This window comes from Paenactinomyces guangxiensis, from assembly GCF_016055185.1.
Lineage (GTDB): Bacteria > Bacillota > Bacilli > Thermoactinomycetales > Thermoactinomycetaceae > Paenactinomyces > Paenactinomyces guangxiensis.
Map to the genome: position 1 here is coordinate 1 of NZ_JAECVR010000018.1, position 57,671 is coordinate 57,671.

General features: G+C 44.9%; 56 protein-coding genes and 3 pseudogenes (1 of these 59 running past the window's edge). 48 read left to right on the plus strand and 11 right to left on the minus strand.

Going from position 1 to position 57,671, the window contains the following annotated elements; genetic code table 11:
- Window positions 1-302 precede the first annotated feature (302 nt).
- The 3 genes from I8U27_RS15190 to pnpS all read left to right on the plus strand — a co-directional run bounded on the left by I8U27_RS15190 (window position 303) and on the right by pnpS (window position 3,408).
- Window positions 303-776: a MaoC/PaaZ C-terminal domain-containing protein gene (locus tag I8U27_RS15190; RefSeq protein ID WP_181753030.1), complete on the plus strand. Its 474-nt coding sequence runs from the start codon at window positions 303-305 to the stop codon at window positions 774-776.
- A gap of 155 nt (window positions 777-931) precedes the next feature.
- A complete protein-coding gene (locus I8U27_RS15195) occupies window positions 932-1,645 on the plus strand; it encodes a response regulator transcription factor (RefSeq protein WP_181753032.1) in 714 nt (237 codons plus the stop codon).
- Window positions 1,642-3,408 (plus strand): two-component system histidine kinase PnpS, encoded by a 1,767-nt coding sequence (gene pnpS / locus I8U27_RS15200; protein WP_181753034.1) that lies wholly within the window; start codon window positions 1,642-1,644, stop codon window positions 3,406-3,408. Before I8U27_RS15195 ends, pnpS begins: the two co-directional genes overlap by 4 nt.
- A gap of 62 nt (window positions 3,409-3,470) precedes the next feature.
- Here the strand turns inward: pnpS and I8U27_RS15205 are convergent, their stop codons facing one another.
- Window positions 3,471-3,629 (minus strand): hypothetical protein, encoded by a 159-nt coding sequence (locus I8U27_RS15205; RefSeq protein WP_181753036.1) that lies wholly within the window; start codon window positions 3,627-3,629, stop codon window positions 3,471-3,473.
- 438 nt (window positions 3,630-4,067) lie between these two features.
- On the opposite strand from I8U27_RS15205, the gene I8U27_RS15210 reads away from it, so the two are divergent.
- The 9 genes from I8U27_RS15210 (at window position 4,068) to I8U27_RS15250 (ending at window position 11,365) form a co-directional block, all read left to right on the plus strand.
- Complete coding sequence (locus I8U27_RS15210) at window positions 4,068-5,006, plus strand: PstS family phosphate ABC transporter substrate-binding protein (RefSeq protein ID WP_181753037.1); 939 nt, start codon at window positions 4,068-4,070, stop codon at window positions 5,004-5,006.
- Between the two features lie 103 nt (window positions 5,007-5,109).
- A complete protein-coding gene (gene pstC, locus I8U27_RS15215; protein ID WP_181753039.1) occupies window positions 5,110-6,054 on the plus strand; it encodes a phosphate ABC transporter permease subunit PstC in 945 nt (314 codons plus the stop codon).
- Window positions 6,054-6,974, plus strand: coding sequence for a phosphate ABC transporter permease PstA (gene pstA / locus I8U27_RS15220; protein ID WP_181753041.1), 921 nt, complete (start codon window positions 6,054-6,056; stop codon window positions 6,972-6,974). Before pstC ends, pstA begins: the two co-directional genes overlap by 1 nt.
- A gap of 39 nt (window positions 6,975-7,013) precedes the next feature.
- Window positions 7,014-7,772, plus strand: coding sequence for a phosphate ABC transporter ATP-binding protein PstB (pstB, locus tag I8U27_RS15225; protein ID WP_181753043.1), 759 nt, complete (start codon window positions 7,014-7,016; stop codon window positions 7,770-7,772).
- A 13-nt stretch (window positions 7,773-7,785) separates the two neighbouring features.
- Window positions 7,786-8,442, plus strand: a complete 657-nt coding sequence (gene phoU, locus I8U27_RS15230; protein WP_181753045.1) for a phosphate signaling complex protein PhoU — start codon at window positions 7,786-7,788, stop codon at window positions 8,440-8,442.
- 257 nt (window positions 8,443-8,699) lie between these two features.
- Window positions 8,700-9,608: a sulfite exporter TauE/SafE family protein gene (locus I8U27_RS15235; protein ID WP_181753047.1), complete on the plus strand. Its 909-nt coding sequence runs from the start codon at window positions 8,700-8,702 to the stop codon at window positions 9,606-9,608.
- The gene (locus tag I8U27_RS15240) at window positions 9,592-10,002 is read left to right on the plus strand and encodes an RrF2 family transcriptional regulator (RefSeq protein WP_181753050.1); all 411 of its coding nucleotides are present in this window, start codon (window positions 9,592-9,594) and stop codon (window positions 10,000-10,002) included. The genes I8U27_RS15235 and I8U27_RS15240 overlap by 17 nt, the downstream gene beginning before the upstream one ends.
- Window positions 10,003-10,154: 152 nt before the next feature.
- Window positions 10,155-10,502, plus strand: coding sequence for a transposase (locus I8U27_RS15245; protein WP_181753052.1), 348 nt, complete (start codon window positions 10,155-10,157; stop codon window positions 10,500-10,502).
- Between the two features lie 5 nt (window positions 10,503-10,507).
- Window positions 10,508-11,365: an IS3 family transposase gene (locus tag I8U27_RS15250; RefSeq protein WP_232345547.1), complete on the plus strand. Its 858-nt coding sequence runs from the start codon at window positions 10,508-10,510 to the stop codon at window positions 11,363-11,365.
- A 68-nt stretch (window positions 11,366-11,433) separates the two neighbouring features.
- Here the strand turns inward: I8U27_RS15250 and I8U27_RS15255 are convergent, their stop codons facing one another.
- The 5 genes from I8U27_RS15255 to I8U27_RS15275 all read right to left on the minus strand — a co-directional run bounded on the left by I8U27_RS15255 (window position 11,434) and on the right by I8U27_RS15275 (window position 15,969).
- Window positions 11,434-12,198 (minus strand): DUF2935 domain-containing protein, encoded by a 765-nt coding sequence (locus I8U27_RS15255; RefSeq protein WP_220185995.1) that lies wholly within the window; start codon window positions 12,196-12,198, stop codon window positions 11,434-11,436.
- A gap of 201 nt (window positions 12,199-12,399) precedes the next feature.
- Window positions 12,400-13,590, minus strand: a complete 1,191-nt coding sequence (locus tag I8U27_RS15260) for an aminotransferase class I/II-fold pyridoxal phosphate-dependent enzyme (RefSeq protein ID WP_181753056.1) — start codon at window positions 13,588-13,590, stop codon at window positions 12,400-12,402.
- Window positions 13,587-14,078 carry an Lrp/AsnC family transcriptional regulator gene (locus I8U27_RS15265; RefSeq protein WP_181753058.1) on the minus strand — a complete coding sequence of 164 codons (492 nt, stop codon included), beginning with the start codon at window positions 14,076-14,078 and terminating at the stop codon, window positions 13,587-13,589. Before I8U27_RS15265 ends, I8U27_RS15260 begins: the two co-directional genes overlap by 4 nt.
- 127 nt (window positions 14,079-14,205) lie before the next feature.
- Window positions 14,206-14,961 carry an SDR family NAD(P)-dependent oxidoreductase gene (locus I8U27_RS15270; RefSeq protein ID WP_181753060.1) on the minus strand — a complete coding sequence of 252 codons (756 nt, stop codon included), beginning with the start codon at window positions 14,959-14,961 and terminating at the stop codon, window positions 14,206-14,208.
- Window positions 14,962-15,048: 87 nt separating this feature from the next.
- The gene (locus tag I8U27_RS15275; protein ID WP_181753062.1) at window positions 15,049-15,969 is read right to left on the minus strand and encodes a proline dehydrogenase family protein; all 921 of its coding nucleotides are present in this window, start codon (window positions 15,967-15,969) and stop codon (window positions 15,049-15,051) included.
- Between the two features lie 179 nt (window positions 15,970-16,148).
- On the opposite strand from I8U27_RS15275, the gene pruA reads away from it, so the two are divergent.
- From pruA to I8U27_RS15290, 3 genes are all read left to right on the plus strand, one after another.
- Entirely contained in the window at window positions 16,149-17,693 is a 1,545-nt protein-coding gene (gene pruA / locus I8U27_RS15280; RefSeq protein ID WP_181753064.1) for an L-glutamate gamma-semialdehyde dehydrogenase, read from the plus strand.
- Between the two features lie 529 nt (window positions 17,694-18,222).
- Complete coding sequence (locus tag I8U27_RS15285; protein WP_181753067.1) at window positions 18,223-19,467, plus strand: dicarboxylate/amino acid:cation symporter; 1,245 nt, start codon at window positions 18,223-18,225, stop codon at window positions 19,465-19,467.
- Window positions 19,468-19,670: 203 nt separating this feature from the next.
- The gene (locus I8U27_RS15290; RefSeq protein ID WP_181753069.1) at window positions 19,671-19,922 is read left to right on the plus strand and encodes a twin-arginine translocase TatA/TatE family subunit; all 252 of its coding nucleotides are present in this window, start codon (window positions 19,671-19,673) and stop codon (window positions 19,920-19,922) included.
- A gap of 65 nt (window positions 19,923-19,987) precedes the next feature.
- Here I8U27_RS15290 and I8U27_RS15295 read toward each other — a convergent pair whose 3' ends face one another.
- The gene (locus tag I8U27_RS15295) at window positions 19,988-20,203 is read right to left on the minus strand and encodes a YbdD/YjiX family protein (protein WP_181753071.1); all 216 of its coding nucleotides are present in this window, start codon (window positions 20,201-20,203) and stop codon (window positions 19,988-19,990) included.
- 3 nt (window positions 20,204-20,206) lie between these two features.
- A complete protein-coding gene (locus tag I8U27_RS15300) occupies window positions 20,207-22,279 on the minus strand; it encodes a carbon starvation CstA family protein (protein ID WP_181753073.1) in 2,073 nt (690 codons plus the stop codon).
- 292 nt (window positions 22,280-22,571) lie between these two features.
- Between I8U27_RS15300 and gatC the strand changes: the two genes are divergently transcribed.
- The 19 genes and pseudogenes from gatC to iolG (I8U27_RS15395) all read left to right on the plus strand — a co-directional run bounded on the left by gatC (window position 22,572) and on the right by iolG (I8U27_RS15395) (window position 44,483).
- On the plus strand, window positions 22,572-22,862 hold the full coding sequence (gene gatC / locus I8U27_RS15305; protein ID WP_181753076.1) for an Asp-tRNA(Asn)/Glu-tRNA(Gln) amidotransferase subunit GatC: 291 nt from the start codon (window positions 22,572-22,574) through the stop codon (window positions 22,860-22,862).
- Window positions 22,863-22,873: 11 nt separating this feature from the next.
- Complete coding sequence (gene gatA / locus I8U27_RS15310) at window positions 22,874-24,340, plus strand: Asp-tRNA(Asn)/Glu-tRNA(Gln) amidotransferase subunit GatA (RefSeq protein WP_181753078.1); 1,467 nt, start codon at window positions 22,874-22,876, stop codon at window positions 24,338-24,340.
- Window positions 24,337-25,770, plus strand: a complete 1,434-nt coding sequence (gatB, locus tag I8U27_RS15315; RefSeq protein ID WP_181753080.1) for an Asp-tRNA(Asn)/Glu-tRNA(Gln) amidotransferase subunit GatB — start codon at window positions 24,337-24,339, stop codon at window positions 25,768-25,770. The genes gatA and gatB overlap by 4 nt, the downstream gene beginning before the upstream one ends.
- 77 nt (window positions 25,771-25,847) lie before the next feature.
- Window positions 25,848-26,153 carry a hypothetical protein gene (locus I8U27_RS15320; RefSeq protein ID WP_181753082.1) on the plus strand — a complete coding sequence of 102 codons (306 nt, stop codon included), beginning with the start codon at window positions 25,848-25,850 and terminating at the stop codon, window positions 26,151-26,153.
- 59 nt (window positions 26,154-26,212) lie between these two features.
- Complete coding sequence (locus tag I8U27_RS15325; protein WP_181753084.1) at window positions 26,213-26,974, plus strand: sirohydrochlorin chelatase; 762 nt, start codon at window positions 26,213-26,215, stop codon at window positions 26,972-26,974.
- A 137-nt stretch (window positions 26,975-27,111) separates the two neighbouring features.
- Window positions 27,112-27,360: a hypothetical protein gene (locus I8U27_RS15330; protein WP_181753086.1), complete on the plus strand. Its 249-nt coding sequence runs from the start codon at window positions 27,112-27,114 to the stop codon at window positions 27,358-27,360.
- Between the two features lie 30 nt (window positions 27,361-27,390).
- Window positions 27,391-28,068 carry a YidC/Oxa1 family membrane protein insertase gene (locus I8U27_RS15335; RefSeq protein WP_181753088.1) on the plus strand — a complete coding sequence of 226 codons (678 nt, stop codon included), beginning with the start codon at window positions 27,391-27,393 and terminating at the stop codon, window positions 28,066-28,068.
- A 284-nt stretch (window positions 28,069-28,352) separates the two neighbouring features.
- Window positions 28,353-29,654 carry an NCS2 family permease gene (locus I8U27_RS15340; RefSeq protein WP_181753090.1) on the plus strand — a complete coding sequence of 434 codons (1,302 nt, stop codon included), beginning with the start codon at window positions 28,353-28,355 and terminating at the stop codon, window positions 29,652-29,654.
- A 318-nt stretch (window positions 29,655-29,972) separates the two neighbouring features.
- Window positions 29,973-30,857: a diacylglycerol kinase gene (locus I8U27_RS15345; RefSeq protein ID WP_181753092.1), complete on the plus strand. Its 885-nt coding sequence runs from the start codon at window positions 29,973-29,975 to the stop codon at window positions 30,855-30,857.
- A 49-nt stretch (window positions 30,858-30,906) separates the two neighbouring features.
- Entirely contained in the window at window positions 30,907-32,280 is a 1,374-nt protein-coding gene (rlmD, locus tag I8U27_RS15350; RefSeq protein ID WP_181753094.1) for a 23S rRNA (uracil(1939)-C(5))-methyltransferase RlmD, read from the plus strand.
- A 578-nt stretch (window positions 32,281-32,858) separates the two neighbouring features.
- Window positions 32,859-34,322 carry a methylmalonate-semialdehyde dehydrogenase gene (gene iolA / locus I8U27_RS15355; protein WP_181753200.1) on the plus strand — a complete coding sequence of 488 codons (1,464 nt, stop codon included), beginning with the start codon at window positions 32,859-32,861 and terminating at the stop codon, window positions 34,320-34,322.
- An 85-nt stretch (window positions 34,323-34,407) separates the two neighbouring features.
- Complete coding sequence (gene iolB, locus I8U27_RS15360; protein WP_181753096.1) at window positions 34,408-35,226, plus strand: 5-deoxy-glucuronate isomerase; 819 nt, start codon at window positions 34,408-34,410, stop codon at window positions 35,224-35,226.
- Window positions 35,227-35,248: 22 nt separating this feature from the next.
- On the plus strand, window positions 35,249-36,247 hold the full coding sequence (gene iolC, locus I8U27_RS15365; RefSeq protein ID WP_181753099.1) for a 5-dehydro-2-deoxygluconokinase: 999 nt from the start codon (window positions 35,249-35,251) through the stop codon (window positions 36,245-36,247).
- A gap of 14 nt (window positions 36,248-36,261) precedes the next feature.
- Window positions 36,262-38,172, plus strand: a complete 1,911-nt coding sequence (iolD, locus tag I8U27_RS15370) for a 3D-(3,5/4)-trihydroxycyclohexane-1,2-dione acylhydrolase (decyclizing) (protein WP_181753100.1) — start codon at window positions 36,262-36,264, stop codon at window positions 38,170-38,172.
- A gap of 163 nt (window positions 38,173-38,335) precedes the next feature.
- Window positions 38,336-39,175, plus strand: a complete 840-nt coding sequence (fba, locus tag I8U27_RS15375) for a class II fructose-1,6-bisphosphate aldolase (RefSeq protein WP_181753202.1) — start codon at window positions 38,336-38,338, stop codon at window positions 39,173-39,175.
- A 365-nt stretch (window positions 39,176-39,540) separates the two neighbouring features.
- Window positions 39,541-40,563, plus strand: a complete 1,023-nt coding sequence (gene iolG / locus I8U27_RS15380; RefSeq protein WP_181753103.1) for an inositol 2-dehydrogenase — start codon at window positions 39,541-39,543, stop codon at window positions 40,561-40,563.
- Between the two features lie 156 nt (window positions 40,564-40,719).
- Complete coding sequence (iolE, locus tag I8U27_RS15385) at window positions 40,720-41,628, plus strand: myo-inosose-2 dehydratase (protein ID WP_181753105.1); 909 nt, start codon at window positions 40,720-40,722, stop codon at window positions 41,626-41,628.
- 192 nt (window positions 41,629-41,820) lie between these two features.
- Window positions 41,821-43,416 (plus strand): solute:sodium symporter family transporter, encoded by a 1,596-nt coding sequence (locus I8U27_RS15390; RefSeq protein ID WP_181753108.1) that lies wholly within the window; start codon window positions 41,821-41,823, stop codon window positions 43,414-43,416.
- A 37-nt stretch (window positions 43,417-43,453) separates the two neighbouring features.
- A pseudogene (iolG, locus tag I8U27_RS15395) lies at window positions 43,454-44,483 on the plus strand (inositol 2-dehydrogenase).
- Between the two features lie 103 nt (window positions 44,484-44,586).
- Here the strand turns inward: iolG (I8U27_RS15395) and I8U27_RS15400 are convergent.
- The gene (locus I8U27_RS15400) at window positions 44,587-45,357 is read right to left on the minus strand and encodes a DeoR/GlpR family DNA-binding transcription regulator (protein WP_181753110.1); all 771 of its coding nucleotides are present in this window, start codon (window positions 45,355-45,357) and stop codon (window positions 44,587-44,589) included.
- Between the two features lie 315 nt (window positions 45,358-45,672).
- On the opposite strand from I8U27_RS15400, the gene I8U27_RS15405 reads away from it, so the two are divergent.
- From I8U27_RS15405 to I8U27_RS15450, 10 genes are all read left to right on the plus strand, one after another.
- Window positions 45,673-46,293 (plus strand): TetR/AcrR family transcriptional regulator, encoded by a 621-nt coding sequence (locus I8U27_RS15405; protein WP_181753112.1) that lies wholly within the window; start codon window positions 45,673-45,675, stop codon window positions 46,291-46,293.
- 54 nt (window positions 46,294-46,347) lie between these two features.
- On the plus strand, window positions 46,348-47,520 hold the full coding sequence (locus I8U27_RS15410; protein WP_181753115.1) for an acyl-CoA dehydrogenase family protein: 1,173 nt from the start codon (window positions 46,348-46,350) through the stop codon (window positions 47,518-47,520).
- 33 nt (window positions 47,521-47,553) lie between these two features.
- Complete coding sequence (locus I8U27_RS15415) at window positions 47,554-47,910, plus strand: SCP2 sterol-binding domain-containing protein (RefSeq protein ID WP_181753116.1); 357 nt, start codon at window positions 47,554-47,556, stop codon at window positions 47,908-47,910.
- Between the two features lie 90 nt (window positions 47,911-48,000).
- On the plus strand, window positions 48,001-49,884 hold the full coding sequence (locus I8U27_RS15420; protein ID WP_232345549.1) for an AMP-dependent synthetase/ligase: 1,884 nt from the start codon (window positions 48,001-48,003) through the stop codon (window positions 49,882-49,884).
- On the plus strand, window positions 49,881-50,714 hold the full coding sequence (locus I8U27_RS15425) for an SDR family NAD(P)-dependent oxidoreductase (protein WP_181753118.1): 834 nt from the start codon (window positions 49,881-49,883) through the stop codon (window positions 50,712-50,714). Before I8U27_RS15420 ends, I8U27_RS15425 begins: the two co-directional genes overlap by 4 nt.
- Window positions 50,715-50,734: 20 nt before the next feature.
- Window positions 50,735-51,892: a thiolase family protein gene (locus I8U27_RS15430; RefSeq protein ID WP_181753120.1), complete on the plus strand. Its 1,158-nt coding sequence runs from the start codon at window positions 50,735-50,737 to the stop codon at window positions 51,890-51,892.
- Window positions 51,889-52,671 carry an enoyl-CoA hydratase/isomerase family protein gene (locus I8U27_RS15435; protein WP_181753122.1) on the plus strand — a complete coding sequence of 261 codons (783 nt, stop codon included), beginning with the start codon at window positions 51,889-51,891 and terminating at the stop codon, window positions 52,669-52,671. Before I8U27_RS15430 ends, I8U27_RS15435 begins: the two co-directional genes overlap by 4 nt.
- 326 nt (window positions 52,672-52,997) lie before the next feature.
- Window positions 52,998-53,468, plus strand: a complete 471-nt coding sequence (locus I8U27_RS15440) for a nucleoside deaminase (protein ID WP_181753124.1) — start codon at window positions 52,998-53,000, stop codon at window positions 53,466-53,468.
- Between the two features lie 381 nt (window positions 53,469-53,849).
- Window positions 53,850-54,437, plus strand: coding sequence for an N-acetylmuramoyl-L-alanine amidase family protein (locus tag I8U27_RS15445; RefSeq protein ID WP_181753126.1), 588 nt, complete (start codon window positions 53,850-53,852; stop codon window positions 54,435-54,437).
- Window positions 54,438-54,600: 163 nt separating this feature from the next.
- Complete coding sequence (locus I8U27_RS15450; RefSeq protein WP_181753128.1) at window positions 54,601-55,029, plus strand: peptidylprolyl isomerase; 429 nt, start codon at window positions 54,601-54,603, stop codon at window positions 55,027-55,029.
- 93 nt (window positions 55,030-55,122) lie between these two features.
- Here I8U27_RS15450 and I8U27_RS15455 read toward each other — a convergent pair whose 3' ends face one another.
- On the minus strand, window positions 55,123-56,025 hold the full coding sequence (locus tag I8U27_RS15455) for a transposase (protein ID WP_181753130.1): 903 nt from the start codon (window positions 56,023-56,025) through the stop codon (window positions 55,123-55,125).
- A 20-nt stretch (window positions 56,026-56,045) separates the two neighbouring features.
- On the opposite strand from I8U27_RS15455, the pseudogene I8U27_RS20730 reads away from it, so the two are divergent.
- From I8U27_RS20730 to I8U27_RS15470, 4 genes and pseudogenes are all read left to right on the plus strand, one after another.
- A pseudogene (locus tag I8U27_RS20730) lies at window positions 56,046-56,229 on the plus strand (winged helix-turn-helix domain-containing protein); the annotation flags it as partial.
- Between the two features lie 252 nt (window positions 56,230-56,481).
- Window positions 56,482-56,616: a TetR/AcrR family transcriptional regulator gene (locus tag I8U27_RS15460; RefSeq protein ID WP_181753133.1), complete on the plus strand. Its 135-nt coding sequence runs from the start codon at window positions 56,482-56,484 to the stop codon at window positions 56,614-56,616.
- A gap of 39 nt (window positions 56,617-56,655) precedes the next feature.
- Window positions 56,656-57,036, plus strand: coding sequence for a hypothetical protein (locus tag I8U27_RS15465; RefSeq protein WP_181753135.1), 381 nt, complete (start codon window positions 56,656-56,658; stop codon window positions 57,034-57,036).
- Window positions 57,033-57,362, plus strand: a complete 330-nt coding sequence (locus tag I8U27_RS15470) for a DMT family transporter (protein ID WP_181753137.1) — start codon at window positions 57,033-57,035, stop codon at window positions 57,360-57,362. Before I8U27_RS15465 ends, I8U27_RS15470 begins: the two co-directional genes overlap by 4 nt.
- A gap of 303 nt (window positions 57,363-57,665) precedes the next feature.
- Here the strand turns inward: I8U27_RS15470 and I8U27_RS15475 are convergent.
- A pseudogene (locus I8U27_RS15475) lies at window positions 57,666-57,671 on the minus strand (LysR family transcriptional regulator); its annotated part runs 248 nt beyond the window's last position; the annotation flags it as partial.

Sequence of the window (57,671 nt, forward strand, 5' to 3'; positions counted from 1 at the left end):
CTCAAGTTAATCCGCCTCCGTGGTTTGGTGTGGGTTGGCGCTTTCATCTAACCACATTTAGGCGGATTTTTCTATTTAATTTTTAAAAGAGTTATGCAACAACCTCTATTACGTTTAATCCAATACCTTTGAAATTAAAACTGTCCCACTTTAGTGAGCCGGACATTGTTTAGGAACTTCAGACATATTTATTCCTGGAGTATGGGGAAAGAAACATTGAATGAAAAGCAGAAGCAGTTCCTCCACTGGAAATAGTCGATAAATTAAGGTAAAATGAAAGCGCATACAAGGAGGCGGTCATCTTGGTATTTGGCAAAGTTCACGCATCGGGAAAAGATTGGGGATCACTCCGCGTTGGAGACAAAGTAGAAGAAATACGGACTATCACAGGCCGGGACATTTTTTCTTATCTCGGTTTAACAGATGATCAAAATCCGTTGTACATCGAGGATCACTATGCAGCTCAGACTGAATATAAAAAAGTGATCGTCCCTTCGGGCTTATTGATTAGCTGGCTGTCCGCGCTGGCTTCCAAGAGCCTCCCGGGGCCGGGAAGCATTGTGACAGGGACCCGCTTGTCCTTTCCCAATGTTTTACACCACGGAGACACGGTCAGGCTCTCATTAGAGTTGATTCATAAGACAAAAGAGCCGCAGATGATCACATGTAAAGCAACTGTCATCCATCAGGACCGGCCGGCCGCCGAAGGAGAGCTGGATTTGCTTCCCCCTCAGCCGCTTTATTCATTATTTAAGGACGCCTATGATAACTTCTGATAGAATGTGGTAAAAAGTACCTTCCCGGAAGGTGCTTTTTTTACTTTAACTTAACTTTGTTATGCTATCATTTTTTTTGTAAAGAGTATATGAATGAAAAGGCGTTCCGTGCATATTGCATCCATATTTAATATCATGAGGGCGGAGGCTGAAGCATGGCGAAAAAAATCTTAGTTGTTGACGATGAGACGTCAATTGTGAAGCTGGTTCAATTCAATCTGGAAAAAGAAGGATTTGCTGTAGACGTCGCCTTTGACGGTCAGGCAGCTTTGGAAAAGTTAAAAGAGGAACAGCCGGATTTACTCGTACTTGATCTGATGTTGCCGAAAGTGGATGGTTTGGAAGTATGCCGGCGCATCAGACAGGAAAAAAGGCATATTCCGATTCTGATGCTGACTGCGAAAACGGATGAGTTTGACAAAGTTCTCGGCCTGGAACTGGGAGCTGATGATTACATGACCAAACCATTTAGCCCGCGCGAACTGACAGCCAGAGTCAAAGCGATCCTGCGCAGAGTTGAGGCGCTTCAGGGAGAAGACGAGCAAACGAATCCTGAAAACCTGATCCATATCGGTGAACTTACGATTGATCCAGAAGGATATGTTGTGACACGGCAAAATATCGAGATTGACTTAACCCCCAAAGAATTTGAGTTACTGGTCTACATGGCCAACCATCGGGGGAAAGTGTTGTCCCGCGACCAACTGCTCAATGCGGTCTGGAACTATGATTATGTGGGGGATTCCCGGATTGTTGATGTCCATGTGAGCCATCTCCGGGATAAAATTGAGGCAGATTCCCGTAATCCGATCTATATCAAGACTGTGCGCGGAATCGGTTATAAATTTGAGGGTCCGAAGAAAAAATGAGATCTTTACGCGCCAGAATCACCGGTTCTTTTCTGCTCTTAATCGGCTGTTCGGTATTGGGAACGGGTATTTTTGTCGCTCTTTTACTAAAATCCTCCTACCTGGATTCCTTAACCAGCCGGCTGGTTAAGGAAAGCAAAATGCTGGCGGAAACGATCGAATGGGAAAGAAGTCTGAAAGACCCCGCTTCCTTCCAGCATCAGGCAGATGTTTACGGAAAAACACTCGGGGCACGTGTTACTTTTTTTGATGCAAAAGGGTCGGTGTTAGGGGATTCAGCAGAGGGAACAGAAAAGCGGGTTAACGGAAAAATGTTTCCCGAAGTAGGGCAGGCACTGAGAAATCAGGGAACCGACCCTACGGAAATAAGAAATGATTTTCTGCATGCAGCCCAGCCCGTTGTTCGTGATGGAAAGGTAATCGGAGCGATCCGCATCTCGTTGGATATTGAAGAGGTAAATCAGTCATTGCGGCGGGTCTGGTTTTCGCTAGCAGGCGGACTGATTATTGCATATTCACTGGCCGCTTTCTTCAGTTCCCGTATCGCCGGCGGAGTGACACGCCCCCTCGAAGAAATTACCCAGGTGGCCGTCGATATTGCCCAGAAAAGAATTCACCGGCGGGTACAGCAAACCGGGAATGATGAAGTGGCCCGGCTCGGACAGGCGATCAACCGCATGGCTCACAGTTTGCAAAATCAAATGGAAACAATCCGAAAAAGTGAGCGCAGATTGGGCAGTGTCATTGAGACGATGGAGAGCGGATTGGTCATGGTGGACTCAACAGGCCGGATCAGCCTTGCCAATCGTGCTTTTGAGCGAATGTTTGGTATCCCTGCGTCCGATCTGATCGGCGGTTCGTATAAACGTCTCACTTATCCTTACGATTTAAGTGCCTTGATTACAGAATGTGCAGAAACGGGTGTTCGCTTTCGTCAGGAGATTCATCTTTATTATCCCGAAGAGAGAATGTTGGAAGCCAGCCTGGTTCCGATGTGGGTGGAGAAAAACGGCATGGGTGTAGTGATCGTTGTTCACGATCTGACCGCCATTCGCCGCCTGGAACAGCTCAGAAGAGATTTTGTGGCCAATGTTTCACACGAACTTAAAACACCGATTACTTCCATTCGCGGTTTTGCTGAAACATTACTGGATGGCGCAATGTACGATCCCGATGCCTGCCGGGAATTTTTGCAGATTATTAACGATGAAAGCCTGCGCTTGCAAAGGCTGATCGGGGATCTTCTGGACCTGTCCCGCATCGAATCCAAAGAACTGCCTATACGGATGGAAACCATCCCCGTACAAACGCTTGTCCAATCGGCAGTCAAAACAATTGAAGATCAAATCCGCTTAAATGAACAGACCCTTCACGTACAGATCGCAGAACCGTTTGAGATTCAAGTTGATCCCGACCGTTTCCGGCAGATTATTCTCAACCTCCTGTCCAATGCGATGACTTACACGCCTAAAGGCGGGTCCATTACCCTTGCTGTGAACAGGCAGAAACACCATTGGACTCTCCGGGTTTCCGATACCGGAGTAGGCATCCCGGAAGCAGATCTGCCGCGAATTTTTGAACGCTTTTACCGGGTGGATAAAGCACGTGCCCGCGATTCAGGCGGAACGGGTCTGGGACTAGCCATTGTCAAGCATCTGGTTGAAGTGCATCACGGGGAAATTAAAGTGGAAAGTACGGTGGGAAAAGGAACCACGTTTACGCTTACATTTCCGCTGGATCAAAAAGGTGAAAAGGGTCTGTAATTTTGAGGATCACAGACCCTTTTCACACTATAAGGGCTTTAGGTTTTGCGGACTTCCGCAGTTTACCTGCCTGTTTCCTCTGGTTCCCGGATCTGAACAGCCTTCTTATCGGCGGGACTTTCTTCAGTAGTTGCCTGAGCCGTCAGGGGCTTTTCATTGATGCTGAAACTCCCTTGATGCTTTTTGGACTTGGAGGGAGATTCTACCCCGTGGTGATCCATAATACACTCAACTCCTTTAAATAGTTTGCCTTTAGGTTGTCTTCAGGGAAAAGAGTTATTCCTACAGTTTTTGATTTACCGCATCACAGCAGGTAAACTTCTCAAGAACGGGACTTTTTTACAAGATCACACTATTTCTAAAGGATGGATCAGCAATATAGAGAAGGTCAGGGGCAAGATCGGTTTAAAAACACTTGAAATTCATTTGGACCAGCTTGGTTTTACCGAGGATGAAGTCATCGAAATGAAGTCATCGAAATGGCTGAAAAAACGGAAGAAGAGTTGCTCGGTGGCTTTTTTTGTTTTTCCTCCTTAACACAACCTTTACATTTGATTAAAGAACCTTAACACTCCATTGATTTGACGATAATAGTAAGCCTCTATAGTTAGAAGTGATGAAAGGAATTTATTTTAAATTCGTAGGGGGAAACGTTGCTTATGTGGAAAAAAGGCCTGATTTTAGGTACCGTTTTGACACTCGCAATTGGAGCAGTTGTGGGTTGCTCCGGCGGTAAGACGGGTGCCTCGGCAAGTGGCGAAAAAGGGCTTTCCGGTACGGTTAAAATTGATGGTTCCAGCACTGTCTTTCCAATCTCTCAGGCGGTTGCTGAAGAATTTATGAAAGAAAACCCGGGGGTTAAAGTGACGGTTGCTGAGTCTGGCACCGGCGGCGGCTTTAAAAAATGGGCCAACGGTGAAACGGATATCAGCGATGCGTCCCGTCCGATCAAAGATGAAGAAAAAGCAGCAGCGGCAGAGAAAGGCATTCAACCTGTTGAGATTCCAGTTGCTTATGACGGAATTGCCGTTGTGGTTAACAAAGAAAATAAATTTGTCGACAGCCTTACTGTGGACGAGCTGAAAAAAATCTGGGAACCAAACAGCAAAGTGAAAACCTGGAAAGATGTCCGCCCGGAGTGGCCGGCTGAGCCGATCAAATTGTACGGGCCGGGAACAGCTTCCGGAACCTTTGATTATTTCACCGATGAAGTGGTGGGTGAAGAAGGCAAAAGCCGGACAGATTACACCGCTTCCGAAGATGACAACGTACTGGTCAAAGGGGTTCAGGGCGATAAAAACAGTCTGGGATATTTCGGATTTGCTTATTATGTGGAGAACAAAGATAAGCTGAAAATCGTAAAAATTGATGGCGGCAAAGGACCAGTTGAACCAACGGAGCAAACGATTAATGATGGAACTTATGCACCTCTGTCCCGTTCCATCTACATCTATCCGAGCAATAAGTCATTGGAAAAACCGGAAGTAAAGCAATTTGTAAAATTCTATCTTGAAACAGCCAAAGATCTTGTGAGCGAAGTAGGATATGTTCCTCTTCCTGATGCTGAATACCAAAAAGGACTTGAACTGGTGAAATAATGTCCGAAAATGTTTTGACAGGGAAAAAAGGTGCGGCCCTTTTCCTGGGGGAAGAGTGTGCCGCTTTTTTCCCTTGTTTATGGAAAGGAGGAGCTGAGACTTTATGTCACGGCCCGCGAATGTTGTTCAATCCGGCGTTCAAAACAGGTTCCGCAAAAAAAGAACCTGGCGAAATAGCGGAGAATCACTGATTCCTAAATTTCTCTTATTGTGTGCACTCATTTCGGTACTAACGACCGTCGGTATTATCTTCACTCTGATCTTTGAAACGGTTTCCTTTTTTCAAAGCGTGTCCTTTGTTGAGTTTATCACCGGAACAAAGTGGACGGCTCTTTTTAGAGAGGAACAACAAAAATTCGGGGTTCTGCCGCTGGTTACCGGTACTCTGCTTGTCACTGCGGGTGCGGCAGTCGTCGCGATTCCCATCGGCCTTGCCAGTGCGATTTATCTCAGTGAATACGCACCGGACCGGGTTCGCAGAGTAGTCAAGCCGGTACTGGAGATCCTTGCCGGTATTCCTACCATCGTTTACGGAACTTTTGCGATTACCTTTGTTACCCCGTTATTGCGCAACCTGATCCCCGACCTTAACTTTTTAAATGCCTTAAGTGCCAGTATCGTGGTTGGGATTATGATTATTCCCATGATTGCCTCTCTCAGTGAAGACGCAATGAGAGCGGTGCCGCAAAGTGTCCGTGAAGCGGCATACGGCCTGGGATCTACCCGGTTGGAAGTGGCAATGAGAATCGTTGTGCCCGCCGCGTTGTCGGGAATTATGGCCTCTTTTGTGCTGGCATTGTCCCGCGCGATTGGTGAAACGATGATCGTCACCATTGCCGCCGGAGCCACTCCCAATCTGACTTTTATTCCGACTGAATCCATTCAAACGATGACAGCATATATGGTTCAGGCAGCAATGGGAGATATCAGTTATGAGAGCATTGCTTATAAATCGATTTATGCAGTGGGAATGATGCTCTTTTTGTTCACCCTGGTGATGAACTTGTTGGCACAGTTTATCTCACGCCGTTTTAAGGAGGGATATTAATGCCGGCTGAAGAGACTTTAGTTAGTGAAAAAACGGTTCCCCGTTCATCGGTGGCCGTAAAGCGGGACCCGGGCTCGTCACGAGTAGGATTCAGGCGGATCAAAAACAAAACGGCCCATGTTTTGTTTTTGTTGGCCACTTTGATCGGAGTACTGGTTTTAGCTGTTTTGCTATTTGATATTGTACAAAGAGGCTGGCCTTATTTAACCTCTGATTTTTTCAATAACTTTGCTTCCCGCATCCCTTCCCGGGCCGGGATTCATGCCGCTTTCTGGGGTTCCGTCTGGATGATTGCAGTAACGGCTCCACTCACCTTTCTGATTGGCGTCGCCGCAGCAGTCTACCTTGAGGAGTACAGCAAAAAAGGCTGGCTGAGCCGTCTGATTCAGCTGAACATTGCTAACCTGGCAGGGGTTCCCTCCATCGTTTTCGGGATTTTGGGGCTCACTTTGTTTGTACGGGGGCTGGAATTAGGCAAAAGCGTTTTAGCCGGCTCTCTGACGATGACTCTTTTGGTTTTGCCGGTCGTGATCGTAGCGGCCAGAGAAGCAATTGCCAGTGTACCTGACTCTCTGAGGCAGGCTTCATACGCGATGGGCGCAACCCGCTGGCAGACGATTCGCAATGTGGTACTGCCTTATGCTTTTCCGGGGATTTTAACCGGCACCATTCTCGCATTATCCCGTGCGATTGGTGAGACGGCGCCTTTGATCATGGTGGGAGCTGTGACGTTCCTGGCCTTTACACCTGCCTCGGTGTTTGATGAATTTACCGTGATGCCGATTCAAATCTATCGCTGGATTGCGGAACCGAAAGAGGAGTTCCAGTACCTTGCATCTGCCGGAATTATTGTTTTGCTCGCGATTCTGCTTTCCATGAACGCATTGGCTATTTATCTCCGCAATAAATTTCAGCGGTAACCGTTTAGGAGACTTCATAATAAAGAAGGGGAGATTCCTTTGCTTCAACTGGCCATTTCTGTTCATGATTTAAACCTTTTTTACGGAGATACACAGGCATTGAAAAATATTTCCATGGATATAGAGGAAAAATCGGTGACAGCGTTAATCGGTCCCTCCGGTTGCGGCAAGTCTACTTTTTTACGGACATTAAACCGTATGAATGACCTGATCCCCAGTGTGAAAATCGAAGGGGAGATCTGCATTCATAACCAGAACATTTATGCGGATGAAGTAGATGTAGAAATGCTTCGGAAACAGGTCGGCATGGTATTCCAGGCTCCCAACCCGTTTCCAAAAAGCATCTACGACAATGTGGCTTATGGACCGCGCATTCACGGGATCCGCAAAAAGAGCCACTTGGACGAAATTGTGGAGAAAAGCCTGCGCGGAGCCGCCCTTTGGGATGAAGTTAAGGATCGCCTGAAAGATAAGGCAACCGGTTTATCGGGCGGACAACAGCAGCGTTTATGCATCGCCCGTGCCCTGGCAGTTGAACCGGAGATTTTGTTGATGGATGAACCGACTTCTGCTCTGGACCCCATTTCCACTCTGAAAATTGAAGAGCTGGTTCAAGAGTTGAAACAGAACTACACCATTGTGATTGTTACGCACAACATGCAGCAAGCAGCGCGTATTTCTGACCGGACTGCCTTTTTCCTCAATGGGGATATGATTGAGTACGATCAAACAGATAAACTTTTCTCAAATCCGGAAAATAAACAAACTGAAGACTATATCACCGGCCGTTTCGGTTAGGGAGGGAAACACAATGGCGCGCCATTTTGACCAATCCTTGTTTGAAGTAAAAAAACTGCTTTTAGAGATGGGGGGTCGTTTGGAGGTTGCGATTGATAAGGCGGTTAAATCATTAACCACCCTCCATGTCCCAATGGCGCAATTGGTGATTGCCGATGATCAAAAAATGGATGACTTGGAATCGCAAATCGACGACGCGGTCGCCAAGTTAATTGCCACACAACAGCCGGTTGCCAAAGACCTGCGCAAATTGATTGCAGCGATGAAAATTGCCTCCGATATGGAACGCATGGCTGATTTAGCAGTCAATATTGCGCAGGTAACCATCGAACTAAAAGCCAGCAATCAACAGTTGTATGAGGATATGGAACAAATTCACCGAATGGCTGAAGTGACACAGAAAATGGTCCATGACGGAATCAACAGCTATATTGATGGAAATCTGGAACTGGCGAAGTCACTGGCTAAAATGGATGATCAAGTCGACCAATCCTATGATTTGATCGTAAAAGAGTTAACCGGCTACCCGCCGCAGGGCAATCAACATACAGAAGCCGCTCTCAAATTGTGTTTTGTAGCCCGCTATCTGGAACGGATTGCCGACCATGCCACCAATATTGCCGAAAATATCGTCTATATTGAAACCGGACAACAAGCTGACCTGAATTAATCTTTTCACAGAAAACTTTATGACTTGTTCGACACAATCTTGGGATGAAAGTGATCTGATTGGACCGCTCTATTGTGCAAAAATAAATAAACAACAACGGTTCCTGTGGAAAAATGATTTCCATTTTGAAACAGGAACCGTTTTTTTATCGTTATCATAATATATGGAAAATTGGGAAATATAATTTTCGCTTTAATCTTGACTATATGACTCAACTTTATCAAGATTTATAGATTGATAGAGAGAGGAGTGTCTCGATGCGTAAATTGCTGATTTTGACGCTGATCGGTTTTGCGGCCCAACTGATTGACGGGTCGTTGGGAATGGCTTATGGTGTAACGTCAGCCTCTCTGCTCTTGATGTTTGGAATTGCACCTGCCATTGCGTCTGCATCGGTTCACTTTGCAGAAGTAGTCACAACAGCTGCATCAGGAATCTCTCACTTTCGATTTGGTAATGTAGATAAAGAGATCGTTTGGAAACTTACGGTTCCCGGTTCAGTCGGAGCTTTTGCAGGTGCTTGTTTTCTGAGCCGGTTACCGGGAGAACTGGTGAAACCTTATGTGTCTGCGTTTCTGTTTCTTCTGGGAGTTTATGTTTTTGTTCGTTTTTTATTTCATGTCAAACCCAAGCAGACAACTGATGGGGGAAAAAAGGGATTTCTAACTCCTCTGGGCCTGATTGCCGGCTTTTTGGATGCGACGGGCGGGGGAGGATGGGGACCATTGGCTACGCCCATGCTGCTGGCGAGAGACGGCCTGAAAGTGAGAAAAGTGATAGGCTCCGTAGATACCAGCGAATTTGCCATTGCTGTATCTGCTACAGCCGGGTTTCTCATATCGCTCGGGTGGTCTCAGGTAAACTGGTTGTGGGTGGGAGCCTTGATGATTGGAGGGGTTTTTGCTGCCCCGCTGGCGGCGTGGATTGTAAGGGTGATCCCGCAAAATCTGCTTGGAATATTAGTAGGCGGCTTAATCCTGGTCACAAATGCGAAGGTAATCATGAGCGTATTGGGATGGAGTGATTTTTGGCAAATGGCGATTTATATTGTTTTATTTAGCATTTGGGTGACCAGCTTTCTTTATGCCGTTTGGAGAAATCGGAAACCCTCATCAATCATGGCTGATCATCAGGAGCAGGTGGAACATGATGAAAGTTTCCAGTAAAGGGGAATATGCGTTACGCGCACTGATCGTATTAGGGAAACATATGAACGAGGTGGTGCCGATTGCGGAGATTGCCAAACAGACTCATGTTCCAAACCATTACCTGGAACAAATTTTACTGCAATTGAAGTTGCTCGGCTGGTTAAAGAGTAAGCGAGGGGTAAATGGCGGATATTCTTTGCGGGTTCCGCCCGATGAAATCATGATCGGTGAAGTGATCCGGCAGTTGGAAGGGCCGCTTGCCCCGATGCCTTGTGTCAGTGTGAGCCAGTATGAGCCGTGCGAGCTGGAGCCCGGCTGTCTTCTGCAACCCTTATGGGCAAAAGTTCGTGATACGATAGCAGAGGTACTGGATCAAACATCACTGAAGGATTTGTTGGAGAGAAGAGTTTAGAGTCAGACATAACTTTCATCTCTGGGTTGCCGGATTATGAGGGTTTTCTGTGAAAGAGGAACAGTGATAGCCGGGGAATTTGAACTGATACCCTCTATGTAGACAGGTAAATTAAAGCCTTTAAAGAACTTGTCTTCATAGGGGGGATTTTTATGTCCAAAAAAGGGTCACGTCACAGGAAACATTCCCAGGAATTTAAGGTACAGATAGTTGAAGAACATTTAATCGAAGGTATATCAGTCAATGTTCTAGCAGTTGAGCATCAGCTTGAACCCAGGCTAATTAGAAATTGGCGTACTATCTATCTTGAGCAAGGAGCCGAAGGGCTAAAACCAAAGGCCAAAGGAAGACCAAAGGGGACGTTGGGGATGGGTAGACCCAAGACCAACTTCTCTTCGGAACTTGAGCGACTCAAGTACGAAAACGCTAAGCTGAGGTTGGAGAATCTGCGTCTAAAAAAGCTCCAAGAGTTTCTAAGGGGGGATGCAAAGTTCAAGTAAAGGTGATGAAGGGGATTTTGTACGAATGTATCCATGAGCTAAGAAAAGAGTTTTGCATTGAGGATCTCTGCAAGATGGCAGGGGTATCCCGCTCAGGCTATTACAAATGGTTATGCAGAAAGGGAAGATTGAATCGTTGGCAGCTTGAGGAAAAGGATCTTATGAACAGGGTCAAGGCCGTGCATTCCGTAAGACCCAGCTTTGGGTACCGTCGTGTTGCTGATCGGATTCGCAAGGATACTGGTTGGAACATGAGTGACAAACGCGTGTTACGTTGTATGCAAAAACTCGACATTCAGTCCAGGGTTCGGAGAAAGCGCAACTATGAGGTTGGAGGTGTGCATCAAATATTCCCCAATCTTCTCAACCGAGATTTCCAGGCAACTCGTCCTTTAGAGAAAATCACTACGGATGTAACTTACCTATACAGCCGTGGAAAGGTTCAATATATGAGTGTTTTCCTGGACTTGTATAACAATGAAATTCTCGAATATGAGGTTAGCGATCGCAATGACTTGCAGCTTGTGATCCGACCACTGAAAAGATTGCTTACAAAAAGAAAAAAAGATGTGACGGGTACCACCACGATCCACTCAGATCAAGGCAGCCAGTACACATCAAAAGCATATACACTACTGCTTAAACAGTATGGCATTAAGCAGAGTATGTCAAGAAAAGGAACTCCCCTTGACAATGCACCTGTCGAGAGCTTTTTCGGATGGTTTAAGAATGAATTGTATACAGACTATCGTCCTAAAAGCCCGGAAGAACTGCTACATGCAATTAAAGCTCATACATGCTTTCATAACCATCAACGTCCACAAATGAAGCTGAAAAACCAAGCACCTATCCTTATCGAATGAGTGCTTAACGAGGCTTTAATTTTTTGTCTACATACTCTTGACCAGTTCAAGTGAGACCGGCCTTTTGCTTATGGGTGCGGACTGCATTTGGGTTGTTTAACCTCTGAAACCTGAGCGAGCTTAATGAGATAGTAACATTCTTCCCGGTACATATGATCAGCCATCAGGGGGGCGATGGTGCCCAGTACTTCTTTGCTGAGCCTTAACTCTTCCAATTCCTTCAAAAACTTCTGGAATAAAATAATTTCCAACTCCACTTCCCGATTAAATCGTGAGAGCGCCGGGAAACGGTTCATCTTTGTCCTGAGGTAACCTGCCAGTTCAACCGATTTTAAATAGAACACATCAAAATGGCGGGAAAACTGCCTGCTTTTTTCTTTCCATTTTTTTTCGACTCCGTCTAACTCTGCATCAATGGCTGTTGCGTGGCCCGAGGCATCCGGCAGCCAGAGAAGATGGTGATGAAGCGGATGGAGGAGCGGAGGAACTTTTCCTTCCATAAGGCAGGATAAGATCCGCAAATATTCATCAATTTCATTCAGCATGTGATTGATAAAAGTAGGGGTTAAGTTAAAAGCGATGTCCTCCTTCAGCAAACGGCGCAGCAGATGAAGCTTAAACTTCCTCAGGCCGGTGGCAGCCCGGCAGGATGCGTCTAAGTCGGTACTGCGGGTCTGGATCAGGTTTTCAAACAGATTTACATATGACTCTGCTTGTTCTGCTTCATTTTCTTCTTTGGCGGACAAGGCGGTAAGAATAAATTCGGAATGGTCTCTCAGCACAGGAAGCCAGAAGTTTTGTTCAAATACCAAAGCTTGCTCATAACTGTTCAAGCTGATGTACCTCCTTCATCACGGGCATTTGTAAAGAATTGGTGCAACATATACATATGAAGGAGGGGGGGTGATTATTAGAAGTTGGTTTCTGTCTTTTCTGACCTCGTTTGTTGTTCATGCGCGGCTGCCAGAGATGATGCATCCTTTAGAATGGAAAAAGTGGGAACCCCGTCACAATTTGCCGGGATTCCCGTTTTTTTAAGCATGGGAGTGTTTGGGCAGCTGTTCTCTCTTTTTTCTCACAAACCGCTCAATCCGTGTCAACGCTTCACCCAGACGTTCGATGGAAGTGGCATAGGAACAACGGATATGGCCTCTGCCGCTTGGACCGAATACATTTCCGGGAACGACTGCAACCGACTCTTCATAGAGAAGCTCTTCGGCAAACATTTGAGCATCCAGCCCTGTCGCTTCAATCGATGGAAATACATAAAAAGCACCCTGAGGATCCGGGCATGTTAAGCCCATATCTTGAAACGCTTTTACCACCAGGCGTCTGCGGCGGTCATACTGGGAAGCCATTGCCAGGCATTCTTCCATCCCGTTAGTCAGAGCTTCCAGCGCTGCAACCTGGCTGGTAATGGGAGCACAGAGTGCGGTATACTGATGGATTTTCAGCATTCCCGACAGCAGTGTGTCCGGGGCCGCCACATAGCCGATCCGCCATCCGGTCATGGCAAAAGCTTTGGAAAAGCCGCTTATCAGAATAACGTGTTCTTTCATACCCGGAAATGAAGCGATGGATGTATGTTCTCCGTGATAAGTTAATTCAGCATAGATTTCATCAGATATGACAATAAGTTCATGCTTTTTGGCTAATTCCACAATCGGGGCAAGGTCCTCTTTACTCATAATCGCACCGGTCGGATTGTTTGGATAACAGAGAATAAGCACTTTGCTCCGAGGGGTAATCGCTTTCGCCAGGCTCTCCGCACGCAGCTTAAATCCGTGTTGGGCAGAGGTGGACACGGGAACCGGCTTCCCTCCGGCCAGTTGCACACAGGGGGTATAGGAAACATAACAGGGCTCCGGAATCAACACTTCATCTCCGGCAGAGATTACTGTGCGCAAAGCGAGGTCAATCGCTTCACTAGCGCCAAATGTAACCAGAACTTCCCGGTCGTGATAGGAAAGAGAAAAGCGTTGGTGTAAGTATTTGCAAATGGCCCGGACAAGTTCGGGCATCCCCTGATTGGAGGTATAAGTAGTCATCCCTTTTTCCAATGAGGCAACACAGGCTTCACGCACATGCCAGGGGGTGACAAAGTCCGGTTCACCGACACCGAGGGAGATGGCATCCGGTTTTTGATTGACCAGGTCAAAGAAGCGGCGAATCCCCGATGGGGCCAGATTGCGAACGACCGGTGACAGCTTTTCTTCCAGGTTCATGGGCTGATCACCAACCGCTGGTCTGTTTCCGGATCGTCTAAAATAACCCCGTCTTCTTTATACTTTTTCAGCACAAAGTGGGTCGTGGTTGCAACAACTGAATCAAGTGTTGCCAGCTTCTCGACGAAGCGTCCCACTGCCTCCATCGAATCAACTTCCAGCGCGACCGATAAATCATAAGCCCCGGACATCAGATAAACACTACGAACTTCGGGAAAAAGATAGATCCGCTTTGCCAGCGCATCAAAGCCGTATCCGCGTTGCGGGGTCACTTTTACGTCAATCAAAGCCGACACTCTTTGCTTTCCGGACTTTTGCCAGTTGATCACTGCTCCATATTTGACAATTACGCCTTTTTCCTGCAATTCTTGGATCGTTTGTGCTACGTTTTCTTTGCTTTCACCCAGCATATGAGCGATTTGCTCTTGATCCAGCCGCGAATCTTCCTCCAGCAAAGAGAGGATTTCGTGCTGAAGCTGTTCAGACATGAGTGAAGACTCCCCTCATCAAATAAATTTCTTAGTATTATACAACAGATGGAAAAAGATTACGATAGACCTGTGCCACAGGAGATAATGGAGAGCGGGATTCAGGCGGAGGAGGAAGGAGGAAAGCTTAATTCCGGTTGTGAAATAATCTTGCCATGATTCGGGTCAGGAGACGGCGGGGAAGAAATCTGGGAAGCTGAGACATCAGCCGGTTGAAAAAGCCGGGAGTGATAACCGTGATTCCTTTTTCATAGCCTTTAATGGCAATGCGGGCAACTTGTTCGGCGGAGCTTGTGCGGGACTGTTTAAAACCGGCACGGGCGGCAAATTCACTCTCCGTACTGCCGGGGCACAGGACGGACACTTTTACCCCCGTTTGCCGCAATTCCGCAGCCAGTGCTTCACTGTAGGAGAGGACAAACGATTTGGTGGCGGCATAGGCAGACATATACGGAGAAGGGTAAAAAGAAAGAATCGACCCTGCCTGAATAATGCCGCCCTCATTCCGCTCAAGCATCTGCGGCAAAACTGCCCGGGTAAGGCGGACGAGTGCGTTCACGTTTAATTGGATCATTTGCTGTTCCTCTTCCGGATCAGTGCGGCTAACCTGACCGTAAAGCCCCGTCCCGGCGCAGTTCACCAACAGGTCAATGCGGTTTTCCTCAATATAGTTGACCACTTGTTGCAAACCGGCCCTGTCGGTCAAATCGGCAGCGAGAATCCTGGCACGCCCACCCGTTGCAGTGATCCGTTCAGCCATTTTCTTCAGGCGGTCTTCCCTCCGGGCCACCAGTATCACGATGTCCATTTTTTTGGCCAGTTGCCAGGCGAAAGCTTCACCAATCCCGGATGAAGCGCCTGTGATCAGTGCGGTTTTCTGCATGGTCTTTTTCCCCTTAAATATTTCTTAATATACCGTCAATAGGACTGGCAGAAGGGGAGCAGTGCTCTCCTTCAAAAAAGCAGATTTCTATTTTTGGAAGAAGCTTTTTAACACAAAGAGTGCGTTTGCCGGACGTTCTGCGATCCGGCGGGTAAAGTAGGGATACCAGTCTTTTCCGTATGGCGTATATACACGCACCTTATACCCTTCCCTGACCAGTTGCCGTTGCAGTTCATTGCGAACTCCGTATAACATTTGAAATTCGTAGAGATTGTCGGGGATCTGCTTCTCTTTCAGCCAGTCTTTCAGCAGATTGATGATCGTTTCGTCGTGTGTGGCAATGGCGGTGTAACAACCGTTTTGCAGATGGAGTTTCACCAGTTTGACATAGTTGTCATCAACATCTTTTTTGTTTGGAAATGCCACTTCGGCAGGTTCTTTGTATGCCCCTTTGACAATGCGTAAATTTACATTTTTCTTGCCGAGGGCCAGAACATCGTTTTCGGAACGGTACAGATAGGATTGGATAACCAGGCCGATATGTTCTTTCCCGTATTTATCCACCAGTGTGTTGAAGATATCAATCGTTACCTGGAGCCGTGGGGAATCTTCCATATCGATGCGGACAAAATTGTTCTTTTCTTTCGCTTTGGCGGTGATCCGGTCCATATTTTCCAGACAGAAATCCTTGTCAATATCGAGGCCGAGCTGGGTTAATTTTACTGATACATTGGAAATAACCCCCGATTCCTCAATCGCATCAAAGATATCCAGTGCTGCCTGTGTCGCTTCAAGTGCCTCTTCCCGGTTGGAAACGCTTTCGCCGAGATGGTCTAAAGTCACCAAAAGGCCGTCTGCATTAATTTTTTTCACCGTCTCAATGGTCTGGTCTAATGTTTCACCGGCTACAAAACGTGCCGCTCCCCATTTCATTCCATATTTGGATACGAGAGAAGTAACGGCCCGATTTCCGGCCAGAGTTAAAACAGCTTTGCGAGATAAGGACATTCCCCATCCCTCACTTTCTTTAGAATATATAGATGACAGATTAAAAAACCGTTTTCATTATACGTATCTTAGGAAAAATAAACAATAGGAGCAGACTCCAATTGAAGTTCTCCTGTCCGGTAAGTTACAATGGCTGGGGGACAACCATGCCTCAAAAAGCCAACAAGGGGGATTTTTTTATGATCGAATTTAGAAATGAACCTTTTACAGATTTTTCAAAGGAAGAAAACCGGCTGGCCTTTGAAGCGGCTTTAAATAAGGTGAAATCTGAGCTGGGCAAAGAATATGACCTGATCATCGGTGGTGAGCGGATCAAAACGGGGAACAAGGTGAAATCTATCAACCCGTCCAATGTTGATGAAGTGATTGGAATCATCTCTGAAGCAGATGAAAAACTGGCAGAAAAAGCGATGCAAACCGCTGTTGAAACGTTTGCCACCTGGAAAAAAACAGATCCGGCTGCACGTGCGCGCGTTCTCTTCAAAGCGGCAGCCATCCTGCGCCGCAGAAAGCATGAATTCTCTGCCTGGATGGTGCATGAGGCCGGTAAGAGCTGGCCGGAAGCAGATGCTGATACCGCTGAAGCGATCGACTTTATGGAATTCTATGGCCGTGAGATGATCCGCTTAAGCGAACGCCAGCCACTGACCCGCATTCCCGGTGAGGATAACAACCTGACCTATATACCGCTCGGTGTAGGCGTTGTGATTCCGCCGTGGAACTTCCCACTGGCTATTATGGTCGGTATGACGACAGCAGCACTTGTTTCAGGAAATACAGTTGTTTTAAAACCGGCAACCCCGACCAATGTCATTGCCGCGAAGTTTATGGAGATTTTACAGGATGCCGGACTGCCGGACGGTGTCGTTAACTATGTTCCCGGACCCGGTTCTGTTGTGGGAGAATACCTGGTGAAACATCCAATGACACGTTTTATTGCCTTTACCGGCTCCCGTGAGGTAGGCTTGCGCATCAATGAACAGGCAGCGAAAACGGCTCCGGGCCAAAAATGGATCAAACGTGTTGTCGCCGAAATGGGTGGAAAAGACTCCATCGTGGTCGATGAAGATGCAGATCTGGATTTGGCAGCAGAAGCTATTGTAAAATCCGCCTTCGGTTTTTCCGGCCAAAAATGCTCTGCCTGTTCCCGGGCCATTATCCACCAAAATGTATATGATGAAGTTTTAAATAAAGTTGTGGAGAAGACAAACGAGCTGAAAGTGGGCGAGGCCAAAACACTGGGAATCGACATGGGTCCTGTGATCGATGACAAGGCTTACAACAAAATCCTTGAATACATCGAGATCGGCAAAAAAGAAGGCCGCTTGATGACCGGTGGCGGCAAAGCAGAAGGAAACGGCTACTTCATTCAGCCAACTGTCTTTGCCGATGTTGACCCGAAAGCGCGCATTGCCCAGGAAGAGATCTTCGGCCCCGTTCTGGCCTTTATCAAAGCGAAAGATTTTGATCATGCCCTTGAAATCGCTAACAACACCGAGTTTGGGCTGACCGGTTCAGTTATTTGCCGTGACCGCTTAAAATTGGAAAAAGCGCGCGACGAATTCTTTGTGGGCAACCTTTACTTCAACCGCAAATGTACCGGCGCACTGGTAGGCGTCCATCCATTTGGCGGTTTCAACATGTCCGGAACCGACTCCAAAGCGGGTGGACGCGATTACCTCCTGCTCTTCACCCAGGCCAAACTGGTATCTGAGCAATTGTAATAAAACAGAAAAAGAAACAGATATTGGCTCTATCTCAATATCCCCCTTGTAATTTCTCCAAGGGGGATTTTTGACGCTCGGAAAATGGATTTTTTTAAAAGGTTTAGACCGGCACCCATTCGGCAATGACAACATTTCTACTGCTGTAAAAAGTGGTTTATAAGCACAGGAAAGAGGGAAAAAATTATTGTTGTCTCTTTTGCGCGCTCGCCAGGTAATGGCATTCAGCAAAACTTGACAACTTTTTTACGAAACTATATATTGTACCTAGTAAAATATTGATGTAAAGTAATGATTAGTGATTTATTTTCAAAAAATTTTGTTAGGGGGTATTGTAACCGCGGGAAAAAGATCTTTAAGCTGCAATTTTCTTTTTGTTGAGGAAAGTCTTTACAAGAAGTATACTTATAGTCAAGTAACCGCTTTCATTCTATTCTTCGATGCCGTGATTATTGGAAATCATGTATGGATCCATGTTATAAAGAACCTTTAGGACACTGCCAACCCTCTAACAGAAAGGTGTGAGTTTATGAAGAAACTTTCTCTGACAGCTAAAATCTTAATTGGTATTATTCTTGGTCTTATTGTCGGGGTTGTTTTAAACCTTTACTTCCCCAATGTATTTAAGCCGCTCAATGAATATTTATTCGATCCGGCGAGTCAGTTGTTTATTAAGGCAATTAAAATGATTGTTGTTCCACTGGTCTTTTTCTCGCTGGCTTCCGGTGCGGCAGGAATTGCCGACCCCAAAAAATTGGGCCGGATTGGTGTAAAAACCATCGTTTTATATTTGTTTACCACCGCGGTCGCGATTACTTTCGCACTGATTCTCGCTAATGTGATCCAGCCGGGTGTCGGCACCGATATCGCCAAATCAGCGGAAAAGCCTGAAATTGAAAAGGCACCGAGTGTGATGGATACCCTGGTAAATATTGTACCGGAAAATCCGGTGCAAGCCATGGCGAACGCAGATATGCTGCAAATTATCTTCTTTGCTTTGCTGTTTGGAATCGGCATGGCCTTGCTGAAGGATAAAGTAGTCCGTGTACGGGAGTTTATCGATCAAGGTAATGAAATCATGCTGAAACTGGTAACGATTATCATGGCAACTGCCCCGTATGCGGCTTTTGCCCTGATGGCCAGGGCAGTCGGGGAAGCGGGCATTGACTTGATCGGCTCGATGGCGTGGTACATGGTGACTCTGCTTCTGGCCCTGCTGATTCATATGTTAGTCACATATAGTACTTTGCTCACTGTGCTTGCCAAATATAACCCGGTTAAATTTTTCAAATCGATGGGCCGGGCGATGGAAGTTGCCTTTACAACGAGCAGCAGTGCCGCTACTTTACCGGTTACCATGGATGTAGTGGAGAAGGACTTTAAAGTTCCCAAATCGATCAGCAGCTTCGTTCTCCCGCTGGGCGCGACCATCAATATGGACGGTACCGCCATCATGCAGGGGGTTGCTGCGATCTTTATCTCACAATTGTATGGTATCCCGCTGGGACTTGAGCAGCAGCTTATGATTATCCTGACGGCTACACTTGCTTCTGTCGGTACAGCTGCGGTACCCGGCGCGGGCCTGATTATGCTGACGCTGGTTCTGCAAACGGTCGGTCTGCCGGTTGAGGGGATTGCCATTGTGTTAGGGGTTGACCGCCTGCTCGACATGAGCCGGACAGCGACCAACATTACAGGGGACGCTTGTGTAGCGGTCATTGTGGCAAAGGGAGAGAAAGGTAAAGAAGAAGAAGAGACAACCACAGCCGCTTAATCAAAAGAATATATGTGAGACTGCATAAACGGATGGTGCCTGTACGAGGGCATCGTCTTTTTTGTATATACATTTTCATGGAAAAATGCAGGAAATGGTTTCTCCCATTGTTAACAATTCTTTGCGGATGAAGCCGGGAATCAGTGTATAATAGCTAATAGAAATGTGAGCAAGTGTCCCTTTGCATAAAGGAGGGGGAACAATTGAGCATTAACGGTGTAGAATGGCTGCTTATTATCGGAGTGGCACTGATTTTGTTTGGTCCGAAAAAGTTGCCGGAACTTGGGCGGGCCCTGGGAAAATCTATACGAGAGTTCAAAAAAGCGACCAACGGGTTGCTGGAGGATGATTCCGGGAAAAAGCAGGAACCCTCCCAAACACCGGGCCATATACAGAAGGCAGTTCAGCCGGACACTCCGCCGGTGTCAAAAGAAAGCAGCCAAGCAAACCAATAATTGTACAACGATTCCCCGTTTCATGTTAACAAAAAGGATGCCCATCATTTGGACATCCTTTTTGATTAGCAACAGCGGCGTATGTTGCCGCCCCCGTATTTTTCATCGTTTGCACGACGGTGAAATTCCTTTGCACTTAAAGGTTTTTCTCCGGGATGGTTCTTTTGGAAATGTTCCAGATACCTTTCGTAATTGGGTACACCGGCCATCTCATTCAGATAATGGGCAATGGCCCGGAACGGTTTCTTCCACCGGGGACAGGAAAAGTTTCTTTTGTTCATCGGTTACCCTCCAATCGTACCCGGTTGATGTGGAACATATGCCGATTCCTGCAAGGGAAGCTTTTCTTTTTTAACCAGGATTTTATACCAGACGCGGGCGGCATCGACGATAATCACAACCACCAAAAGCATGAAGATCGCCGTCAGGACAGCGTCAATCTGGTTATTGAAAACGATCCGTTCCATCTCTTCAAGGGATTTGGCAGGACCGATCACATTTCCTGCTTGAATGGCAGCTTGATATTTTTCGGCAGCAGCCAGGAAGCCGATGCTCGCATCTTCATGGAACAGCTTTTGCCAGCCTGCGGTCATGGTCACTGTTGTTAACCAGACAAGCGGAGCAATGGTGATCCAGGAGTAAATGGTTTTACCCATCTTAATGAGGATGGTTGTGCCGACTACCAGTGCAACCACTGCCAGCATCTGGTTGGCAATCCCGAAGAGGGGCCACAGGGTGTTAATACCGCCTAACGGGTCAATCACCCCTTGATACAGGAAATAACCCCATCCGGCTACAATAACAGCACTGGCGAATATATTGGCGGGATAGGATTCGGTTCGGCCCAGTGCCGGAGAGAATCGCCCGAGCAAGTCCTGAAGCATGAAACGCCCTACCCGGGTCCCTGCGTCGATGGTGGTCAGGATGAATACAGCTTCAAACAAGATGGCAAAGTGGTACCAGAATGCCATTAGGGAATCGCTGGTAAAGCTGGAGAAGATAAAAGCCATTCCCACGGCCAGTGTAGGTGCTCCGCCGGTACGGGAGAGAATCGATGTTTCACCGATCGATTTGGCCAGGTTTGTCAGTTCTTCCGGTGTAATCTTAAATCCGAAGTTGGATACTGCCGCGGCGGCGCTTGCCACATCCGTCCCGATCACGGCAGCCGGGCTGTTCATCGCAAAATAGACTCCCGGGGTTAACACACATGCAGCGATCAAGGCCATTATTCCGACAAAAGATTCGGTTAACATCCCGCCGTAACCAATCATCCGGGCATGGGACTCCCGGGCGATCATTTTCGGTGTGGTGCCTGAAGAGACCAGGGCATGGAAGCCGGAAATGGAGCCACAGGCAATGGTGATGAAGACGAACGGAAACAGGTTACCGGCAAAGACAGGGCCTGTACCGTCAATAAATTTTGTGAAAGCGGGCATCTTCAAATCCGGCATGACAAACAAAATTCCCAGTGCCAGAGCAAAAATGGTTCCCACCTTCAGGAAGGTACTCAGATAATCACGCGGTGCCAGCAGCAGCCAAACCGGAATCACAGATGCAATAAATCCGTATATAATCATTAACCAGGCAATGGTGGTTCCTTCAAGGGTGAACAATGGCCCCAGAGTGGGGTGCTCTGCTACATATTGGCCGGCATAAAGGGAAACGAGCAGCAGCACAAAGCCGATCAAAGATGTTTCCAGTACTTTTCCCGGCCGGATATAGCGCATGTAGATTCCCATGAACAGTGCGATGGGGATAGTCATGGCGATGGTAAACATCCCCCACGGGCTGTCAGCCAGTGCTTTGACAACTACAAGCGCCAATACTGCCAATAAAATAATCATAATTCCCAAAATAGCAAAGAGTGCAGTAAATCCGCCGACAGGTCCGATCTCTTCCCGGGCCATGTCGCCGAGTGACTTTCCGTTGCGGCGCATCGAGCCGAACAAAATGATAAAGTCCTGGACAGCCCCGCCGAGGACGACACCGACCACAATCCACAGGGTTCCCGGAAGGTAACCCATCTGTGCGGCCAAAATGGGGCCAACCAGCGGACCGGCTCCGGCAATCGCGGCAAAATGATGGCCGTACAGAATCCATTTGTTTGTAGGGACAAAGTCTTTTCCGTCATTGTGAACTTCTGCCGGAGTTTTCCGATTATCATCCAATTCAAAAACTTTTCTTGCCATAAAACGGCTGTAAAATCGATAACCAATCGCATAAGTACAAGTAGCTGCAACAAGAAGCCAGAGAGCGTTTACCGATTCACCCCGGTACAAGGCAAGAACAGCAAAGCCGGCGGCGCCCAGTGCAGAAATTCCTGCCCAGACCAGATATGAGAGCCAGCGGTTCTTCATCTCCATCTACCTGCCTTTCTACAAATGTGAAGTGTTTTATTCATTATACCTGAAATTATTCATAATATGGACAAAAAATTAGAGGAGGAGCGGGGACACTCAAAGCGGAAAACGGATGACCAGCAGGGCAGAACCGGTGCAAAATTGGAATAACAATCGAAGTATATAGAGGAAGGTAAGGAAATCAGCTTCTTTTGTGCTATACTGTGATAAGAATTGATTGGGCAAACTGGAGTTGTGGTTTCTGACAGGCCTGACAGACGAATCTATGAACCTCGGAGGTGAAACAAGCATGACAATTTCCAAAGAACAAGTACGGAAAGTAGCCGGTTTGGCACGTTTAAAACTGACTGATCAGGAAGCGGATCAATTTACCGGCCAACTGAATGATATTCTCGGGTTTGCAGAGAAGCTGAACGAGCTGGATACTGAAAATGTGGAGCCAACCAGCCATGTGCTGCCAATGGCCAATGTGCTTCGTGAAGACGAGGTGGGACCTTCTATACCACGGGAAAAAGCTTTAGCCAATGCACCGGATCAAAAAGAAGGTATGTTCCGCGTACCACCTGTATTTGAAGAATAAGGGGGAGAAACATGTCGCTGCTTCGTGAATCGTTAAAAGAAATACATAAGCGTTTGGCTCGCCGTGAAATCTCTGCACGTGACCTTGTTGAGGAATCTCTTGCGCAGATTGAAAAAGTAGACGGACAGGTCCGGGCCTTTTTGACGGTTGATGCCGAAGGTGCGAGAAAAAGTGCAGAAGCGCTGGATCAGCAGCTTTCCGGCTCCGGGGAGAGGGGATTGCTCGCTGCCCTGCCCGTCGGAGTGAAAGATAACATCTGTACGGAAGGATTGACAACCACTTGTGCGAGTCAACTCCTGGCCAACTACCAGCCGATCTATAACGCTACCGTAGTTGACAAGCTGGCCGAGGCCCAGGCGGTAACTGTGGGCAAGATGAATATGGATGAGTTTGCAATGGGTTCATCGACGGAAAACTCCGGCTTTCATTTCACCTATAACCCATGGGATTTGGAGCGGGTCCCGGGGGGCTCCAGCGGGGGATCGGCAGCAGCTGTGGCCGCAGGAGAAGTTTATTTTGCTCTCGGTTCCGATACCGGCGGCTCGATTCGCCAGCCGGCTGCTTTCTGTGGCGTGGTCGGCTTAAAACCTACCTACGGGCGTGTTTCCCGTTATGGTCTGGTCGCTTTTGCCTCTTCGCTTGACCAGATTGGGCCGCTCACCAAAAATGTAGAGGACGCAGCTTATGCCTTACAAGTGCTGGCCGGTTATGATCCGAAAGATTCAACCTCTGCCGATGTAGAGGTGCCGGATTACCTGTCTGCCCTTACAGGAGATGTAACCGGTTTGCGCATTGCCGTACCAAAGGAAATGATGGGCGAAGGTATTGATGAAGGGGTTCGTGAACGCATCAAAGAAGCTCTCGCCACCTTGCAAAAAATGGGGGCAGTAGTAGAGGAAGTTTCTCTGACTCATGCCAATTATGCGGTTGCTACTTATTATCTGCTCGCCCCGGCTGAAGCCTCCTCCAACCTGGCGCGTTACGACGGGGTTCGCTACGGAGTCCGCAAAGAAGGAAGCAATCTGCTGGACATGTACCTGGAAACGCGCAGCCAGGGCTTTGGAGCTGAAGTAAAACGCCGTATTATGCTGGGAACATACGCTTTAAGCTCAGGATATTATGATGCTTATTATTTAAAAGCCCAAAAAGTGCGTACATTGATCCGGCAAGATTTTGAAAACATTTTTGCCGGCTACGATGTGGTGATCGGACCAACCACTCCTACAACTGCTTTTAAGATTGGTGAAAAGGTGGATGATCCGCTTACGATGTATGTGAATGATATTTGCACCATCCCTGTGAACCTGGCCGGTCTTCCGGCGATTAGTGTTCCCTGCGGGCTGGCGGACGGACTTCCTGTCGGCTTGCAGATCATTGGAAAAGCTTTTGACGAATCAACTGTTTTGCGGGTTGCCCATGCTTATGAGCAGGCAACGGAGCGCTTACCAGTTCCACCGATGGGAGGGGTGCGTGCATGAGTAAATATGAAACAGTGATTGGACTGGAAGTACATGTCGAACTATCAACCAAAACAAAAATCTTTTGCGGATGTTCCACCGAATTCGGCGCACCTCCCAATACCCACACCTGCCCGGTTTGCCTGGGACACCCGGGAGTCCTCCCTGTGTTAAACCGGGAAGCTGTCAATTTCGCCATGAAAGCGGCGATGGCCCTCAACTGTGAGATCGCCGAATACAGTAAATTCGACAGGAAAAACTACTTTTATCCCGATTCGCCAAAGGCATACCAAATCTCCCAGTACGATCAACCCATCGGGCAAAAAGGCTGGATTGAGATAGAAGTCGGGGGAGAGAAAAAACGGATTGGAATCACCCGTGTACATCTGGAAGAGGATGCAGGGAAACTAAACCATATGGAAAACGGAGAGGGCTCTCTTGTCGACTTCAACCGGGTGGGAGTTCCTTTGATCGAAATCGTGTCTGAACCCGATATGCGTTCCCCGGCTGAAGCGAAAGCTTATCTTGAGAAGCTGAAAACGATCATTCAATATACCGGTGTTTCCGATGTGAAGATGGAAGAGGGCTCTTTGCGCTGTGATGCAAACATCAGCTTGCGACCTGTCGGCTCTGACCGGTTTGGCACCAAAACAGAGATGAAAAACCTCAACTCCTTCCGCAATGTGGAGAGAGCTCTGGAGTATGAACAAAATCGCCAGGCAGAGCTGTTGGACCGCGGGGAAACCATTGTCCAACAAACGTTGCGCTGGCTGGAAGATCAGAACAAAACCAAGTTGATGCGAAGTAAGGAAGAAGCACATGATTACCGCTACTTCCCGGAGCCGGATCTGGTTCGCCTCCATATTGATGAATCATGGAAAGAGGAGATCCGCTCTTCCATTCCCGAGCTTCCGGATGCCCGCAAAGAAAGATATACCCGCACTTTTGGGCTGTCCGACTACGATGCCGGCATCTTGACCGCATCCAAAGCGGTTGCTGATTTCTATGAGGAAACGGTAGCGGAAAAGGCAGACCCTAAACTGGCCTCCAACTGGATCACTAGTGATCTACTTGGATATCTGAATGCAGAGGGCAAAGAAATTTCAGACGTCCGGTTTCCCCCGCGCCATTTGGCGGAGATGATCCGACTGATCCAAAAAGGTACCATCAGCAGCAAAATTGCCAAAAAAGTATTTAAGGAAATGCTGGAAAGCGGAAAAGGGCCGGGCCAAATTGTCGAAGAAAAAGGTTTGGTGCAGATCAGTGATGAAGGCCAGTTAAAAGAAGAAGTGGCCAAGGTGCTGGCGGCTAACCCGAAATCAATCGAAGACTTGAAAAACGGAAAAGATCGGGCGCTGGGGTTTTTGGTTGGACAGGTAATGAAAGCGACCAGAGGAAAAGCTAATCCACAGATGGTCAACCAGCTGATTCGGGAACAGATTGGTCTATAGTGGATGTTATCAATATCCGGCTCGTCCCTGATGGGGCGGGCTCCTTTTTAGATGAAGCAGCCAGAGGAGGTTGACCGTTGCAACTGTTTTATATCCTAGTTATCGTTTTGTTTCTCGGTTTCGGTATTTACTATTTATTTTTCGGGAATTCTCCGGCAGTCGCAGTGCATTTTCTCCTGATCGCACTTTATTTTTTTGTTACCTTGTTTGAATTTCGCAGAAAGCCGTTTTCCCGAAACGTATACCTATTAGTGATTCTGCTGTTGATTGCTGATGGGATTGCCAACTTATTTATCTTCAGGACCAGCCTCTTAAGCGGAATCGTCAGCATTTTTTTTGCTTTTATCGCCTGGCAGACCTATCAACGTTTGAAAAAACGTTAAACGTTTCAAGCAGCCACTTGTGATACAATAAACAAGGGAAGCGCGTGGAGGTGAAATCCTTGAAACATCGTGGAGTACTCGTGATTGCCCATGGTTCCAGCAAACAGGATTGGGTGGAACTTGTGGACCAGGCAGTAAAACAAGTCCAACTGGACTACCCGGTGGCAACTGCCTTTCTGGAAATGGTAGAAGGGCGTTCCATCCCTGACGGGATCAAAGAACTGGAGGAACAGGGTGTCACTGAAGTCATTGCGGTTCCTTTGTTTGTATCGTCCGGGAGCACTCATATTGAAGAAATCAGCTATCTCCTCGGCCTGAATCAGCATCCGAAAGTGGAGGTAGAGGAAGAGCCATTTGAGATAAATGCCAAAGTCCGCTTGTGTCCGGCTATGGATGACCATCCGTTGATCAGCGACATTCTCGTGGAGCGGGCCGGAGAGATGAGCGTCAATCCGGCTGAAGAGGTCATTCTTCTGGTCGGTCACGGCAGTGATGTGGAAGGATTTAAGCAACTCTGGGAAAAGGGGATGGACAGCCTCGCCAAACAGATCCGCCGGAAATTGGGATTTTCCGATGCAGTACTTGCTACCATACACCCGGATAATCTGCACCGGCGATTAAGTGAATGCAGCCGCAACAACCGTGTCCTCGTCCTTCCGCTTTTCCTCAGCGAAGGATATTTTACAAGGAAAGTTCTCCCGTCACGGATGGAAGGCTTAGATTATGTATACACTGGAAAAACATATCTTCCCAGCCCGCTGATTTCACGCTGGATCGAAGCAGTGGTTAATGAGGAAATATCAAACAAGGAAGCTGTATAGATGAAAGCCCTCCGTCCCGACCGGAGGGCTTTTCCATATGGATTGCCCGCAATTTATAACGCCGTTGAATTGTATCTTCCAGTAAAACAGGCCCATATGATATGATATTTTTATCAACGAAAGCGGGGTGAGAGGGCATGGAACTGGATTGGACCCCATCATTGGGGTGGATGATTCTTTTTGTTGCAGCGTTTGCTGCTATCATCGTAGTTTGCGTGAATGCCAGGTCCTCTCACTTCTGGTATAAAAACTGCGATCTTTTACAATATAAAAAAATCTCTCACGTCTCCCCAATGTTACACCCCAGGCTGTGGATCATCGCGAAAACCCGCCTGCGGATGGGAAACGCTGACGATGAAGGAGACCATTCCTTCCTCTTTGTTTGAACTTCATAAAACAAGGGGGAAAGAATGTTGATGGATAACTTTTTTCAGACACTCAGCCACTATTTTCAGCCTGTCTTTACCGGCCTGGAGCATTGGGTCGGTGACTGGGGCATCGCTGTTATTTTGTTTACGATTCTGGTCAGAATTTGTCTGATTCCCATCTCTGTACGCCAGTCCCATCTGGCGGCCAATCAGTTTGTCTTCTCCCGGAAAGCGGCAGAATTGCAGAAAACATGGACCGGAACCAGGGAAGCACTGGCAGAGGAAACGCCAAAGCTGATGCGGAAACATAAATTTAACCCCTTTGCCATGTTTTTGAATGTTTTGATCCAGTCTCCCGTCTTAATTACGGTATATGCCACCTTTTCTCATCTCGGTCCGACGGCTCATTCTGTCCTTGTGCCATGGGTAAGCAGCATCGGCTTACCTGATCCCTGGGTGATTGTTCCGATTGCCATCGCCGTCGCCAATGGATGTACGGCCATGGTTACACTGATTCCGGCTGATCTGATGCAGTCCGGGTCAACCAAGTTTAGCTTTGTCCTGATGGCGGGAATCTCTCTCTTCATCTTATGGTCGGCTCCAGTCGCAACCGCTCTCTATTACGGTACTTCGAGCCTGTGGGGAGCCCTTGAACGAAAAATATTGCGACGCCATGTTCGGCGCCGGATTTTAAAACATTGGAATCCTGAAACCGCAGATACTTGACGGATCAGCCCAGTCCGCCCCGGGACTGGGCTTTTCATTTGCCCCGGCAGGGGGGAATGGTTCCCTGTTTCAAATATAAAACCCTTTACCTATTAACCCTGAAAGTTTCTTGACCACGGTTTTGTCCTTTCAGCGTTTTTGGTACATAAAGCAAATGTAAATCCAACATGTTAAGGATATAGGGATTCATACATAAAGTTAAAAATAACAGTTGATTATCTTGTTAAAAACGAATATTATATACTTTGTTATGATAAATATTCGTATTTTTGGAGGAAGAAGCCATGTTTCAGTTGAAAAAACAGGGGTCCTCGCTGAAAAAAGAATTGGTAGCTGGTCTGACTACCTTTTTTACGATGTCATATATCATGGTAGTCAATCCGATTATTCTGTCAGATGCTGGTGTACCCTTTGAACTAAGTTTTACGGCTACTATTATTGCAACTGTCGTGGGAACATTGATCATGGGATTTTATGCCAATTATCCGATTGCGATTGCACCCGCTATGGGCTTAAATGCTTATTTTGCCTATTCTGTGATGAAGGCACACGAAGGGCTGGGATACGCGGAAGCTTTCGCTGCCGTATTTGTGTCAGGGCTCTTATTTGTGATTCTTTCTTTAACACCGCTGCGTACCAAATTGATTGAAGTGATTCCCGATAACTTAAAGAATGCGATAACAGCAGGGATCGGTTTATTTATCGCTTTTATCGGTTTGCGTTTGTCGGGGCTTGTCAAAGCTCATCCGACGAATCTGGTTACTCTGGGTGATCTGCATTCTACTTCGTCTCTCCTCACATTGATTGGCCTGGCGGTTACACTGATCTGTATGGCCCTTGAAATTAACGGTGCGTTATTCATCGGTATGGTTGTCACCGGAATTGTCGCTTTTTTTACCGGACAGCTCTCTTTCCAAAAAGGCATTGTTTCCCTCCCGCCGATCCCGGATCAACTGGTCGTGATGAATCCTGTAGATGCGATTGGGGACGTTGTCCAGTTTGGCCTGTATGCAGTTGTTTTCTCCTTTTTGCTGGTAACTCTTTTTGATACGACAGGCACTGTACTCGGAGTGGCGAAACAGGCCGGTCTGATGAAAGGAGACAAGCTTCCGCGCGGTCAACGGACATTAATTGCCGACTCGGTGGCGACCCTGGTTGGTTCCATGTTTGGTACAAGTCCGACATCAGCCTATATTGAATCGGCATCAGGTGTAGCCACAGGAGGAAGAACAGGACTTACTGCTGTGGTAGTCGCGATTCTGTTCGCATTATCCGCTTTCTTCAGCCCGTTAGTTGGAGCCGTTTCCGGTATTTCCGCGATCACCGCACCGGCGCTTATTGTGGTTGGTTCGTTGATGACAGGGCATGTCAGCCACATTAACTGGAACAAAATCGATGAAGCTTTCCCGGCATTTTTGGTAATTCTCAGCATGCCGCTCACTTCCAGTATCGCTACGGGAATTGCTTTAGGCTTTATCTCCTATCCTTTGATGAAACTGGCCAAACGGCGCTGGAAGGAAGTCCATCCCCTTGTTTATGTGTTTGCCGTTTTGTTTCTTTTCCAGTTGATTTATCTGCCTCATTAACTACAGCCGTGATTGACGGCCTGTGCTTCCTTCACAGGTCGTTTTTTTATGGGCAAAACTCATAAAGAAAAATAAAACGAAAAAAATAGAGACAAGGTGCTTTTTCTGTGAAAGTATGTACCAGTGGGGGAAGGCAGGATTTGTCCCGTTCCCGATCGGCGCCCTGCGAAGAAGCAAAGATGGCCGCTCCCCGGATGATTCAACTTTCACAGAGTTGTCCCCAGCCATAAATGTTTGCTTTGAAGTTGACATTATTCATCAGTAAACTATTATCAATAGTAGCGGTTTCGGAAAGTCACAGAGAAAAGGGGGGCAGGCATGAAACGTGCTCGCCTAATCTATAATCCGACAGCTGGACGGGAACTTGTGGAAAAGCGTTTACCCAGAATATTAGACTGCCTGGAACAAGCAGGCTATGAGACATCCTGCCGGGCAACACAGGATCAGTGGAGTGCCGCCCGGGAAGCCAAGACAGCCGCTGAGCGGGGATTTGATGCAGTGATTGCCGCTGGCGGTGATGGGACGATTCATGAAGTGGTAAATGGCTTAGCCAGTCATCCCCACCCTCCCAAACTGGGGATTCTCCCCGGCGGGACGACCAACGATTTTGCCCGGGCCTTAAAATTGCCGCGCGATTTATGTAAGGCTTGTAATATAATAGCTGCCGGCAAAACTTCCACCATTGATATCGGGAAAATTGGAAGCCGTTATTTTATCAATGTGGCAGCGGCCGGCAGAATTACCGAAGTTACATATGAAGCACCCAGCCGCTTGAAAACGATGATGGGCCCCCTGGCATATTATGCAAAGGCGATTGAAAAACTGGGCAGTTTGCATAAACCGTTTCCGATTCAAATCAAAACCCCACGCGGACAGTGGGAATCGGACATTCTGCTCCTGATCATCGCCAACAGCGTTTCTGTGGGCGGCTTTGAAAAACTGGCACCTTCCGCCAGTTTAAGTGATGGATTATTAGATGTCTTAATCATTCCGAAAACCAACATTCCCGACTTACTGCAACTGGCAGCGCTGGCGTACAAAGGGGAGCATATATACGACTCCCGGATTATCTATTTCCAAACAGAGCAATTGGATGTAGACACCTCTGAACCGCTCAAGTTAAACTTGGACGGGGAGTGGGGAGGCAAACTGGCCGGGAGATTTGAACTTCTCCCCCAACACCTTGAGATCTTTTGTCCATAGGCGTTCATCTGTGTTGATGGTGAACGTTTTTTAATAAGGAGCAGCAAACATGAAGCAAAAACCTCCGGTACAACCGGGTCAAGTAATTGAATATGAAATCACCGGACAGGGACACAGCGGAACGGGTGTAGGAAGATTTAAAGGCTTTACCGTGTTCGTTCCGCAGGCTGTACCCGGGGAAAAAGTAAGAGCGAGAATGACACAGGTCAAAAAGAACTACGGCCAGGCGGAATTGTTGCAAGTGCTGAAGCCACACCCGGACCGGACCGATCCGTTATGCCCGGTTTTTGCAGAATGCGGGGGATGCCAGTCCCAACATCTTTCCTATGAGACACAGCTCCGGTTGAAACGTCAGCAAGTGATCGCCAGTTTTGAGCGGATTGGCGGCTTGCAGCATATAACGATCCACCCTGTCATCGGCATGAAAGTGCCCTGGAGATACCGCAATAAAGCCCAGATCCCCTTTGGGCAGGAAGACGGGCGGGTCATTGCAGGATTTTACAGGCCCGGTTCCCATCAGATTATCGACATGGATGCCTGTCTCATCCAGCATCCCGAAAATGACCGGGTGGTAGCCGCGGTCAAACAATTGGCGAATGAACTAAACATCCCTGCTTACGATGAACAAAAACATCAGGGTGTTTTGCGTCACGTTATGGTCCGGATCGGGGTTCAAACCAACGAGCTGATGGTTGTCCTCGTCACCAACGGCGATTATTTGCCGCATCAAAAAACACTTCTGGAACAATTGCGTAGCCAATTTCCCAACTTAAAATCGATTGTGCAGAATATCAACCGCAAGCGGACTAACGTGATTCTCGGCCCGGACAACCGTTTATTGTGGGGCAGCCCGGTGATCTATGACATGATTGGCTCAATCCGGTTTTCCATATCTCCGCATTCCTTTTTCCAGGTGAACCCTTCTCAGACCAAAGTATTATATGACCAGGTTCGCAAATATGCCGCCCTCACCGGAACAGAAACAGTGGTTGATGCTTACTGCGGAATCGGGACGATTGCTCTTTACCTGGCGCAAGATGCCAAACAGGTATACGGAGTGGAAATAGTCCCTCAGGCGATTGAGGATGCCAGATACAACGCTGAATTAAACGGGATGAAGCATGTCCGTTTTGAAGCGGGAGCGGCGGAACAAGTGATGCCCCGCTGGTTGAAAGAAGGGATCAAACCGGATGTAATTGTGGTTGACCCTCCGCGCAAAGGATGTGATCCCGCTTTGCTTGATGCTGTTGTGGGGATGCTGCCTGATCGGCTGGTTTATGTTTCCTGTAATCCTGCCACACTGGCGAGGGATGCGAAGCTTTTGGCGGAAAAGGGGTATGCAACTGTTGAGGTTCAGCCGGTAGATATGTTTCCGCAGACAGGCCATGTGGAGTGTGTGGCTAAAATAATTTTAAAATCGTAAAACAAAAATAAAAACGTCTCGTTTAAAATAAACATTCCGATCCCAGCCCGGATTTCGTTAAAAAATACTTTTCCGATTTCCGGGTCTTTTCATGTCCAGCCCTTGATATTACTCGATTTTTTCTTTTTTATATAATATATATTTTTAAATACGAAAAAGAGGGTGGATCAATTGATCTAAAAATGAGAGATGTTGCTAAAAATCGTGAATGTTTCTCCAACAACTGTCTTTAGAGTTTTAAGGCAGCCTAATTTAGTCATAAGGTATTAAGAATAAAAATTATCAACCACACATGATCGCAAGTCAATTCCGAACAGAATAAATACAATTTCTTGTTAAAAATACTCAACATATCATAAAAACGAGAAAAAAGGTTGACCGAAAGCGTTATTAGTATTAAGATGTAATCAAATATAACCAAAACATAACCAACATATAATAAACATATTTGATAAAAGCAATAAATACCATAAGGTTATCAATTTATAAGTATAGCTTGAAATCAATTTCAAGCTAAAAACGCAAATCACCCATTAATAAAAAAGCGATAATAGGAGGGAGAAGAAATGTCCGGAGTAATGGTGAAAGTTCAAAAGCTAAAAAACTACATAAATGGTGAGTGGGTAGAAAGCAAAGCGACTCAATACGAAGATGTATACAACCCGGCTACAAAAGAAGTAATTGCTCAAGTTCCGATCTCTACAAAAGAAGATGTTGATTATGCGATCGAAGTGGCAGCAAAGGCATTTGAAAAGTGGAAAAATGTCCCTGTTCAAAAACGTGCACGAATCCTATTTAACTTCCAACAGTTATTACAAAAAAATAAAGAAGAATTAGCCCGAATTATTACAACTGAAAATGGTAAAAATCTTTCTGAAGCATTAGGTGAAGTTGGACGAGGAATTGAAAATGTTGAATTTGCTGCAGGAGCTCCTACTCTAATGATGGGTGATTCGTTGACAACGATCGCAACAGATGTAGAAATAACGAACTACCGTTATCCGCTTGGGGTTGTCGGTGGAATCACACCATTTAACTTCCCGATGATGGTACCTTGCTGGATGTTCCCCATGGCGATTGCTGTAGGTAATACATTTGTACTGAAGCCATCTGAAAGAACTCCATTGCTAGCGCAAAAATTAGCAGAACTATTAGAAGAAGCCGGCCTTCCTAAAGGTGTATTCAATGTAGTACATGGTGCGCATGATGTGGTAAACGGACTTCTGGATCATCCAAAAGTTAAAGCTATTTCCTTTGTTGGTTCACAACCAGTTGGTGAATATGTTTACAAACGTGGAAGCGCAAACCTTAAACGTGTTCAAGCCTTAACAGGTGCAAAAAACCACTCCATCGTTTTAAATGATGCGGACTTAGAACATGCTGCAACAAACGTAATTGCTTCTGCATTTGGATCTGCGGGTGAACGTTGTATGGCTTGCTCTGTTGTAACAGTAGAAGAAGGCATTGCAGATGCATTCCTTGAAAAATTAATAGAAAAAGCAAAAAATGTGAAAATCGGAAATGGACTGGATGAAGGTGTGTTCCTGGGCCCGGTTATTAGGGAACAAAATCATCAACGTACATTAGGCTATATCCAAAAAGGGATTGAGGAAGGTGCAAAATTAGTTTGTGATGGCCGCGAAAACGTACCAGAAGAAGGATATTTTGTTGGGCCAACTATTTTCGACGGTGTCACAACAGATATGACCATCTGGAAAGACGAAATTTTCGCTCCAGTATTATCAATCATTCGTGTTAAAAACTTAAAAGAAGCAGTTGAAACAGCAAATAAATCAGAATTTGCAAATGGTGCATGTATTTATACATCAAACGCTTCATCTATTCGTTATTTCCGTGAGAATATCGATGCAGGTATGTTAGGAATTAACTTAGGTGTTCCAGCACCAATGGCATTCTTCCCATTCTCTGGTTGGAAGTCTTCATTCTATGGAACATTACATGCAAACGGAAAAGATAGCGTTGATTTCTACACTCGTAAAAAAGTAGTTACAGCAAACTACAAAGCGCCATCATTTGAATAAGACTTTGACATTAAGCTATTATCCTGACTATCTTAAGTTGGGATAATAGCCATTTAAAAATGACTTCATAGGAGTTGGAAATAAAGTGAGTAAATTACTCCGAAAACCCAATTTAGTAGAAACGTCACCAGGAGTCAAAATCGTTCATGAAGTAACAAGTGAAAATTCATCATTAGAATATGTAGGAATGAAAGTGGTCGATTTAGCTCCAGGGGCTGGCTATAAAGAAGAATTGGGAAAAGAAGAATGTTGTATAGTTGCCTTAACTGGGAAAATAAATGTAACAGACGATGCAGAAATATTTGAAAATATCGGCACCAGGGAAAGCGTTTTCGAAAAGAAACCTACTGATAGTGTATATGTTTCAAACGATCGTACGTTTGCGGTTGAAGCAGTAACACAAGCGCGTATTATTCTTTGTTATTCTCCATCTGAGAAGCAATTGCCTACTAGACTTATAAAGGCGGAAGATAACAGTATTGAGCATAGAGGAAAGTATAATAATAAACGGCTAGTACACAATATTTTACCTGACTCGGATCCATCTGCAAATAGTTTACTAGTAGTAGAGGTATATACAGAAAGCGGAAACTGGTCTAGCTATCCGCCTCATAAACATGATCAAGACAACTTACCACATGAGTCATTTTTAGAAGAAACTTACTACCACGAAATGAACCCAAGACAAGGCTTTGTTTTCCAACGTGTGTATACAGATGATCGTTCTCTTGATGAAACGATGACAGTTGAAAATGGAGATGTTGTATTAGTCCCGGCAGGGTATCATCCTGTAGCGGTTCCGGATGGGTATGAATCTTATTATTTAAACATAATGGCAGGACCAAAACGTATTTGGAAGTTTCATAACGAACCTGCTCATGAATGGATCCTGGAACGAAAATAAGTGATGAGGAGTTCTATACAACATGAAGATTGAATTTAATTCAGAAAGAGAATTTGACATCATCGCGATTGGACGTGCATGCATTGATTTAAACGCAGTGGAATACAACCGTCCAATGGAAGAAACGATGACATTTAAAAAATATGTCGGCGGTTCTCCGGCAAATATTGCCATTGGAACATCTAAGCTTGGCTTAAAAGCAGGTTTTATCGGTAAACTGGCAGATGACCAACATGGCCGTTTTATTGAAAAATATATGGCTGGTGTCGGTGTAGACACATCCAATATTGTAGTTGATCAGGAAGGACATAAAACAGGCTTAGCTTTTACCGAAATTAAAAGCCCGGAAGAGTGCAGCATCTTAATGTACCGTGATGAAGTAGCTGATCTTTACTTAGACCCTTCAGAAGTAAGTGAAGACTACATTAAAAGATCAAAAATCCTTTTAGTTTCCGGAACAGCTCTTGCAAAAAGTCCATCTCGTGAAGCTGTATTAAAAGCAGTACAACTGGCAAAGAAAAATGACGTGAGGGTTATTTTTGAGTTAGACTACCGGGGTTATACATGGGCGTCTAAAGAAGAAACATCTGTTTATTATACAACGGTTGCAGAGCAATCAGATGTTGTCATTGGTACACGAGATGAATTTGATGTAATGGAAAATATTAAAGACGGCAGTAACGAGGCTACTGTTAATCATTTATTTAAACATTCTCCAGAGCTGGTTGTAATTAAGCATGGTGTTGAAGGTTCCTATGCTTATACAAAATCAGGGGAAGTATTCAGAGGTCATGTTTATTTAACGAAGGTATTAAAAACATTTGGTGCAGGAGACTCTTATGCTTCTGCCTTCTTGTACGCATTAATTAAAGGTAAAGATATTGAAACTGCTCTAAAATACGGCAGTGCCTCTGCAGCAATTGTTGTAAGTAAGCACAGTTCTTCTGAAGCAATGCCGACAATCGAAGAAATTGAGCAATTAATTGCTGAAAGATCAGAAGAAACAGTGACAAATCAGTAAGAGGTGAAATCTCCATGGGGAAAATTAGATTAACAACGGCACAAGCCTTAATCAAATTTTTAAATCAGCAATATATTCATGTTGACGGAGAGGAATTCCCATTTGTTGAAGGTATTTTCAGCGTGTTTGGACACGGAAATGTATTGGGGATTGGTCAAGCACTGGAACAAGATGCAGGTCACTTAAAGGTCATTCAAGGAAAAAATGAACAAGGGATGGCACATGCTGCCATTGCTTATAGTAAACAAATGTTACGTCGAAAAATTTTTGCCGTGACAACTTCTGTTGGACCAGGCTCAGCAAACCTGGCAGCAGCAGCGGGTACAGCTTTAGCTAACAATATTCCCGTGTTGTTTATTCCAGGTGATACATTTGCCACAAGACAGCCTGATCCAGTGTTACAACAAGTTGAACAAGAATATAGCTTAGCGGTTACTACAAATGATGCCTTAAAACCTGTTTCAAGATACTGGGACCGTATTACTCGCCCCGAACAGTTAATGTCCAGTTTAATTCGTGCGTTTGAGGTTATGACAGATCCAGGAAAAGCTGGCCCTGCAACAATTTGTATTGCACAAGATGTTGAAGGTGAAGCATTTGACTATGATGAAAGATTCTTTGAAAAGCGTATACATTATTTAGACCGTAAAGCACCGGTGGAACGTGAACTAAAAGGTGCAGCAGAGCTGATAAAAGCAAGCAAAAAGCCTGTAATCCTTGTTGGCGGCGGAGCTAAATATTCAGGAGCACGTGACATTTTAATCGCTCTCTCGGAAAAACACAATATTCCATTGGTTGAAACACAGGCTGGTAAAGCAACTGTAGAATCTACATTCAAGAAGAACCTGGGCGGAATGGGGATCACTGGTACGCTTGCAGCAAATAAAGCAGTACGCCAGGCTGATTTAATTATCGGTATTGGGACCAGATATACAGATTTCGTGACATCATCTAAAACAGCATTCAACTTTGAAACAACAAAGTTTTTAAATATCAACGTTAGCCGTTTGCAAGCATACAAAATGGATGCCTTCCAGGTAGTAGCAGATGCTAAAACAACATTAGAGCAATTGGCAACGTTTTTAGAAGGATATGAGAGTGAATTCGGACAAACGATTGCTGAATTGAAAGAAGAATGGAATGCTGAGCGTGACCGCTTAAGTAAGGTAACATTTACTCGTGAAAACTTTGATCCGGAAATTAAGAACCATTTCACACAAGAGATACTAAATGAATATGCAGATGCATTGAATACAGAATTGGCACAAACAACAGCTTTAATCGCTGTCAATGATACGATTGCTCCAGATAGTACGATTATTACTTCTGCCGGATCACTTCCAGGCGATGTACAGCGTATCTGGAATCCGACTGTGCCGAATACGTATAACGTAGAATACGGTTATTCATGTATGGGTTATGAAGTATCTGGTGCATTAGGAGTTAAATTGGCTGAGCCAACAAAAGAAGTATATTCACTTGTAGGGGATGGCAGTTTTCTATTATTGCACTCTGAATTGATTACAGCCATTCAATATGGCCACAAAATTAATGTTGTCCTTTTTGATAATTCAGGTTTTGGCTGTATTAATAACTTACAAATGGATAACGGCTGTGATTCTTATTTCACAGAATTTAGAACACATGATAACAAAATCTTAAATATTGATTATGCGAAAGTAGCTGAAGGATATGGTGCTAAAACGTACCGCGTTCATACAATTGAACAATTGAAAAAAGCTTTAGAAGACGCGAAGAAACAAGAAGTCTCAACCTTAATAGAGATTAAAGTGCTTCCAAAAACCATGACAGATGGTTATGACAGCTGGTGGAATGTTGGAGTGGCAGAAGTTTCAAATAAAGAAAGTATCCAAAAGGCATATGAATTTAGACAGCAAAAATTAGAAACTGCAAAACAATATTAAGAACCAGGGTATGTATTGGGATTGGATCAATTTCTAATGAGATTTGTTCCAATTTCATTAGAACTTATTGAATAATGCTAATTTCTAATTGGAAATTGTTTGTCTTTATGACAAGAGAGGTAGGGGACAGGTGACAACAGTAATATCATCGAAATTAGTTTCTATGAAAGATATGCTAACTGAAGCTAAAGAAGGAAAATATGCGGTTGGATCATTTAACATAAACAGCTTTCAATGGGCTGAAGCTATTTTAGAAGCGGCTCAAGAAGAACAATCTCCTGTTATTGTAGCATCTTCTGATAGACTTGTAGATTATTTAGGCGGATTTAAAACGATTGCAATAATGATTAATAGTATTGTAGAAGCAAAGAATATTACCGTACCAGTCGCTTTACACCTGGACCATGGAGGCGGTGTGGAACGTTGTAAAGAGGCGATTGATGCTGGATATACTTCTGTCATGATTGATGGATCTCATCATCCGATTGATGAAAATATTGAAATGACCAAGCAAGTAGCTGATTATGCAAGACTTCGTGGCGTTTCAGTTGAAGCGGAAGTTGGAACCGTAGGTGGTAATGAAGACGGGCTTATTGGTGGAATTCAATACGCAGACCCAGAGGAATGTTTGCGTATTGTTAAAGAAACAGGGATTGATGCACTAGCAGCAGCTCTTGGTTCTGTTCATGGTCCATACCAAGGCGAGCCGAAGTTAGGATTTGCTGAAATGAAAGAGATTTCAGAGTTGACCAATGTACCACTTGTCTTACATGGTGGATCTGGTATCCCTGATTACCAAATCCAAAAGGCTATTGAACTTGGTCATGCAAAGATTAATGTGAATACGGAATGTTTGCAAGCATGGGCTAAAGCTGTTCGTGAAGTACTCGATAAGGACAAAGAAGTGTACGATGCACGTACCATCCTATCTCCTGGTAAAGAAGCTGTTAAACGAACAGTAAAAGCAAAAATTAGAGAATTTAAATCAAGTCATAAAGCGTAATAAAGGGGGATGTCTATATATTACCAAAGACATCCTCTTATTTAAAATTTTATGAAATTATAAATAAGTAAGAATTGATTTCATAAAGTATGTTTCAACTGTCGTGACATACAGCTATCAGTATGCATTCAGCATGGATTGGAAACTGATTGTCCCAAATTTGCCAATAATCTCCTATTCGATAAAGTCAAAATAAAAAAGATTGACTGAAAGCGTTATTAATATTACTATTTATATAGATAACCAAAACATACTCAAAAGTTAATAGATACTTAATGATTTTTATAAAAACTCGCATCACAACCCGATCTTTTTAACAAACTATGAAAGCGTTTTTTTAGCATGATAAACGGAGGAGAATCATGATGAACGGAATTAGAGTAGGAATTGTAGGATTAGGTAGATTAGGAAGAACACATGCCATAAATTTAGCCCAAAATGTTCCAGATGCGAAACTGGTAGCGGCCTGTAGTTTTGTAGATGATGAATTGGAGTATGCCAAAAAAGAACTGGGTGTAACAGATACATATAAATCCTATGAAGAAATGGTTGAAAGTCCAAATCTTGATGCAGTATGCATCGTTTCGCCATCCGGCTGCCATCCGGAGCAAATCCGTGTAGCGATGGAAAAAGGATTACATGTATTCAGTGAAAAGCCAATTGGATTAGATATTGAGGATATTGAAAAAACAATTGAAGTAATTAATTCTCATCCTGATCAAATTTTCCAGCTTGGATTTATGAGAAGATACGATGAATCCTATCAATATGCTAAAAAAATGGTGGACGAAGGAGAATTAGGTGAATTAACAGTTATTCGCTGCTACGGCATTGACCCAAGTTCAGGATTGGAAAGCTTCGTTAAATTTGCTCGATCCAGCAATAGCGGCGGTCTATTCTTAGATATGTCAATCCATGATATAGACTTGGTTAGATGGTTTTCGAAAAAAGAAGTCAGCCGTGTGTGGGCGATAGGCAAAAATGCTGCTTATCCGGAGTTAGATGAATTAAATGAATTAGAAACAGGTGTGGCTATGATGCAATTAGAAAATAAAACAATCGCGATTTTAGTTGCAGGACGAAATGCAGTACATGGTTATCATGTAGAAACAGAATTAATTGGAACAAAAGGAATGCTGCGTGTAGCTGCTGCCCCGGAGAAAAATCTAGTAACCGTTTTTGATGAAAATGGTGCGGTAAGACCTGCTTCACAGAACTTCCCTGAGCGCTTTAGAGATGCGTTTGTCAATGAAATGAAGGAGTTTATTTCTTGCATTAAAGAAAAGCGGCAACCAGAAGTAAACGCTTTTGATGGTCTACAAAGTACTAGAATAGCTATAGCATGTCAACAATCTGTTGAAACAAATCAAATTGTTGAGGTTAAGTAAAGGTAACAATTTTTAGAGTTTAAATCTAAAAAGGAATCCCATCGTACCATCATTCAAACGCAATGAATTCCTGAAAAGTTAAAAAGATACTTATCAAATAAACTTAATTCAAAAAATTCGAAAATCAACTCATCTATTTTTAGGGGGGAATACACAATGACAGCAGAAACAAAAATTAAGTTCGGTTGTGCTCCTATTGCTTGGACAAATGATGATATGCCTGAATTAGGCCGGGAAAATACATTTGAACAATGTATTAGTGAAATGGCGTTAGCCGGCTATACAGGAACAGAGATTGGAAATAAATATCCCCGTGACCCGGAAACATTAAAGAAATATTTAGAACTTAGGAATCTCCAAGTGGCAAGTGCCTGGTTTAGTTCATTTTTAACAACGAAACCATTTGAAGAAACAAAACAAGCATTTATTGAACATCGTGATTTCTTGCATGCCATGGGTGCAAAAGTAATTGTTGTATCTGAGCAAGGACACAGTGTTCAAGGACAAATGGATACACCGGTATTTAAAGAAAAACCAGTATTCACTGATTCTGAATGGGATAAATTAACACAAGGATTAGAGACATTAGGGGAATTAGCTCACGAAAAAGGAATGGAAATTGTTTACCATCCCCATATGGGAACGGGTGTTCAAACAACTGCTGAAATTGACCGGTTAATGGAAAATACTTCCCCTGATAAAGTATCGTTGTTATTTGATACAGGTCATCTTGTATTCTCAGGTGAAGATCCAATCGAAATCTATCGCAAATACCATTCACGTATCAAACATATCCATTTTAAAGATATTCGTGAGACTGTTGCAAAAGAGGTTAAGGATAATCAAGATAGTTTTCTATCAGGAGTTAAAAAAGGTGTATTTACGGTTCCTGGTGACGGTATGATTGATTTTGGCCCAATTTTGAAAGCGATTGTTGAAAGCGGATACGAGGGCTGGATTGTTGTTGAGGCAGAACAAGATCCAGCTAAGGCAAATCCATTTGAATACGCTTTAAAGGGAAGAAAGTATATTGATCAAGTAATGCCCCAAAAACAGTTGGTCTAAAAAACCTGATTGGGACACGTATGGCATATTTCGACACATTCCTGTTGATTTTATAGGGATAAGCTAAACGATCCTTATTTAATTAAGATTATGAGATTAGTATTGATTAAGTTTTATATTTTAGTTAGACGTTATCAATAAATATTTTTTATAAGAGAAGCAAGATTTTTCTTGCAGCGGGAGGGTAAATCTTTGAGTCTATTTATAATTATTATGTTTATTGTCATAATTGGTGTCATTTGGCTGTATGCATTTAAAAGAAGTAGAATGGTGGATAATACCAGTTCGGAAGGTTTTTTTCTCGGGGGGCGAAGTTTAACAGGTATAACGATTGCTGGTTCGATTATTATGACTAATTTGTCAACAGAACAAATTGTTGGACAAAATGGTCAAAGTTTTGTTGGCGGTATGGAAGTAATGGCGTGGGAAGTAACCGCAGCGATTGCTTGTGTGCTTTTGGCACTTGTCTTCCTTCCTAAATATTTAAAATACGGCGTGAATACAGTATCTGATTTTATTGAAATACGTTATGATACAACAACAAAAAGAATTGTATCCGCTTTATTTATTTTTACCTATATGACTTCATTTTTACCAGTTGTTTTATATTCAGGTTCATTAGTTTTTAATAAAATATTCCACACCGATGAAGCGTTAGGTATTGACCCGTTAGTAGCAGTTGCACTTATTTCGGCAATGATTGGTATGGTTGGTCTTCTATATTTGTTAGTTGGTGGATTATCATTAAGTGCTTTTAGTGACACGATTTATGGTGTCGGTTTACTTGTAGGTGGTCTTTCCATCCCTATTATAGGCTTGACGATACTAGGAGATGGTAGCTTTTTTGATGGAATGGAAACAGTTAAAGATCAAACACCACATTTATTAAATGCAATTGGTGAAGTCGACTCAAAAATTGTTCCTTGGCCAACTTTATTTATGGGTATGTTATTCAATAACCTCTTCTTCTGGTGTACAAACCAGATGATTGTTCAAAAAACATTGGCCGGAAAAAGTCTTCAAGAAGGACAAAAAGGAGCATTATATGTTGGATTCTTTAAAATCTTTGGGGCCTTGTTCTTAGTATTCCCGGGAATTATTGCCTTTAATATGTTTGGTGATACACTTGCAACACCAGATAATGCGTATCCAACTTTAGTTACGGCTGTATTGCCAGAGTGGGCATATGGAATTTTCGCTGCAATTATTTTTGGTGCCATCTTAAGTTCATTTGTAGGGGCATTGAATGCAACAGCTACATTGTTTACTCTAGATTTCTACAAACCGGTTATTAAAAAGAATGCAACAGATAAGCAGGTAGCAAGAGCAGGGAAATTCATTACAATTGCAGTTGGTTTAATTTCAGTTCTAATAGCGCCATTCATTTCATTCGCACCAGCTGGACTATATGCTGTTGTACAAGAATTTAATGGAGTATACAGCATGCCATTATTAGCGGTTGTTTTACTAGGCTTTTATTCAAAACGTGTAACACCGCTGGCAGCGAAAGTAACATTTGTCTTCCACATTGTAATCTATGGATTGTCTAAGATTGTCTTAGCGGACATCCATTATCTATATGTATTAGGATTCTTGTTCCCTGCAGATGTTCTAGTTATGTGGTTAATTGGAAAAGTAAAACCATTGGATACTCCATATGAGTTCCAAGAAAATATGAATAAAGTTGATTTAACACCATGGAAGCACAGAAAATGGGTGGCTGCATTAGTTATTATTGCAATGGTTGGTATGTATGTATTCTTCTCTCCACTAGGTGTGGCAGATTAAACAAATAATTTTGGTAATATGAAAGGAAGCCTTGAATATGACGGATTCAAAAATCGTAGTGGGTGTTATTGGTGCTGGTAGAATTGGCAAATTACATATTGATAACATGAAAAGTATGAAAAATGTACGTCTTAAAACAGTTGCTGATGTATTTGCAGATCAATTAGATGAGTGGTTTCAATCTTCTGGTGTTGAAAACATAACCAAAGATTACCAAGATATTATCAATGATCCGGAAATTGATGCAATCTTTATTTGTTCTCCAACTGATACACATACAAGTATTATTAAAGAAGCAGCTAACAGCGGAAAGCACATCTTCTGTGAAAAGCCAATTAGTTTTTCAGATGAAGAAACATTGGAAGCTTATGAAGTGGTGAAAAAGACAGGTGTAAAATTCCAAATTGGTTTCAATCGAAGATATGACCGCAACTTTAGTAAAGTAAGAAGTTTAGTGGAAAAGAAAGAAATTGGTGTTTTGCATATTTTAAAAATAACTTCTAGAGATCCTGCCCCCCCCCTCATTAGACTATGTATCACGTTCTGGAGGCATCTTTGTTGACATGTCCATTCATGACTTTGATATGGCACGTTTTATCACGGGCTCTGAAGTAGAAGAAGTGTATGTTCTTGGAACTGCACTGGTTAATCCGAAAATTGCTGATTTAGGTGATATTGATACAGCAATTATTTCTTTAAAATTTGCAAATGGGGCAATCGGTGTTATTGACAACAGCCGTCAGGCTGTCTATGGCTATGATCAACGTCTTGAAGCATTTGGATCAAATGGTTCTGTTAACGTAAACAATGAAACAGAATCAAGAGTGGAAGTTTTATCTAGAGAAGGTGTGAAGGAAGATAATCCATTACACTTCTTCTTAGAGAGATACAAGGATGCGTATATTCGCGAAGTAAAGGAATTCTTTGATGCAATCGAGAATGATACTGAAGTACCGTGTAATTTCGTAGACGGTATTATGGCGCAAAGAATTGCCATGGCTGCTAAAAAATCACTAGAAACTGGACAGCCGGTAAAAGTTGAAAAATTATCACAGTATGATTTATAAATTGATTCGATTACCTATACGGTAAGTTGGTCCCTGTTAATAAAAGTATAAATAAACGGCCTTTTCTCGTGATAATGAGGAAAGGCCTTTTGACTTAATCCCTTTACTTTTCAGCTATAACAATCTGAATTCCGTTCTTTTCCGCGTAATTCTGGTAGACTTCACTAGGCATCATATCAGTAACCAGGTAATCCATTTTATCTAATTTAGAATAGGTCATTAACCCATATTTGTCAAATTTATCATGGTCTACTAATAAAAATACTTCAGAGCTTCTATTAACAATAGTAGCTTTTAATTCGCTTTCAATTGGTGAAGCATTCGTAACACCATTTGATAAGGAAACTCCTGTTGATGCCATAAATGCCTTATTAATATTATAGGCATTTATAATATCCATATATTTCAAGCTTCCGAATGAATTTGTTTTTCTTTCAAGGATTCCTCCTGCTGTAATCACATTTAAATTTTCAAAAGGAAGTGCACGAACGATAAAATCGAGATTATTGGTGATAACCGTGACCTGTTTCTTATTGATAAATTCAATCATTTCAATTGTGGTTGTTCCTGAATCGATAAAAATAATATCTCCGTCCTTTACATAATTTGCTGCTGCTTTCCCGATCATTTCCTTTTCTTTTTTATTACGCACTTGACGGTCATGGAAAGATTCTAATAATTTTGCACGCTTGTCATCGTTTACTGCTACACCACCGTAAACCTTTTTAAAATGCCCATTTTCAACGAGTTTCCGAACATCACGCCGAATCGTGTTTTTAGACACCTTAAACACGTTCATCAATTCATCTAAAGAGACAGATTTGTGTTCTATAATATACTCTTCAATTTTATTGATCCGTTTATCTTTAATCATTGCAATTCACCCTTTTGTTTTCAAATAATACTTATAGTTGGTATCGCTCTCAACAGATTTATATAATTATATATTACCAACAAATTACCAAAACTTCATCATGTGAATATTTACAATGTCTTTTTTAACTGATGAACGAGTACTAAATAATAATGGAAAAAGCCTTTTTGGCTACAATTATTTGTATGTTTGTCATGATTTTTTATTTTACAACATTTCAGGATACAGGTTGCAGCTTGCATAGCTGTTATATTAAAATAAGGATAGAGAAAATACCGATACGTACTGGTACTCGTTGAAATGGAATGATGAAATTTGCTGTTTACTACGCAGATGCCGGCAGAGCCCCGGGATAAGATGTTTTATGCGGCACTCCATCTGTTTACAACAAAAGGATTTAAAGAAACCTCAATCCTTGAAATCGTTGAGCAGGCCCGTGTGTCGAAAACCACATTTTATCACTATTTCCACAGTAAAGAGGAGTTGCTTGTCCGCCTCTGCAAGCAACTCGCTGAAGAAATGCTCGAAGAAGTGGAGATCGCAGTTCAGTCAGAAGAAAAATTAAGTTATAAAGCCTATGCAGGAATTCACCGCTACATTGAAATATGTGTGACACGGTCGACGGTTGCCAAATTGTTGCTGATGGAATCTGTCGGTGTAAGCCAGGCAGTTGAAGAAGTCCGGCGAGAGGCACACCGGCGCTTTGCAGATCTGATTGACCGGACGGTTCAAAGTGTCATATTGACATCGCTTTCCGCTGAGGAAGTCCGGGTTGTTTCACAGGCGATGGTGGGGGCGATCAACGAGGTTGTCATTCAGAACATTTTTGAATCCGGCGAAAATGTTCACCTTGATCAGCTTGCCCGTCTGCTTAACCGGATTGTGGTTGGTGCATTTGTAAATTTATCGTTGAGAGAGCAAAGAGTCAGCCGTTAGACCTTCTTTAATTATTGAATACCAGTACGTATCGGTATCCATAAGGAGGGGAATATGCTGAATCAAGACAGGCAGATAACTTTGGGTCTCAGTTTTCAGCTTTCAGCTGAGCAGACAGAATTGCGCAAATGGGCCCATGGGTTTGCGGAAAAGGAGATCCGTCCGATAGCCGCTGAATATGACGAACGGGAAGAATTCCCGATGGAAATCCTCCGCAAAGCGGCAAAGGTGGGACTGATCAGTTATGCTGCCCCCGAGGAGTACGGAGGAGGGGGACTGACAAGTGTAATGGCCGCCTGTTTAATCGGTGAAGAGTTATTCTGGGGATGTGCCGGAATCGCCACTTCCCTTTCTGTGGCTGGTCTGGCCGGGCTGCCTGTTTATTATATGGGTTCGGAAGAACAGAAGCGAAAATGGATTTCCTTCCTGTGCGACCCGAACCATCCCCGTCTGGGAGCCATGGCACTGACGGAACCGGGGGCAGGGTCTGATGTGAAAGCGATCCAAACCAGGGCGGTCCGGGATGGAGATGATTGGGTGATCAATGGCCGCAAATGTTTTATTACCAACGGCGGGATTGCTGATCTGTATGTGGTATTTGCCAGAACTGATCCGGACGGGGGATACCAGGGTGTTTCCGCTTTTATTGTTCCCGGGGATACACCGGGGCTCTCGGCAGGAAAGAAAGAACGGAAAATGGGCATTCGTGCTTCACATACCGGTGATGTCATTTTTGAGGATGTGCGGGTTCCTCATGAAAACTTGCTGGGTGAAGAAAATATGGCTTTTTTCGGTGCGATGAAAATGCTGGAATACTCGCGTCCGGCGGTGGCTGCTGCTGCTGTGGGGGTGGCCCGGGCAGCCTATGAATATGCGTTGAACTATGCCAGACAACGGGTTCAGTTCGGCCGTCCGATCATCAAAAATCAGGCGATTTCCTTTATGTTGGCCGATATGAAAACAAAAATTGATGCTGCACGGCTGCTAACCTGGCGGGCAGCTGATTTAGCCGACCGGGGTGAATCGTGTGCTGTTGAAGGCAGCATGGCCAAATCGTTTGCAGCAGAGATGGCGATGGAAGTGACGACAAATGCTGTTCAGATCCTCGGTGGATACGGATACATGCGGGATTACCCGGTGGAAAAATGGATGCGGGATGCCAAAATATTGTCGATTTACGAGGGGACGACACAAATTCAGAAAAAAGTGATAGCCACAAGTTTCTGATTACTGGGAAATTTTTGAAGAGAGGAATGTAAAATGATGGAAAATTACAGTACAGAGGAAATTTTTCAAAAAATCGAGCAGGCCCTGAATGAGAATGCCAAACCGGTAGAAGGCATGAATGTGATTTATCAATATGACTTGTCCGGAGACGATGGGGCAACGTATCAGCTTCATTTGTCCGGGGGGCAGGCGAAGGTTGAAAAGGGCTCTCCGGCCGAGGCTGATTGTACACTGCAAATATCGGTGAATGATTTCAAAGAAATGCTCCTGGGAAATATAAGCGGAACCGCCGCCTTTATGTCCGGTAAGTTAAAGATTAAAGGAAATATCGGGCTGGCGATGAAGTTAGAAAACATATTGCGGCAATATGATGTAAAACAATATCTCTAATAATTGAAGAACGGATCGGGACACCTGACTCACCAACAATTTGAGATGCCGTAAGGAGCAACCACTCTTCTGTTCGGGAGGTCTCTGATGATGGCAAAAAATTTGTTGGATATGCTGCGGCGTTCAGTTAAGCGTTATCCTGACAAAGCGGCATTCATGTGGAAGTCAGAGGGGAGTTACCAAACCCTTACCTATCGGGAGTTTTGGAATGAAGTCCGGCATGTTGCCTCGGGTTTGGCCCGGCTTGGGGTCAGCCGGGGAGATCGGGTGGCGATCCTGTCAGAAAATAACGTGAAGTGGCCGGTGACTGATTTCGCCATTTGCAGTCTGGGAGCAGTTAGTGTCCCTATTTATCCTACTCTTCCTGCCAGCCAGGCACTTCATATTCTCCGAAACGCCGATTGCCAGGTAGCGGTGGTCCAAAATGAAGAACAGCTGGAGAAAGTGATCAGTGGGCTGGAAGCGGATATCCGCCGCATTGTGGTTATGTATCCGAAAACTTCTTTTTTTGCAAAGGAAAAGGTTCTGCCTTTTTCCGGGCTGGTGCAATACGGTGCCGGGAGTCCGCTGAACAACTGGGAAAAGATATGGGGTGATCTGGACCGTGACCAACTGGCCACGATTATCTACACTTCCGGAACAACCGGAGAACCCAGGGGGGCGATGCTGACCCATGGAAACTTTTTATCCAACATAGAGGGGGTACAATTTTGGTTCCTTGAAGCACGGCATGATGATGTTCTCCTCTCATATCTGCCCCTGTCTCACGTGTTTGAGCGAATGGCGGGGCAGTTCTTGCCCCTGTCGGTTGGGGCGACGATTGCATATGCAGAAGGCATTGATAAAATCCAGGAAAATTTGTTGGAAGTCAAGCCAACAGTCATGACCAGTGTACCCCTCCTGTTTGAGAAAGTTTATGCGAGGGTGCAGGAAGAGGTTCGGTCCGGTACGCCTCTGCGTCGAAAAATCTTTGATTGGGCGGTTCAAGTTGGCCTTAACCGCTATGACTGTTATCTCCAGCTGCCGATGGACAGGTTGCTGATGGGTGAATGGCCCCCTCTGCTGCTTAACCAATGGAAACTGGCGGATCGATTGGTTTGCCGTAAAGTGAGGGAGCGGCTTGGCGGGCGGCTTCGGGGAATGGTTTCAGGCGGCGCGGCACTCAACCCGAAGATCGCCCGCTTCTTTTGGGCCATTGGTGTCCCTGTTTTGGAGGGGTACGGATTGACCGAAACATCACCAGTGATTGCCGTCAATCCGATGGCACGCGCAAAAGTTGGAACTGTAGGCAAACCGTTGCCCAACCTGGAGGTTTGCATTGCTTCTGACGGAGAAGTGCTTGTCCGCGGGCCAAACGTGATGAAAGGATATTACAACAACGAGGAAGCGACAGCGGCCCAATTCAACGATGGATGGTTCCATACGGGAGACCTGGGCGAAATCGATCCGGAAGGATATCTCAAAATCGTGGATAGAAAGAAGAGAATTTTGGTTCTTGGCACAGGGAAAAATGTTGCTCCTCAACCGGTGGAAAATGCGATGAACCAAAGTGTTTTCATTGAGCATGCTGTTTTGGTCGGCCACGGGCGCAAATACGTGATTGTTCTGGTTGTCCCGGACTTTGTAAATCTCAACCGCTGGGCCTGGAAACGAGGGATCTCCGTCGAGTCACGAGCAGATCTTATCCGGCATGCCGGAGTGCAAGATCTGGTGCGCCTTGAAGTGGAAAAACTCACGCAGTCTTTCGCTCCCCACGAACGGCCGAAAAAAGTAGTGATTCTCGCGGAGGAATGGTCAATTGAAACCGGGGAGTTAACTCCGAAATTAAGTGTCAGAATGAATAAAGTTGAGGAAAAATACCGGGAAATAATCAACCGCACTTATGAAGATGCTTACACTGAAGCGGAGATTGCGGGAAGCCAGGTGGCTGCGAGTGTAGCGATCCAAAAACCCGGGGGAGGAAAAAGTTCATGAATCAACCGCTTGAAGGAAAAGTTGCCGTTGTAACCGGAACGTCCCGGGGATTAGGCAGGACGGACGCGTTAATCTTAGCCAGAGCCGGTGCAGATGTAATCGTCACGGATATATTGATCGAAGAAGATGAGAAACTGGAAGAAACAACGGAAAAATTGGGTCCGATGGCTCAAATGATGGCCCAGTCGAAAACAGTGTACACCAGGTCAACAGCGGAGCAAATTCGGGCATTGGGGCGTCGGTCTGCCGCCTTTCGCATGGATGTGACCAACCGGGAGGAAGTGAAGTCGGTCATGGCACAAGTGAAGGAGAAGTTCGGGCGAATTGACATTCTTGTCAACAATGCAGCAACCCTGGATCATACCGCCAGACTGGAGCACCAGAATGATGACTTCTGGGAGCGTGACCTCCATGTGAATTTGACAGGTGCTTATAACTGTTGCAAAACGGTTTGGCCCTATATGAAGGAACAGAAGTGGGGCCGGATTATCAATATGGCATCAGTCGCAGGAACACTGGGAGGTTACGGGCAGGCGAGTTATGCAACGACCAAAGCCGGCATACTGGGGCTGACCCGAACGCTGGCGCTGGAAGGAGCCAAATACAATATCACCGTGAATGCCATTGTACCTGGGATCATCAACACCGAAGCTTTTCAAATGACTAATCCCAAAATGCGCGAGCGAATGATTGAGCGAACCGCATTCAAGAGACCGGGGAAACCGGAGGATATCGCCCATGCTATCGCTTTTCTCGCATCAGAGGAAGCAAACTACATTACCGGCATCGGGCTCCCGGTCGCCGGAGGGATTGATTTATTTACCTTTTAACCGTGAAAGGATGGAGATGAATGCGTGATCTGGATGCGGTTATTATCGATGCAGTCCGTACCCCGATCGGGCGCAAGAAAGGATCTCTTTCCGGAGTCCGCTCCGATGAAATGGCGGCATTTCTCCTGCGGGAGTTAGTGAAACGAAATCATCTGGACCCTGCCGAAGTGGAAGATATCAAGATGGGTTGTGTGACCCAGACAGGAGAACAAGGTTTTAATATTGGGCGCCTGGCAGGGTTGATTGCCGGATTTCCCGTAGAAGTATGCGGCGTTAGCGTGAATCGGATGTGTGCATCCAGCCTGGAGACACTGGTCCAGGGAGCACACGCGATTATGGCGGGTATGGCAGATTGTGTGATTGCCGCTGGTGTGGAAAGTATGAACCGGGTTCCGATGGGAAGCGATGGAGGTGCTTTTAGCAACAAGCTGTTGGAACAACATACCATCATTCCACAGGGGCTTTCGGCGGAAATCATCGCGGAAAAATGGAACCTTTCCAGGGAAGCACTGGATCAATTTTCACTGCGAAGCCATGAAAAAGCCATTCAAGCGCAAAAAGAAGGCCGGTTCAATAATGAGATCATACCGATTGAGGGACAAACCGCGGATGGCGAAAAGGTTTGGCTGGAAGCAGATGAGACACCAAGGCCGGATACCAATCAGGAGGCACTGGCCAGACTGGCTCCTTCTTTTCGCCCGGATGGTCGGGTAACAGCCGGAAATTCAAGCCAAATCAGTGACGGCTCAGCCGCTGTTCTGCTGGCTTCCCGGAAAAAGGCTGAATCACTCGGGATGAGACCCCGTGCCCGGATTGTCGCTACAGCTCTCGCCGGAGTAGATCCCGAAATCATGTTGACCGGTATTATTCCGGCCACACAAAAAGTACTGCAACGTGCCCGTTTGTCACTCCATGATATCGATGTATTTGAAGTGAATGAGGCGTTTGCTTCAGTGGTGCTTGCCTGGGAACGGGAAATCGGGCCTGATCCGGAAAAAGTGAATCCGAACGGCGGTGCGATTGCATTAGGCCACCCCCTCGGGGCAAGCGGTGCCCGGATCACAGCTGCACTGGTCAATGAACTGGAACGCCGGAAAGGACGGTATGGTCTGGCAACGATGTGTATCGGGTTTGGGATGGCGCTGGCAGTTATTGTGGAGCGGGAGGTGATTGGATGAAAGAAAAGCATTGTCAGGTCCAAATCCGGGGTAGAGTGGTGATCATTACCATTCATCGGCCTCCGCTAAATACCTTAAGCCGGGATACATTGTACGAATTGGAAACGGTCCTGGACGAGACGGAAGAAAATGACTCCATCGGCTCCCTGATTATCACTGGTGACGGGGAAAAAATGTTCTCTGCCGGTGCGGATATTTCGGAATTTGCTGAAATGGCGGATCAGGAAACGGCCGAGAAAGCCCTTCGCCGGGTCCACGATTTATTTAACCGGATTGAAAGCTTTCCCAAGCCTGTGATTGCCTGTGTAAACGGAAAAGCGCTGGGTGGCGGAAATGAGTTGCAAATGGCATGTCATCTGGCAATCGCCGCTGATACAGCCGAATTTGCATTACCGGAAATCCGGTTAGGGATTATACCGGGCTACGGGGGAACACAACGGCTCCCCCGGATCATCGGCCGCAGGCGGTCATTGGATTTAATGCTGAGCGGCCGGCCAATCTCTGCTCAAACCGCTTTCGAGATTGGGCTTGTCAATCGTGTGGTTCCGCAAAAGCAGGTTCGTGATGCAGCTATTCAATGGGCGGAACAATTAGCTGCCGGTCCCCCGGTCGCCATAAAGGGAATTCTTGATGCTGCCACAAGGGGAACAGAGCAAAGCTTGTGTCAAGGATTGGAGATTGAGCGGGAGAATATGCTGAAAGTCATTCGCACAGAAGATGCCATTGAAGGAGTTACTGCTTTCTTTTCCAAACGTCCCCCCTCTTTTCAAGGACGATAGGTTTATCAGGAATCTCTGGCAGAAACCATCTCAAAGCAGAGGTGGTTTCTTTGCCGTAACAGGGACCGGATGTGGACACTTTTCGCTTTGCTTACCAATAATCCCCAATGGACAGTGGTTTTTTACTTCCGCTATATAGGAAAAACGCTCCTGATAAAGGCACATCTGTGGAAGAAACCAGAAGAATTTGTGCATCTCATGACTATATCGAATACAGTTTACAGGAGCCTGTCGACTGATGCCTGGAGAAGAAGTGCTGACTGATCCCGAAGAAATGGGAATGCTGATAATGGAAGCAGGGAAAACTTTTGGGAGTGACATGGGAAATGAATCATGAACATTTTTTGCAAACAGCTGTCCGTCTTGCCCGGGAAAACGTACAAAAAGGTCTGGGCGGGCCGTTTGGTGCCATTGTCGTCAAGGATGGAAAGGTGATTGGCTCCGGACAAAACAGAGTCACTTTGAACAATGATCCGACCGCACATGCCGAAGTGCAGGCCATTCGGGAGGCTTGCAGACATCTTGGCAGCTTCCAGCTGGAAGGGTGCACAATCTACAGCAGTTGTGAGCCCTGTCCCATGTGCATCGGGGCCATTTATTGGGCCAGACCCGAAGAGGTTTATTTTGCCTGCACCAAAGAGGATGCTGCCAAAGCCAATTTTGATGATGTGTTTATCTATCAAGAGCTGGCACTGCCGCTTGAACAACGCACAATAGCCATGAAAAAGTTTACCTTACCCGATGAGTTCACACCTTTTCAGGCATGGATGGATTCAGGCAGGAAGATTGAATATTAACAGCAAGAAAAATAAAGATAAAGGTGCCTTTGTTCGTTGTCCTGTGAAACAAATGAGCTTTTGTTTAAAGTCCAACAACCCCTTGACGGGGTTTTTTTATTCTGCCTCTGTCCGCTTGGCCAACAAATAATTCCAGTGCCCATATATAAAGGAATTTTTAGCGAAGGATCGAAAATAAAATTCCATGCAACCGTATGTTTATCTTTCTGATCAGGCGCAGATTCGGTGCAGAATTTCACAATTGCTGCCCATAAAATTTTATTTGGGCTTGGTTTTCAGTTTTGGTATAGTGGAAGTTGGGAAAATTGAGTAATGAAAAGAGTTGACAAAACACAAATGACTTAAAATATGGGAGTGGAATTGGTTGAGGTGTGAGGTGAAATGAGTGTGCTAGTTTGTCTGGATCCGGGGCATGGCGGATCAGATTACGGGTCGGTCGGATTTTTCCTCACCGAAAAAGATGTTTGTCTGGACCTTGCTTTTCGCATCGGGCGAAAGTTGCAAAATTATGAGGGGATCTCCGTGACCATGACACGTTCCATCGATATGGATACAACAGCGGAAGAGAGGAGTGGCTGGGCGAATCAGCAGAAAGCGGATCTGTTCTTAAGCATTCATACCAATGCCTCTTCAGATTCAACTGCTTCGGGGTTTGCCTCTTATGTGAGTGTCTGTGCCGGCTCCAAGGCGAGAAGAATACAGTGCTGGCTGCACAATCAAATCGTTTGTTTTCTGCGAAAATACGGCGTTTGTGACTTAGGCAAAAAAAATGATACGGAATCATTTACAGGTCATCTTAAAGAGTTGCGTCTGGTGGAAATGCCCGCTATTACATTGGCCTCTTTATATATTACACATACCAAAGAAAACCATTTACTCTCTGATTCAGAGTTTCTTGATAGATATGCCGATTGTATTGCCGAAGGAGTCGCGAAGATTTTTCAATGTCAACTGAAAAGCACAGTTTAAACAGATTTTGACAGTCACATTGAGGAAAATCCCAACGCCGCATGAAAAAGATAAGTCCAAGTGAAAACGCTGCACCATTTAACAGAGGGGCTGACCCGATTGCTCCTCTTTTTTAATTGTACTTTTATCTGTGTTAATATAACTGAGAAAGGGGATATAACTGATGAAAACAGGATACATACTGCTGGAGGATGGCAACAAAATTGAATTTGAGCTTTTTCCCAATGAGGCTCCAATCACCGTGAACAACTTTGAGAAATTGGCCAATGAGGGTTTTTATGATGGCTTAAACTTTCACAGAGTGATTAAGGGATTTGTATCTCAGGGCGGTTGTCCGTACGGAACAGGCACAGGTTCAGCAGGATATACCATTCCGTGTGAGACAGAGGGAAACCCTCATAAGCATACAGCCGGGGCGATCTCTATGGCTCATGCAGGCAAAGACACAGGAAGCTGCCAGTTCTTTATTGTCCATGAACCCCAACCCCATCTCGACGGAGTACATACCGTTTTTGGCCAGGTGACCAAAGGCCTGGAGCATGCTACTGGGATGAAGCAGGGAGCAGGCATTAAAGAGATCAGAGTACAGTAAGACCAGGGGAGCGCCTGCTCCTCTAGCCGCAGTAATTGAAAAGAGGAATTCATATGAAGACCTTGTTGCATAACTAAGGTAAAAACCTAGAACCTAACGGTTCCAAGGCGCTTTTGAAGTGTTAAAACCTAACCTTTTATTTATTAAGCGATCGAGTAAATATAACAAAATTACCCACAAAGTATGCCTGTAGTATCTGTAGATACGTCTGGGCTGTTCCAGTCCATAAAGGGTTTTAAGAGTAGAAAACAGCTGTTCCATTCGACTCCTTTGTGAGAGAAATTTCTTTCCTAAACCCTCTGTGACAAAACGCCAGTTTTGTTGACGGTGTTCACTTTGAAAAGCAGCTGGACAAGAAGCATTTCTTTTGTTTACTGGTGTGACTAGGTGGATATCAGCCTGATTACAGGCTGAAAAAAGCTTATGGTCATCGTAAGCGGCATCTGCCAGCGGCATAAAAACAGGATACTGAGATACGTGATAGATGAGGTGAGTACACTGATTATCGTATAAATTGGCAGGTGTAATATCCCATACGAGGGGAATTAAATCTTCAGATACAATGGCGTGTAGTTTGTAACCATAAAACCAACCTAAACGAGTTCCTTTACCCTTTTCAGCATCTCGATCATATCGAGATGCCCGTAAAGCGGTGGAATCCCAATAACAAACTCTCGTTTTAGGCTCTAGTTCAAACAGTAACTCTTCATATAAAGGTGCATAAAGCCCTTGTTCGATTTGTTTGGCACGACGACAAAAAGTAGAATGGTCTGGGACTTCATCAAGACCTATACAACGTCGAGTCCAGTGGTCTTGGTTTAATTTCCATTCCAACTCCCGAAAGCTGTGAATACGATAATAGGCTTGGTAAATAAGACATTTAAGGATTTGTGTATCACTGAATTTTTTCGGTTTACCAGCACGTGATGGCGTTTCTGCAAAACGCCGAACCATATCTTCGATGCAACAAAAAATCTGATTATTAATGCCTTTCATCTTCATGAGCAATTGGGCATGTATGGAATTCAAAAAGCAGACTACATCATTTCTTGCCTTCCACTGGCAAAGAGCTTTTTTTTGGTTCTGAGAATACGGTAATGGTGCACATTCGAAAACTAGAAAAAATTGAGGAAAACCCGAAACAACCTAAGTACATTAAAATGTTTGGGGTGTTGTGGCTATAAACTGGAGGGCAAGTAAGAACGGCAGATGAAACCTGGAGCAAAATCTTTCTGAACAATATTTCCCCCCCTCCCTTTTTGTTGTGACTGCGTGTTTATGACTTGTTGCTCAGAATATAGCATTTCAATAGAATATGGTTCAATTGTTCCACCGGGCATGTGATCGTTCGAGATGGAAAAAGTATGATATCAAATTAACAAATGATTTAATTCTCTCTTGAATATATATCGTCCGGACGGTATGCTCAATGTATGGAATGGGGGAAATCTCATGTCACCGCGCACTTCGAGCAAAACCCGGGAAGCCATTTTATCAGCTGCTTCCAGGTTAATACAAAACAAGGGAATCACTCAGCTCACATTAGAAGCTGTTGCTGACAAAGCAAATGTGAGCAAAGGAGGATAGCTTTATCATTTTCCCAGTAAGGATGATCTGGTTCAAGGCTTGATTCAGCATGAGCTGTCCCAATTTGAGAGGATCTTAAACCGGGAATTAGAAAAAGAATCTGATGCCCCAGGCAAATTCACCCACGCTTTTCTGCGAGCGACAATAAAGGATATCGAAAAATGCAATGTGATGAATAAGGGAATCCTGACAGCAATTGCTACAAATCCTGAGTGGCTGAAGCCGATTCAAGCTTATTTTGCAGCCTGGCAGGAACGAATTGAAGATGATGGCTTAAATCCCGTTGTCGCCTCGATCATCCGTTTTGCAGCAGACGGAATATGGTACGCCAAGCTGACAAATACAGCTCCTCCGGGGCCGGAGCAGTTACAACAAATCGTAGAGAAGTTAAATCAACTGTCAAAAGGTGAGGGAGAATGAAGGGATATATTTATCTGCTTGTCGCGATTGCCGGGGAACTGCTGGGGACAGTATCACTGAAAGCAGCGGAAGGATTTTCAAAAATCATTCCCAGTATCCTGGTAATCGGGGGTTATGGGGTGGCCTTTTATTTCCTTTCACTTACTCTGAAATATTTGCCTCTGGGCATGACTTATGCGATGTGGGCCGGACTCGGAACAGCTCTGACCGCTGTGATCGGCGTTCTGTTTTGGAAAGAGACAATCCATTTGCCTCAGATCATCGGGCTTATATTTATTATTGCTGGTGTTATTATGTTAAATCTATTTAAAAGTGCCAGTGCTTAATATTTCTTTATAAAAAACTCCTGGTGATCAAGACGCAACTGTTCGCTTGATCACCAGGAGTTTTTTTATAATACATTTCTTATTTTATGGGACGCATCAGGGTCTTCTAATCATCTTCTTAACAAATTGAAAACGAAGCGGGTATTGTTTATAAGCACCGTTAATCCTAAAAAGACACATGTGTATATTTTACAGACGCTCGATACGCCTTTCTCGAAATAAACCTGCACAGAGTATCATTCGGGAAGGAGCCTGGCATGACATCATTCACATGGGCATTCTGCAAAATGAATACATAAGCCATTCGTC

Excerpts from the sequence above, each read along its gene's own strand:
- I8U27_RS15195 (WP_181753032.1), top strand. The coding sequence starts at position 932 with ATGGCGAAAAAAATCTTAGTTGTTGACGATGAGACGTCAATTGTGAAG.
- pnpS (WP_181753034.1), top strand. The coding sequence starts at position 1,642 with ATGAGATCTTTACGCGCCAGAATCACCGGTTCTTTTCTGCTCTTAATC.
- I8U27_RS15205 (WP_181753036.1), bottom strand. The coding sequence starts at position 3,629 with ATGGATCACCACGGGGTAGAATCTCCCTCCAAGTCCAAAAAGCATCAA.
- I8U27_RS15210 (WP_181753037.1), top strand. The coding sequence starts at position 4,068 with ATGTGGAAAAAAGGCCTGATTTTAGGTACCGTTTTGACACTCGCAATT.
- pstC (WP_181753039.1), top strand. The coding sequence starts at position 5,110 with ATGTCACGGCCCGCGAATGTTGTTCAATCCGGCGTTCAAAACAGGTTC.
- pstA (WP_181753041.1), top strand. The coding sequence starts at position 6,054 with ATGCCGGCTGAAGAGACTTTAGTTAGTGAAAAAACGGTTCCCCGTTCA.
- phoU (WP_181753045.1), top strand. The coding sequence starts at position 7,786 with ATGGCGCGCCATTTTGACCAATCCTTGTTTGAAGTAAAAAAACTGCTT.
- I8U27_RS15235 (WP_181753047.1), top strand. The coding sequence starts at position 8,700 with ATGCGTAAATTGCTGATTTTGACGCTGATCGGTTTTGCGGCCCAACTG.
- I8U27_RS15240 (WP_181753050.1), top strand. The coding sequence starts at position 9,592 with ATGAAAGTTTCCAGTAAAGGGGAATATGCGTTACGCGCACTGATCGTA.
- I8U27_RS15245 (WP_181753052.1), top strand. The coding sequence starts at position 10,155 with ATGTCCAAAAAAGGGTCACGTCACAGGAAACATTCCCAGGAATTTAAG.
- I8U27_RS15250 (WP_232345547.1), top strand. The coding sequence starts at position 10,508 with ATGAAGGGGATTTTGTACGAATGTATCCATGAGCTAAGAAAAGAGTTT.
- I8U27_RS15260 (WP_181753056.1), bottom strand. The coding sequence starts at position 13,590 with ATGAACCTGGAAGAAAAGCTGTCACCGGTCGTTCGCAATCTGGCCCCA.
- I8U27_RS15265 (WP_181753058.1), bottom strand. The coding sequence starts at position 14,078 with ATGTCTGAACAGCTTCAGCACGAAATCCTCTCTTTGCTGGAGGAAGAT.
- I8U27_RS15270 (WP_181753060.1), bottom strand. The coding sequence starts at position 14,961 with ATGCAGAAAACCGCACTGATCACAGGCGCTTCATCCGGGATTGGTGAA.
- I8U27_RS15275 (WP_181753062.1), bottom strand. The coding sequence starts at position 15,969 with ATGTCCTTATCTCGCAAAGCTGTTTTAACTCTGGCCGGAAATCGGGCC.
- pruA (WP_181753064.1), top strand. The coding sequence starts at position 16,149 with ATGATCGAATTTAGAAATGAACCTTTTACAGATTTTTCAAAGGAAGAA.
- I8U27_RS15285 (WP_181753067.1), top strand. The coding sequence starts at position 18,223 with ATGAAGAAACTTTCTCTGACAGCTAAAATCTTAATTGGTATTATTCTT.
- I8U27_RS15295 (WP_181753071.1), bottom strand. The coding sequence starts at position 20,203 with ATGAACAAAAGAAACTTTTCCTGTCCCCGGTGGAAGAAACCGTTCCGG.
- I8U27_RS15300 (WP_181753073.1), bottom strand. The coding sequence starts at position 22,279 with ATGAAGAACCGCTGGCTCTCATATCTGGTCTGGGCAGGAATTTCTGCA.
- gatC (WP_181753076.1), top strand. The coding sequence starts at position 22,572 with ATGACAATTTCCAAAGAACAAGTACGGAAAGTAGCCGGTTTGGCACGT.
- gatA (WP_181753078.1), top strand. The coding sequence starts at position 22,874 with ATGTCGCTGCTTCGTGAATCGTTAAAAGAAATACATAAGCGTTTGGCT.
- gatB (WP_181753080.1), top strand. The coding sequence starts at position 24,337 with ATGAGTAAATATGAAACAGTGATTGGACTGGAAGTACATGTCGAACTA.
- I8U27_RS15330 (WP_181753086.1), top strand. The coding sequence starts at position 27,112 with ATGGAACTGGATTGGACCCCATCATTGGGGTGGATGATTCTTTTTGTT.
- I8U27_RS15335 (WP_181753088.1), top strand. The coding sequence starts at position 27,391 with ATGGATAACTTTTTTCAGACACTCAGCCACTATTTTCAGCCTGTCTTT.
- I8U27_RS15340 (WP_181753090.1), top strand. The coding sequence starts at position 28,353 with ATGTTTCAGTTGAAAAAACAGGGGTCCTCGCTGAAAAAAGAATTGGTA.
- I8U27_RS15345 (WP_181753092.1), top strand. The coding sequence starts at position 29,973 with ATGAAACGTGCTCGCCTAATCTATAATCCGACAGCTGGACGGGAACTT.
- rlmD (WP_181753094.1), top strand. The coding sequence starts at position 30,907 with ATGAAGCAAAAACCTCCGGTACAACCGGGTCAAGTAATTGAATATGAA.
- iolA (WP_181753200.1), top strand. The coding sequence starts at position 32,859 with ATGGTGAAAGTTCAAAAGCTAAAAAACTACATAAATGGTGAGTGGGTA.
- iolC (WP_181753099.1), top strand. The coding sequence starts at position 35,249 with ATGAAGATTGAATTTAATTCAGAAAGAGAATTTGACATCATCGCGATT.
- iolD (WP_181753100.1), top strand. The coding sequence starts at position 36,262 with ATGGGGAAAATTAGATTAACAACGGCACAAGCCTTAATCAAATTTTTA.
- fba (WP_181753202.1), top strand. The coding sequence starts at position 38,336 with ATGAAAGATATGCTAACTGAAGCTAAAGAAGGAAAATATGCGGTTGGA.
- iolG (WP_181753103.1), top strand. The coding sequence starts at position 39,541 with ATGAACGGAATTAGAGTAGGAATTGTAGGATTAGGTAGATTAGGAAGA.
- iolE (WP_181753105.1), top strand. The coding sequence starts at position 40,720 with ATGACAGCAGAAACAAAAATTAAGTTCGGTTGTGCTCCTATTGCTTGG.
- I8U27_RS15400 (WP_181753110.1), bottom strand. The coding sequence starts at position 45,357 with ATGATTAAAGATAAACGGATCAATAAAATTGAAGAGTATATTATAGAA.
- I8U27_RS15410 (WP_181753115.1), top strand. The coding sequence starts at position 46,348 with ATGCTGAATCAAGACAGGCAGATAACTTTGGGTCTCAGTTTTCAGCTT.
- I8U27_RS15415 (WP_181753116.1), top strand. The coding sequence starts at position 47,554 with ATGATGGAAAATTACAGTACAGAGGAAATTTTTCAAAAAATCGAGCAG.
- I8U27_RS15420 (WP_232345549.1), top strand. The coding sequence starts at position 48,001 with ATGGCAAAAAATTTGTTGGATATGCTGCGGCGTTCAGTTAAGCGTTAT.
- I8U27_RS15425 (WP_181753118.1), top strand. The coding sequence starts at position 49,881 with ATGAATCAACCGCTTGAAGGAAAAGTTGCCGTTGTAACCGGAACGTCC.
- I8U27_RS15430 (WP_181753120.1), top strand. The coding sequence starts at position 50,735 with ATGCGTGATCTGGATGCGGTTATTATCGATGCAGTCCGTACCCCGATC.
- I8U27_RS15435 (WP_181753122.1), top strand. The coding sequence starts at position 51,889 with ATGAAAGAAAAGCATTGTCAGGTCCAAATCCGGGGTAGAGTGGTGATC.
- I8U27_RS15440 (WP_181753124.1), top strand. The coding sequence starts at position 52,998 with ATGAATCATGAACATTTTTTGCAAACAGCTGTCCGTCTTGCCCGGGAA.
- I8U27_RS15445 (WP_181753126.1), top strand. The coding sequence starts at position 53,850 with ATGAGTGTGCTAGTTTGTCTGGATCCGGGGCATGGCGGATCAGATTAC.
- I8U27_RS15450 (WP_181753128.1), top strand. The coding sequence starts at position 54,601 with ATGAAAACAGGATACATACTGCTGGAGGATGGCAACAAAATTGAATTT.
- I8U27_RS15455 (WP_181753130.1), bottom strand. The coding sequence starts at position 56,025 with ATGAAAGGCATTAATAATCAGATTTTTTGTTGCATCGAAGATATGGTT.
- I8U27_RS15460 (WP_181753133.1), top strand. The coding sequence starts at position 56,482 with ATGTCACCGCGCACTTCGAGCAAAACCCGGGAAGCCATTTTATCAGCT.
- I8U27_RS15470 (WP_181753137.1), top strand. The coding sequence starts at position 57,033 with ATGAAGGGATATATTTATCTGCTTGTCGCGATTGCCGGGGAACTGCTG.